A 56174-nucleotide genomic window follows, 5' to 3' on the forward strand; every position below is an offset into this window, starting at 1 on the left:
GCCCAGCGCTGGATGCATCAGCTCTGCATGCTCGTGGAGTGGGTGGTGTGGGGCGCGTTCGCCTGCGACTACGTCGTACGGCTGGCGCTGGCGCCGTACAAGCGGCTGTTCATCCGCAGCCACCCACTGGATCTGCTGGCGGTGCTGCTCCCGCTGGTGCAGCCGCTGCGGCTGCTGCGGGTGGTCTCGACACTGATGCTCGTGGGCCGGCGTGCCCGGATGGCCCCGCAGGTCACGCTGACCACCTATGTGGCGGGAGCGGTGGTCGGACTGATGATGTTCGGCTCGCTGGCGGTGCTGCACGTCGAACGGGACGCCCCGGGCGGGAACATCAAGACGCTGGGTGACGCGGTGTGGTGGTCGTTCACGACGATGACGACCGTCGGGTACGGGGACCACGCGCCGACCACCGGGCTCGGACGGGTGCTCGCGGTCGGGCTGATGCTCTCCGGTATCGCGCTGCTCGGTGTGGTGACCGCGAACATCGCGGCCTGGTTCATCTCCCGCTTCGAGCGGGACGATGCCGAGGAGCGCCGGCAGACGGCGCTCCTCGAGGCCCTGACCAGGGAGGTCAGGGAGCTGCGGGCGGAGGTGGCGCGGCTGTCGGGGGCGCCGGTGACCCCGGTGGCCCCCTCGGCCCCGGTGGCCTCGGCAGTCACGCCCGAGATGCCGGCGCAGGCTCCTAGTTCTCCCACACCTTGAACGCCCGCACCTTGTACGGGGACTGCGGCACCCAGGTGCCGCCGCCCGGGTACGTCTCGAACTCACCGGTCTCCGCGCACTCCGCCGACTGGTAGGTGGTGACGGGGCGTCCGGTGCGGTTGGCGAGGGCCTGGGCGGTGGTGCCGGCGGGGAGCGGTACGCAGGAGTCGATGTCGAGCCCGGACAGCTCATGGACGTAACGGGTCCCCTTGAAGTCCGGCTTCTGCCAGAGGCACAGCTCCCCGGGGCCGCAGGCGCCGAGCGCGGGCCCGGTCGCGGCGGAGGCGGCAGCGGGCAGGAGTGCCGTGGTCAGGGCAAGGGTGGCGGTGAGGACGGTCGTACGCATGGTGGATCAACCCCCGTGTCGTTGTGGATCACTTGGCCGCAGCCTGACCGGTACGGAGGTGGGGGCGGAAGACCCGCCGGGGCGGATCACCCTGATAGGCGACAGCCCCGCCGGAACCGTCCGGCGGGGCTGTCGTTCGTCGGAAGTTGACGTCGGGCGCCGACGTCAGAGGTCGGCGTCAGATGGGGGCGTCAGAGATCGGCGTCAGATGTGGGCCGCGCCCGTACCCGCCTCCGCGTTCTCACCGCGCTTGGTGAAGAGGGCGACCCCGGCGGCGACCACCGCGACGATGCCGGCGACCGTGAAGGCCATGTGCATCCCCGACATGAAGGTGTCCTGAGCGACGCCGGTGATCTGCTCCACGACCGGCTTCGGGGTCTGCGGGGTGACCGGGGCGATACCGACCTCGACCGCCTCCTTCGCCATGCCCAGCTGCTCGGGTGTGAGCGGCGGGAGCTTCGCGTCCGCCCAGTTCCCGGCGAGGTCCGAGCTGACCTTGGCCGACATGACCGCTCCCAGCACCGCCGTACCCAGGCTGCCGCCGACCTGCATGGCGGCCTGCTGCAGGCCACCGGCCACACCGGACAGCTCCAGCGGCGAGTTGCCCACGATGACCTCGGTGGCGCCGACCATGACCGGGGCCAGGCCGAGGCCGAGGAGGGCCAGCCAGACGGACATCGGCAGCGTGCCGGTGTCCGTCGAAAGAGTGGTCATCCCGAACATCGCGACCGCCGTGCACACCATGCCGCCGACCAGCGGGATGCGCGGGCCGAACTTGGTGATGAGCGCTCCGGCGAGCGGCGACGAGACGATCATCATCGCGGTGAGCGGCAGCAGGTGCAGACCGCTGTCGACGGCGCTCATGCCGTGCACGTTCGCCAGATAGAAGGTGACGAAGAACAGGCCGCCCATGAAGGCGAAGGCCATCAGCACCATCAGCACCGTGCCCGCCGAGACCGGGACGGAGCGGAAGAGCCGCAGCGGGATGAGCGGCTCCTTGACCTTGCTCTCCCAGAGGGCGAACAGCACGAACAAAACCAGTGCCCCGGCCAGCCACCCCAGGGTGTTCGCCGAGCCCCAGCCCCACTCGCCGGCCTTGATCAGCGGCCAGATGAGGGCGAACATCGCGCCGGACAGCAGCACGATGCCGGGGATGTCGAAGGACCTCGGCGCGTTCTCGGCGCGGTGGTCCTTGAGGATGACCAGTCCGAGGACCAGCGCGACGACGCCGACCGGCACATTGATGAAGAAGACGGACTGCCAGCTGACGTGCTCGACAAGCACACCGCCGAGGATCGGGCCGCCGGCCGTCGACGCGCCGATGACCATGCCCCAGATGCCGATCGCCATGTTCAGCTTCTCGGCGGGGAAGGTGGCGCGCAGCAGGCCGAGCGCGGCCGGCATCAGCAGGGCGCCGAAGAGACCCTGGAGCACGCGGAAGGCGATCACGAGGGCGATGGAGTCGGAGAGGCCGATGGCCCCGGAGGCGGCGGCGAAGCCCGCGACGCCGATCAGGAAGGTCTGGCGGTGGCCGAAGCGGTCACCGAGCTTGCCGGCGGTGATCAGCGCGACGGCGAGCGCCAGCAGATAACCGTTGGTGATCCACTGGACGTCCGCGAGCGAGGCGCCCAGGTCCCTCTGGATGGCGGGGTTGGCGATCGCGACGATCGTGCCGTCGAGCGCGACCATCATCACGCCGATGGCCACGGAGAAGAGCGTCAGCCAGGGGTGGCCGCGGAGCCCCTTGGCCGGCGCCGGTACGGGAGGATGGTCCGCCGGCGCCTTGTCGACGGTGGTCTGACTAGTCATGCGATCGAGGCTAGTGTCAGTCACTGACAGTTGACAAAGTAATTCATGAGTCGGTAACTGTCATGTAGCTCACAGGTACGCTGAGCTGGGAAAAGCAGCGATGGGACGGCGGAGAGCAGGCCACGAGGTGACGGGAACCGGACTGCGTGAGCTGAAGAAGCAGCGCACCCGCAACGCCCTGCTGCGGGCCGCGCTCGAGCTCTTCACGACGCAGGGGTACGAGCACACGACGGTCGACCGGATCGCGGACGCCGTCGAGGTGTCCCAGCGCACCTTCTTCCGGTACTTCACCAGCAAGGAAGAGGCGGCCTTCGCCGTCCAGGAGCTCGTCGAGTCCCACTTCTTCGCGGAGCTGCGGCAACGGCCCGCCGAGGAGGGCCCGTTCGACGCAATGCGCAACGCGGCGCACATCGCCTGGGACACCATCGACGAGGTCATCGAAGCGGTCGTCCCGGTCGAGCTCTACATGCGGACGTACCAGATGATCGAGTCGACACCCGCGCTGCTCGCCGTGCATCTGCGCCGCTCCGCCGAACTCGACGAGCAGGTCGCCCGGTTGATCGCCGACCGCGAGGGCCTCGATGTGGACGCCGACCCCCGTCCGCGGGTCGCCGTCGCCGCCTTCACCGGGGTGATGCGGGTGACCGGCCGGCTCTGGGGCCAGGGCGAGGACCCGAGCATGGACACCATCAGGGCACTGACCGAGAGCTATCTCGACCACCTCGGCCCGGCGCTCGCGACGAACTGGCGCACGCCGGGCCCGGGGTCGGGGTCGCGGGCGGGGACCCCCGGGGCGGCGGAGCGTACGAACTGCGCCTACGGAAAGTAGCCGCTCTCCACGCACCGGCCCTCCGACACGTGATGTCCCTCACGGTCTTCGCGGCCGCCCCCGGGCGGCCCCTAGGCTGTCCCCTCAGTGACTGCTTTCGACTCCTCCCCCACACTCAACGTCTGGCGCGCCCTCCTCGCTCTCGCCGTCGTGTTCGTGCTGCTCGCGACCACCGGCTGGACGGCCGTACGACATCAGCGTGGTCCCGGCGAGCCAAAGGAAGCCGCGCTCGCCTCCTGGGAGAAGGACCGGATCGGCACACGTGTGCTGCCCCACCCGGAGTCGCCGCCCGCGCTGTTGGCCGGATTCTTCGCCTCCATCAGCACCAAGAAGGCGGCCGGGCTGGCGGAGCGCCACCCCCTCGTCGTGGGAAACCTCGACGGAGCCCCGGTCACGTTGCGCTACTACGCCAACCGGATCGCCCTCGCCCAGGCGCGCCAGGTGGAGGCGTGGCGGATGCGCGACACCCGGCTCTCCGAGGACGGCCGACGCGAAGCGGGCCGCCGGATGCACCGGTTCGAGTCGCTGCTGCGTCCCGGGCGGCAGATCCTCGCCTTCGACCCGACCGGCAAGGGCCGGGCCGCCGAGGTACTCGGTGATCTCGACCACGCGCAGCGGGTGTCGGTGATCGTCCCCGGAGTCGACACCAATCTCCTCACCTTCGAGAAGACCGAGCGCAAGTTCACGGCACCGGCCGGAATGGCCGAGTCGCTGTACAAGGCCGAGCGTGCCGCGTCGCCCCGTACCCGCACCGCCGTCATCGCCTGGGCCGACTACACGTCCCCGGCCGGAGTGGGCCTCGACGCCTCGACCGGATGGCTCGCCGCGAGCGGTGCCGACCGGCTCGTGAACATGACCGGGGCGCTGCCCGGCACCGCCCCGGTGTCGCTCTTCTGCCACAGCTACGGCTCCGTGGTGTGCGGAGTCGCCGCCCGCGAACTGCCCGACCGGGTCGGCGACCTGGCCGTCGCCGGCAGCCCCGGCATGCGGGCGGAGAGCGCGGCACAGCTGAGGACGGACGCCCGGGTGTGGGCGATGCGGGACGGCGACGACTGGATCCAGGACGTGCCGAACATGGAGGTCGGCGGGCTCGGCCACGGCGCCGATCCGGTGGCCCCCGGCTTCGGCGCGCGGGTGCTCTCGGCGACCGGAGCGGTCGGCCACACCGGCTATTTCGAGCCGGGCACGGAGAGCCTCAGCAACTTCGCCGACATAGGCGTCGGTTCGTACCGCACGTTGAGCTGTGCGGACGGTGACGGTGCCTGCCGCAGCGGAGTTGACGGTACGGAAGCGGCCTGACGCGCGAAGGAGCGCGCGCGGGGGCCGCGGCGTGCACGCCGGGGATTCCCCCGATGGGCGACGCGCGGGCGCACGCCGCCTACGATGAGGCGCATGGGTGATGTGCTGGCCGGAATTCATGCCACCTGGGAGTTCGAACCAGACTGCGTACTCATCCGCTTCACACGGGGGACCCGCGGCACGCCGAAGCTGTTCCAGGCTTTGGGCGAACGGCGCATTCCCCTCGAAGCGCTGGAGTCGGTGACCCTCTCCCCGGGCAAACGCGGCACGGTCGTGCTGCACGCGGTGCCGAGACCGGGCGCCGATCCGCTGATGGACGCGGCCGCGGGCCAGCTGAAGGAAGGCTGCGACCCGTACCGGCTGGTGCTGCCCGCGGAGCGCGAGACGCTCGCCGAGTACTACGCGGACGAGCTGCGCGCCGCGCTTCCCGTCCTTTCCGTCGAGGATGCGGTGCCCGCGGCGTCGTACCTGGTCTCGACGGTCGCAGCGCCGCTGCAGTTCAAGGCGTACGACGGGAAGGCGACGTTCGACGGGGACAAGGTGTCGTTCCGCTGGTTCTGGACGGGCGCCTCGTCCGCGAAGTGGAAGGCCGGCGACCAGACCTTCGCGGTCTCCGAGCTGGTCGGCGTCGAGTGGCGCTCCCCCGATGTCTTCGACGGCTATCTGCGGCTGCTGCCACGCGCCGGATCGTCCGGCGCACAGGCCGACCAGGATCCGGCCGCGGTCGTCTTCGGCCTCGGCTACGGCCCGGTTCACGAGTCCCTCCCCTTCGCGGCGGCGGTTCTGGAGGCGATCCGCGGCGCGGCCCCTGCGGCGACGCCTGCGCGGACGCCGAGCGACCCGGCGGCGGTCGCGGAGCGGATACGGCACTTGGGGGAGCTGCACAGTGCGGGGCTGGTGACGGACGAGGAGTTCCGCGCGAAGAAGGCGGAGCTGCTGGCGGAACTGTAGGGGCGCGGTTGTCGCGGGGTTGACCCGTGCCGGGTCGGTGCCGTTGGGCCTGTCGGGGGTTGACCCGTGCCGTGGCGTCGTCCGGTGTGTCCGTCCTCAAACGCCGGACGGGCTGGGTGGTCGGGGGTGCCCGGTGCCGGGTCGGCGGCCGGTGTGTCCGTCCTCAAACGCCGGACGGGCTTGGGCGTGTGCCGGTACCGCCCGGTGGGCCGGGGTGTCCGTCCTCAAGCTCCCCCACGCCCTGCGGCGTGGGGGGACCCCCAGACGGGCTGGGTCTGTCGGGGTTGCCCCACCGGGTCGGTGCCGTTGGGGTCCGCTCCGGGGCTCGTGTCCTGGACTGCGCTGCATCCGATATGCGGCTCCGCCGCGTGGTCACCGCGCTTCGCGCGAGTTGCGGGCCTCATACCCCGGTATGACCTCGCGCCCGGCCCCGCGGTATGACGCCCCGCGTCGGCCCGCCGCCTACGCTGGTCGGGCCATGTCCTGGACACCCCTGACCCCCGTCCGCGAAGCCCTCCGCGGCCTCGCGCACCCCTCGCACGCCCCCACTGCTCTGCTCGCCGGGTCGCCCAAGTCGTGGCGGCGCGCGCTGCCCTACGTCGTCGTGCTCGCGCTCACCGCCTCCCTGCTGCCGTCGACGATCGCCGTCCTCACCGACCAGTACGGCATGAACGCCGGACTGGCCGGGGCGATCGGCACCGGGTCGGCCGCGCCGCTGCTGCTGATCGCGCACCGGCCGCTGCAGGCCTGGTGGATCATCTTCGCCGTCGACATCGTCTGCGCCCTGAACCTGGCGGGCCTGGAGGCGCGCGAGGACACGGCCTGGCCCTGGCCGCCGCCGATCATCGTCGGCTACCTCTTCCTGATGCTGGCGCTCGCCCTGCGCGAGCCACGGCGCACGCTCGTGACGGTCTGGCTGCTGACCGGCGGGGCCGGGTTCCTCCTGGGACAGCTCGCGCCGAACGGCGGCGACAACACCACCGTGGTGCTCTTCGTACTGAGCGGCGTGGTCCTCGTCATCGGCGCGGCGCTGCGCGAACGCGGCGACGCACAGCGGAGGCTGGCCGAGCAGGAGACCATCAGCGAGGCCGAGCGCGCGCAGCGCACGCTGCTGGAGGAGCGGGCCCGTATCGCCCGCGAGCTGCACGATGTGGTGGCCCACCACATGTCGGTGATCACGGTGCAGGCGGACTCGGCGCCGTACCGCATCAGCGGGCTGCCGGAGGCCGCCCAGGAGGAGTTCGCCACGATCGCCTCCAGTGCACGGGAGTCGCTCGCGGAGATGCGCCGGCTGCTGGCGGTGCTGCGCAGCGACGGCTCGGAGGGCGAGCGGGCGCCGCAGCCGGGGCTCGGGCGGGTGCAGCAGCTGGTCGAGGCGACGGTACGGACCGGAGTGCCGGCCGAGCTGTCGCTCCCCGCCGAGCTGGGTGACGTACCGCAGGCCGTGGACCTGTCCGCGTACCGCATCGTGCAGGAGGCGCTCGCGAACGTGGTCCGGCATGCGCCGGGCGCGGCGACGCGCGTGTCGGTGACCGCGGACGACGGGTATCTGACGGTGCTTGTGGTCAACGGCCCTGCGGCCGAGCCGGTTCCGGCACTGGAGACCACCGGCACCGGGCACGGGCTGGTCGGGATGCGGGAACGCGTACGGTTGACCGGCGGCAGCCTGGACACCGGGCCGCTGCCGGACGGCGGCTTCCGGGTCGCCGTGCGCATGCCGCTGACGACCGTGCCGGACGATGTGAAGGACCCCCGTTGACCATTCGCGTGATCATCGTCGACGACCAGGCCATGGTGCGCGCGGGCTTCGCCGCGCTGCTGTCCGCTCAGGCGGACATCGACGTCGTCGGCGAGGCACCGGACGGCCGGCAGGGCGTGGACCTGGCGTACTCCACCCACCCCGATGTGGTGTTGATGGACGTACGGATGCCGGAGGTGGACGGGCTGGCCGCGGCGCGGCAGATCCTGACGCCGCCGCCGGGCGTCGTCCACGTACCGAAGGTGCTGATGCTGACCACCTTCGACATCGACGACTACGTGTACGAGGCACTGCGGGCCGGCGCGTCCGGCTTCCTGCTGAAGGACGCGCCGCCCGCCGATCTGATCTCGGCGGTACGGATCGTAGCGGCGGGCGAGGCCCTGCTCGCGCCCTCCGTGACCCGGCGGCTGATCGCCGACTTCGCCGCGCAACGCCCCGCTCCACGCAGGGACCGCGCCTCGCTGCGCCTCAACGGCCTCACCCCGCGCGAGACCGAGGTCCTGGAGCTGATCGCCCGCGGGCTGTCCAACCAGGAGATCGCGGACCGGCTCGTCGTGGCCGAACAGACGGTGAAGACCCACATCGGCCGGGTACTCGCCAAGCTCGACCTGCGCGACCGCGCACAGGCGGTGATCTTCGCGTACGAGTCCGGCCTCGTGACCCCGGGCGACCAGTAGTACCCAGGTATCACCCGGCAGTTGGCTCCCCGGTGTGACGCCCCCTCAGGCACCGTCTTCCTACCTTCCTCCCCGCCACGCAGTCGGAGGAGGAAGAGGGGATCATGCGACGGTTCAGGAGGACTCTGGTCGCCGCGGCGCTCGCGACGACCGTCGTGGCGGGGACGGCCGGGTGGGCCTCGGGGACCGCCCAGACACCCGTCACCGGGCCGCCGCCGGGCACCGCCGAGTGGCGGGCCGACCGTTCGCTCGGGCGGGAGCTGCCCGACCCCGCGAGCACGTCCCCGGGTGAAGCCGCTTCGTTCTTCGCCTCGTTGACGTCCGATCAGCGGCATGCGCTGGTCGAGCGTCATCCGAGGGTGGTCGGCAATCTGGACGGCGCCCCGGTCGCCCTGCGGTACGAGGCCAACGCCCGCGCCATGGGGGCCGACGCGGGCAGCCGGCAGATCCTCGCGTACGACCCGCGCGGCCGGGGACAGCTCGTGGAGGTGTACGGGGACCTCGACCGTGCCCGCCATGTCGCCGTGATCGTGCCGGGCTCGGACATCGACGCCGGGACCTTCGACCGTACGAGCGCGATGGCGCGGTCGCTGTACGAGGCGACGAACGGCCTTACCGCCGTGATCGCGTGGGCCGGCTACACCACGCCCGTCGGCGTCGGCATCGACGCCGCGACCGGTGAGCTCGCGGAGGCGGGTGCCGAGCGGCTGGTCCGGTTCACGCAGGGCCTCGTCGCGACTGGCGCCGCTGATCCCGCCCTGTTCTGCCACAGCTACGGCTCCGTCGTGTGCGGGCTCGCCGCGCACGAGGCCGACGCGTCGGACATCGTCGCGTTCGGCTCCCCCGGGATGCGCGCGGACAGCGTCGAGGATCTGCGCACCGATGCCCGGGTGTGGGCCGCCAAGGCCCCCTCCGACTGGATCTCCAAGGTCCCGAACGTCGAGTTCGCGGGCCTCGGCCACGGAAACGACCCCGCCGCGCCGGAGTTCGGCGCCCGCCGCGTCCCCGCCGACGACGTCCGGGACCACGCCGGCTACTTCGCGCCCGGCACCACGTCGCTCCGTACCTTCGCCGCCATCGCCCGGGGAGAGGTCCGATGAAGAAGCTCGCACCGCTCGTCTCGAGGATCGAGTCCTCGACCCCCGCCCATCGGGACCGTGCGATCGACGGGCTGCGCGCCCTGGCACTGCTCGCCGTGCCGACCGGGCACTGGATGCTCGGCGGCTTCACGCTCGACGCGGACGGCGCGATCCACAACGCCAGCCCGCTGTCCGCCTTCGGCTTCTTCGCGCCCGTCAGCTGGGGGCTCCAGATGCTGGGCATCTTCTTCCTGGTGGGCGGTTACGCGTCCGTGCTGTCGTACCACCGCCGGTCCGGCAGCACCGCGCAGTGGCTGGGGGGCCGCGTCGCCCGGCTGGGGCGGCCCGTGCTCGGGGTGACGGCGGTGTGGGCCGCGCTGATAGCAGCGCTGTCGGCCGCCGGGGTGCCCGCCGACACCCTGCACACCGCCTCGACCCTCGTCGTCCAGCCGCTGTGGTTCGTGGGCGTGTACGTATTCGTCACCGCCCTCACCCCGCTGTGCGTGCGCGCCGCGCGGCGCCTGGGCGGGTGGGCCGCGGCGCCACTGCTCGGCTCGGTCGCGGTCGTCGACTTCCTGCGGTACGGGCCGTACGCGGACGGCATGCCGTCCTGGCTGAGCGTGCTCAACGTCCTTCCCGGCTGGCTCTTCGCGTACCAACTCGGCGTCTCCTGGGGTGAGAAGCGCATCGGGAAGCGGGGCGCGGTGCTGCTGCTGGCCGGCGGGGCGGTGCTGTTCGCTGCGCTGCTGGTCCTCTTCCACTACCCCGCGTCGATGGTCGGCGTGCCCGGGGAGGCCCGCACGAACTCCCATCCGCCGTCGCTGCTGGTCCTGGCGCTGGCGGCAGCGCAGAGCGGTGCGGCGATCCTGCTGCGCGAGCGGCTGGGGCGGTTGCTGGCGCGGCCCGCGGTGTGGGCGCCGGTCGTCGTCGTCAATCTGTCGGCGATGACGATCCTGTGCTGGCACCAGACCGCGATGCTCGCGGCGGCGGTCCCCGCGTCGTACGCGGGCGCGGTCCCGGGCCTGACGACCGCGCCGGACTCCCTGGGGTGGGTCCTGGCCCGGTCGGCCTGGCTGCCGCTGTTCGCGGTGCTGCTGGTGCTCATCGGGCGGTACGCGCGGGGCTTCGAGTCGCCCTGGTCCCGGGCCACCCCGGCCCACCGCGCGACGGCGGGCGTCCTCTCGGCGGGCTTCGCAGCGTTCGCTTTGGGGTTGACGTAAGCCGTCTTGCCTTGAGCTTGTGCTCCGTCCGCAGCCCGGTGGGTGGTTTGTGCCCACCCGTTCCTCCCCTAGGACTTCGTCCTGGGGGACCCCCAGCGGAACGACTGCCCACAAACCAGGGAGGCTACTCGCGGGCCGCCGCCGTGGAGGACATGTCCAGGTAGCGGTGGCCCACCACCTGGCCTGCGATCGGTTCGAGCAGGGCCAGTTCCGGCTCGGTCAGCGTGATGCGGGTCGCGGCGACGTTCTCCTCGAGGCGGGTGCGCTTGCGGGTGCCGGGGATCGGGACGACCGTCACCCCGTGGACCTGGGCCCGCTGCTGGACCCATGCGAGCGCGATCTGCGCCGCCGTCGCCCCGTGGGCCGCCGCGATCTTCTTCACGGGCTCGAGGAGCGCCGCGTTCGCCGCTGCCGCATCCCCGACCATGCGCGGCTGGTGGCGGCGGAAGTCGCCCTCCGGCAGTTCCTTGCCCGCGTCCGCGAAAGCCCCGGTCAGGAAGCCCCGCCCGAGCGGCGAGTACGGCACGACACCGACGCCCAGATCCGCCGCCGCCCCGACCGCGCTGCGCTCCACGTCGCGGCTGAAGAGCGACCACTCGGACTGGAGGGCGGTGATCGGATGCACGGCGTGCGCCTCGCGCAGCTCGGCGCCGGTGACCTCGCTCAGCCCGAGGTACCTGACCTTGCCCGCCGCGACGAGCTCGGCCATCGCGCCGACCGAGTCGGCGAGCGGCACTTCGGGATCGCGCCGGTGCATGTAGTAGAGGTCGATGACGTCGACGCCGAGCCTGCGCAGGCTGCCCTCGACCGCCTCGCGGATGTACGCGGGGTCGTTGCGGATGCCCCGGTACTGCGGGTCGTCCGTCCGTATGATCGAGAACTTCGTGGCGAGCGTGATCTCGTCCCGGTGGGCCGTCACGAAGGGCCGCAGGAACTCCTCGTTCGCGCCCCGTCCGTACACGTCCGCCGTGTCGAAGAGCGTGACGCCCGCCTCCAGCGCCGAGTCGAGGGTGTCGCGGGCCGCGGCCTCGTCGGTGTCGCCGTAGAACTCGCTCATGCCCATGCAGCCGAGGCCCTGCACCCCGACCTCGGGGCCGTCCGTACCGAGCCGTACCTTTTCGATCGTGCCGTTCGTGCCGTTCGTGCCGTTCGTCATGGGGCTCAGGCCCTCTCCGACGCCCGGTGGGCGTCCGCGTAATAGCTGATCTTGTAGTCGAGCACGGCCAGCGTGTCCTGGAGCTCCGCGATCCGCGTGCGTACGTCACGGCGCGTGGCCTCCAGCAGCTCCTGCCGCTCCTCGAAGGTGTGGTCGCCTTCGCGCACGAGCTCCGCGTACCGGACCATGTCGGCGACCGGCATCCCGGTGCGTCGCAGCTTGCCGACGAAGTTCAGCCAGTCCAGGTCGCGGTTGCGGAAGCGCCGCTGGCCGGTGTGGGACCGGTCGATGTGCGGCATCAGCCCGATGCGTTCGTACCAGCGCAGCGTGTGCGCGCTGAGTCCGGTCCAGACGACGACCTCGCTGATCGTGTAGTGGTCCTGCCCCTCGGGCCGCGGATGGGCGGGGGGCGCGGTGACGCAGATGTCGGTTGTCGCGGATGTGGTCTCCAGCACCGTCATGACCTCCACGCTAGAAGGTTGGAGTGCACTCCAAGCAAGCGAAAACCTGTCGGCTTTCCGCGGTGTGCCCCCTAGCCTCCCCCTCATGAGCCTCGCACGCCGCGCGCGCCCGGACGACGCCGAAGAGCTGGTACGCCTGCGTACCGTCATGCACGACTCGCTGGCCGCCGCGCCGAACCCCGACACCAGCTGGCAGCCCGCCGCGGTCGAGACCCTGCGCAAGCGGCTCATGGACCCGGACGGGGACCTGGCCGCGTGCGTGGTGGAGCGGCCCGGCGGGCTCGCCGCCTGCGCGGTGGGCACGATCGAATACCGGCTCGGTGGCCCCGGCAACCCCGCCGGCACCACCGGCTACGTCTTCAGCGTCGCCACCGACCCCGACCAGCGCCGCCGGGGCTACTCGCGCGCCTGCATGGAGGGGCTGCTCGCCTGGTTCCAGGAGCGCGGCGTCCGCAGGATCGACCTGCGGGCGTCGCGGGAGGGCGAGCCCCTGTACACGTCGCTCGGCTTCGTCAGGACCCCCGATCCGGCGATGCGACTGACCCTTTAGGGTCGTAGGCATGCAGAGCCTGGCGTTGACCGAGAACTGGCCCGTCCCGACCGCGGCCGCCGCCGTCGTCCGCGCGGACGGCACGGTCGCCGGGGCGTACGGCCCCACTGCGCACCGCTTCCCGCTGGCCTCGGTCACCAAGCCGCTCGCCGCGTACGCCGTCCTCGTCGCGTACGAGGAGGGCGCGGTGGAGCTGGACGAGCCGGCCGGGCCCGAGGGGTCCACCGTCCGGCATCTGCTCGCGCACACCAGCGGGCTCGCGTTCGACGAGCACCGGGTGACGGCCGCGCCCGGTACCCGCAGGCTGTACTCGAACGCGGGTTTCGAGGTGCTCGGCGACCACATCGCGAAGGTGACCGACATCCCGTTCGCGGAGTATCTGCGGCAGGCCGTGCTGGAGCCGCTGGGCATGGCGTCCACGACGCTCGACGGCTCGCCCGCGAAGGACGGCGTCTCGACGGTCGACGACCTGGTGAGGTTCGCCGCTGAGGTGCAGGCGCCGCGGCTGCTCGACGCGCGGACCGTGCTGGAGGCGATGTCCGTGGTCCACCCCGGGTTGTCGGGCATCCTGCCGGGGTACGGGCACCAGAAGCCCAACGACTGGGGTCTGGGCTTCGAGATCCGCGACGGCAAGTCCCCGCACTGGACGGGGGCGACGTCCTCGCCGCGTACCTTCGGGCACTTCGGCCAGTCCGGCACCTTCCTGTGGATCGACCCGGACGCGGGGGCGGCGTGCGTCGCGCTGACCGACCGGGCCTTCGGGCCGTGGGCGATCGAGGCGTGGCCGCCGTTCACGGACGCGGTGCTGGCGGAACTGCGGGGCTGACCAGGCTGTCGGGGGGCCGGCGCCTGCGGCGGGCTTTCCCCCTACCCGGAAAGGCCCCGCTACCCGGAAAGGCCCCGCCGGCTCATCGTCGGGCGTGGGAGGACGCCGAGGTCGACATCGGCGTCGCAGTTGGCCTGCCCCAGCGCGCCGTCGTCCCCTCTGAGGTGCACCGGGGTGAGCCCTTCGGCGTCCTCGGAGAACGCGATCGTGCAGACCAGCTGCCGCAGCGCGAGGTCGTCGAGGCTGCCGAGCGCGACCGGAAGCGTGACCTCGACCCCGCCCCGCTCGGGCGGCATGGCACGCACGACCGGATCGCCCGGGCCCAGTGCGGGCAGCCCGTCGGTGAGCCCGGCCGCGCGCTCGTCCGCGCGCGGGCCGTCGAAGAGCGCGACGACGGCCGCAGCGGTCGGGCCCCCCGGACCCCCGGGATCCTCGGCCCCCTCTTTCAGGAGCTCCTTGAGGGGCCGGATCACGGGAGCCGGCTCCCCCTGCGGGGTGCGGAAGAAAAGCACCGTCCCGTCCCGGCTGTGCGGAAAGACCTGGACGGTCGCCGGGCCGCCCGCCTCGATGACATCGCTCTCCTGGATGCCGCAGCCGGTGAGCGCGGCCGAGGCCAGCGCGGCCAGTGCCGCCCCGGTGACGGGCAGTCGTCTCATGCCGTGGCGCCCTCCGCGTACAGGGGTATCTCAACGGTGAACACCGCTCCGCCGCCGGGGGCGTTCGCGGCGCGGACCGTGCCTCCGTGCAGCCGCACGTTCTCCTGGGTGATCGCGAGTCCGAGGCCGCTGCCCGCCGAGCGGGTACGGGCGGCGTCGGCCTTGTAGAAGCGGTCGAAGATGTGCGGCAGAACGTCGGGCCCGATCCCGGGGCCGCTGTCCGCGACCTCGGTGACCAGCACCTGCACGCCGTCCGCGCGCGCCTCGGTGCGCAGCCGTACGGTGACGGGCGCGCCGCCGTGCCTCAGGGCGTTGCCGACGAGATTGGCGATCACGATGTCGAACCGCCGCGGGTCGAGGCGGGCGCGGATGCCGTCGGGCAGCTCGGTGCGGATCCGCTCGTCGGTCCAGTGCCGGATCTGCAGGGTCTTGCGGATGGCCTCGGCGGCATCGACCTCGTCCGTGTTGAGCTCTGCCGCGCCGGCGTCGAAGCGGGAGATCTCCATCAGGTCCTCGACGAGCACGGCCAGCTTCCCGGTCTCGGTGCTGATCAGCCGGACGGCCCGAGCGGTGTCGGGGTCCAGGCCGTCCGCGTCCTCGTCCAGCACCTCGGTGACGGCGAGCATTCCGGCGAGCGGGGTGCGCAGTTCGTGCGAGACGTCGGAGGCGAAGCGCCGGGCGCGCGCCTCGGCCTGCCGGAGTTCGTGGACGGATCGTTCGAGCTCGCCGGCGGATTCGTTGAACGTACGGGCCAGATCGGCGAGTTCGTCGCGGCCCCGGACCTGGATACGGGTGTCGAGGCGGCCGCTGCCCATGCTCCCGGCGGCCTTGCGCAGTTCGCGGACCGGGCGCAGCACGCTGCGGGCGGAGAGCAGGGCCGGGACGAGCGCGATCGCGAGACCCGGCAGGGCGCCGTCCCTGGCGGCGGTGACCAGGGCTTCGACATTGGCCTGCTCGTCGTTCATCCGCATCACGGCATACAGGACGAGTCCGCTCGACAGCACACCGTCGGCGCCGACCTTGAACACGGTGGGCATGCCGATGGTGAGGTAGGGGACGCCGTCCTTGACGACCCGTTCGAAACTCGCGTTGGGCCGGCGGTGTGCGGCGCGGCGCAGCTCGGGGGTGATCACGGTGGAGGTGGGGCTGGTGCCGGAGGAGACCCGTACCGAGCCGTACTCGGCGAAGACGACCCACGGGTGCGGCTTGGCCTTCCTGGCGATGTCGCGCAGCACCTCCTGGAGCGACGCCCCGCCCTCCACGGGCAGCTGGATGCCGAGCTGCTGCACCTGCTCGCGGAACGACGAGACGGCGGTGTCCTGGGTGGTGACGAGGACGGCGTTGCGCGCCTCGCGATAGGTGAGGGCGGCCGTGGTCCCGGCGCTGACGGCGGCGACCAGCAGGAACGCGAGGACGAGGCGGGTGCGCAGTCCGAAGGCCGCGATCCGGCGGCGTCGCCGCCCGTCGCGGCCGCTCACAGCGGTCCGAAGCGGTAGCCGAAGCCCCGCAGGGTCTGTATGTAGCGGGGACGCCCGGCCTCGTCTTCGATCTTGTTGCGCAGACGTCGTACGCACGCGTCGACCAGCCGTGCGTCGGCGTGGTAGCTGTGCTCCCACACGTGCTCCAGCAGCTGCTGTCTGCTGAACACCTGCTCGGGGGCCGCGGACAGATGCAGCAGCAGCTTCAGCTCGGACGGGGCGAGCGCGAGCCGCCGCCCCGCCTTGGCGACGGTGAGTCCCGCCCGGTCGATGGCGAGCTCGCCGTGGAGCTCGACCGCGGGCCGCCCGCCGCCCGGCTCGTCGATCCGGCGCAGCACGGCCCTGATCCGGGCCTCTATCACTTCGGTACGGGCCGGTTTGACGATGTAGTCGTCGGCGCCCGCCTCCAGCCCGACGACGACGTCGAAGTCGTCGCCTCGCGCGGTGAGCATGATGATCGGCAACTGGCTGTTCTCGCGCACCCGTCGGCAGACCTGTACGCCGTTCATGCCGGGCAGCATCAGGTCCAGCAGCACCAGATCGGGCCGGAATTCACCGAGCGCGGCCAGTCCGGCCTCACCGGTGGCCGCGGACCGCACGTCGTGACCCCGGCGTCGCAGGCCGAGTTCGACCCCTTCGCGTACGGACGGGTCGTCTTCGATGAGGAGCACGCGGGGCATGGATGCAGCCTCCCAAGGGTGGTGTCAGCGCCGGGCGAGCCGTCGGCGTACGCCGGAGAGCAACGTGTCCAGTTCGGTGAGCCGCAGCGGCCGGGCGAGCAGCGCGAAGGTCAGGGCGATGACCGGTGCACCGGCCGCCGCCGCGGCGGCGGCCCCCGCAGGCGCGGCGAAGCGGGCGGCGAGATGGCCGAGGACGGCGGCCGGGACCGCGGCGAGCAGCAGCCGGGCGTGGGCGCCGGCGGCTGCCGAGCGCCACAGCCGGGTGCGGGGAGCCCCGGCCGACAGCCGACGGTTCAGGACGTACGCCGTCAGCGCCCACCCCACGCACAGCGCCAGCGAGTACGCCCCGGCCATCCCCGTGACCGCCCAGCGCACGGGGAGCAGCAGATACGCGGTCACGGAGAGGCCCGCGTTGAGGCCCGCGATCACGAGGTTGAGCAGGAACGGCGTGCGGGTGTCGGAGAGCGCGTAGAAGGCGCGGGAGAGGACGTACTGGCCGGACAGGGCGATCAGCCCGGGGGCGAACGCCATCAGGATGCCCGCCATCGCCGCCGTGTCTCCGGCGTCGGTCCTGCCGTACCCGTAGACGAGGGCCATCACCGGCTGGGCGAGGGCCAGCAGCATGCACGCCGCGGGAACGACGGCGGCCGCGCAGCTGCGCAGGGCGTACGAGACATCGCGCCGCACGCCCGCGGTGTCCGCGTCCGCCGCGGCCGCGCTCATACGCGGCATCAGCGCCGTGACCAGGGAGACGGTGACGATGCCGTGGGGTACGACCCACAGCACATAGGCGTTGTTGTACGCGCTGAACCCCGGGCCGCCGTCGAGACGCACGGCCGTCGCCAGCCGGGTCGTGACCCAGAACGCGAGCTGGTTGGTGAGCACCAGCAGCACCAGCCACCCGGCCGACCGCAGCGGCCGGGTCAGCCCGCTGCCGCGCCAGTCGAAACGGGGCCGCCAGCGGAAGCGGGCCGCGCGCAGGGCGGGGACGAGGGCGAGCGCCTGGACGGCGATGCCGGCGGTCGTGCCCCAGCCGAGCAGCGCGGTCTCGCCGGAGGTGAGGGTGCCTCCGTCGGCCGTGGCCAGGTACAGCCCGAACACCGCGATGACGACGACGTTGTTGAGGACGGGCGTCCACGACATCGCCCCGAACCGGCCACGCGCGTTGAGGACTTGTCCGAGCAGGGTGAACAGCCCGAGGAAGAAGATCTGCGGCAGGCAGGAGCGGGCGAAGGCGACCGTCATGGACGCCTGCGCGCCCGTGTAGTCGGTGTACGCGTCGACGATCGCGGGCGCCGCCCAGACCGCGCCCGCGGTGATCGCCAGCAGGGCGACGGCGCAGACGGTGAGCAGCCGGTCGGTGTACGCGGCGCCGCCGTCCTCGTGCTCCTTGGCCGCCTTGACCAGCTCGGGCACGAACACGGCGTTCAGCGCGCCGCCGATGAGCAGCATGTAGACGATCGTGGGGGCGGAGTTGCCGACCGCGTACCCGTCGGCGACGAGCCCGATGCCGAGCGCCGCGGCGACCACGGCGGACCGTACGAATCCGGTGGCGCGGGAGACGACGGACCCGGCTGCCATGACGGCGCTGCTGCGCAGCGCGGACGGCGTCCTGTCCCTGGCCTGCGGGGCGACGGACGTCGCACTCATCGGCGGGCCAGGTACGCCTGGAAGGCGCGGTACAGCGTGTGGTTGGCGGTCCCGCCCAACGGTCTCTCCCATTCCCCCAGCGTCTCGACGACCTGCCCTCCGGTGCCGAGCTTCCAGCGCAGCAGCCCGAATACACGTTCGTCGGGGTCGAGTGTGGAGGGTACCCCGCGCATGTCGTACACGTCGGCGCCGAGGGCATGGGCGTCGAGCAGCATCCGCCACTGCAGTGCGTTGGAGGGGCGGACCTCGCGGCGGTGGTCGGCGGACGCTCCGGTCTGGTACCAGACCCGCCGGCCCACCGTGACCATGGTGTGGGCGGCGAGTATCTCGCCCTCGTGGCGGGCGAGATACAGCTTCATCCGGCCCGGCTCCTCGGCGTTGAGGGCCGCGTACTGGCGCTCGTAGTAAGGGAGGGAGCGGCCGAGCCGGAAGCCGTCGCGCTCCTCGGTGATCCGGAGCAGCCGGTAGAACTCGGGGAGTTCGGCCGCGCTGCCGACAACGACCTCCACGCCCGCCTTCTGCGCCCGGCGGACATTGCGCCGCCACTCCTGGTTGAGCCCGGACCACAGGTCGTCGCAGGTGCGTCCGGCGAGCGGCACCCGGAAGACATGGCGGGGCTGCGCGTCCCCGTCGCCGCCGCCGTCCTCGCCGCAGCGCCGCCAGCCGCGCGCCCGCAACCGCTCCGTGACCGCTGTGCCGAGCGGGTCGACCTCGCAGGCGAGGACGTCGGTCAGGCGCCGGCCGGGGCCGGTGAGCGACTTGAGGCGGTCGGCGTTCCAGCGGCGGTACGCGGGCGAGGGGCCGATGCGTACGGCGAAGGCGCCCGCGCCGCGCAGATGGTGCAGCAGCGGGGTGAGCCAGCCGTCCATGTCCGGGTCCGTCCAGTCGGCGACGGGCCCTTCGGGGAGGTACGCGAAGTACTTGCGGGTGCCGGGGAACTGCCGCAGCAGCACGAGCGCGACGCCGGTCAGCCGCCCGGTCTCCGGCTCCGGGCCCCAGCCGAGCAGCTGGGCGCGCCAGCCCTGCTTGACCTGCGCCCAGGACGGGCACTGGAGGAAACCGGCGCCGAGGGCCGCTCCTGCCGGGGAGGCCAGGAAGGCCCGGTAGGCCTCGGGGGTGAGGGGTGCCAGGCGGGTTTTCCGGCCGTGGTCCTGGTGGCCGCGGCCGGCCGGCACGAGCAGTGCTGACACAGTGTGAGCCTCTCTTCCGCCCCGTGCGGTCGCGGGGTCGCCGAGGATGCTCACAGCCGTCCGTGACCGTGCCGCGCGCCGAATGTGACCGGACCATGACCGTTCCGCTCCAGTCGCCGTCACAGCGCCTCGACATCGCTCACCTGCGCGTTTCCCGTCCTACAGTCGGCGCAACTCCCCTACTCCGACGGAGGATTGCGTTGAGTCACCTACCTGTGCGCATCGCCGTGGCGGCGGTGCTGCTGGCCCCGCTCACGGCCTGTTCGGCCGGCACCGGCGCCCCCGCCCGCACGGACGCGAAGGCGGTCGACGACCGCCCCGCGACCGTCTCCGTCTCCGTCTCCGTCACCCCGCACGGGCAGCGGGCGAAGCCGGGCGTTCCGGTCAGGGTCGCCGCGGTGGGCGGCAGCCTCACCTCGGTGAAGGTGACCGATGCGAAGGGCTGCCTCCTTTCCGGCAAGGTCTCGGCGGACGGCTCGACCTGGACCTCGTACCGCAAGGCGGCACCCGGCACCGCGTACCGGGTCACGGCCGCGACCCGTGGCAAGGGCGGTGCGGCCGGCACCGCCGAGGCGTCGTTCGCCACCGAAGAGGCGGACAAGGTCAACAAGGTCGACTGGCGCCCGGGCAGCGGCGTGACCGTCGGCATCGCCCAGCCGATATCCCTCGTCTTCGACAACCCCGTCACGAACAAGGCCGAGGTCGAGAAGCAGCTCAAGGTCACCACGTCGAACGGCACCGAGGGGTCGTGGGGTTGGCTGCGCGACTGGTCCGGCAGGGACCGCGTGGACTGGCGGCCCAAGGACTACTGGCAGCCGGGCACCAAGGTCACCCTGAACGCGGAACTCGACGGCACGGACTCGGGCACCGGCGGCGGCTGGTTCGTGCGCGACTACGCGACCACGTTCACCGTCGGAGCGCGGCAGATCGTCAAGGTCGACCTCGACAGCCACCGGCTCACGCTGGAGCGCGACGGCAAAGCCGTGCGGAGGATCGCGGTCTCCGGTGGGACGCCCGGCGGGGACAAGCGCTCCTGGCGGGGCACGGCGGTGCTGATGGCGAAGGAGGGCACGATCAACATGAACTCCGAGACGGTCGGCCTCGGCGACGCCTACGACAAGATGGTCGACCACTCGATGCGGCTGACCTGGTCCGGTATGTACGCGCATGCCGCGCCGTGGAACGCGAGGTACTTCGGCAACGCGAACCGCAGTTCGGGCTGCATCGGCATGAGCGACGCGGACGCGGCGTGGTTCTACGGGCAGGTGCGTCCCGGCGACCCCTTCGAGATCAAGGGCGCGGACACGAAGGGCACGGTGGCGCCGGGGAACGGCTTCGGCGAGTGGAATCTGTCGTGGGAGGAGTGGCGGAGGACGAGCGCGAGGAGCTCGCTCAGCCCGACAGCTCCCAGATGAGCACCTCTGCGGGCACGGCGGCGGCCAGTTCGAGACCCTCCGCGTCCGTGATCCGCGCGGAGTCCCCCGGTCCCAGGTCGTCGCCGGCGAGCTGCACCACACCGCGTACGACGTGCACGTACGCGAAGGGCGCGTCCGGGATCGCGGTCCGCTCGTCCGTCGCGAGCCGTCGTACGTGCAGCAGCGCGCCGGCCTCCGGGAGTGCGTACGGCGTCGAGTCGGCGATGCCGCGCACGATCTCGTACGACGGGTCCCCGCCCGGGTCCTTCGGGGCGAGCCACATCTGTACGAACGTCAGCGGTGCGTCGCCGTCGTTCCGTTCGACGTGCCGGACGCCGCCCGCCGAGCTGAGCCGCTGCACGTCCCCGGGCCGTACGACGGTGGCGTGCCCGGTCGAGTCCCGGTGCGTCAGCTCGCCCTCGACGACCCACGTGACGATCTCGGTGTGGCTGTGCGGGTGCTCGTCGAACCCGGCGCCCGGGGCGAGGCGCTCCTCGTTGCAGGCCAGGATTCCGCCGAAGCGCAGATTGTCGGGGTCGTAGAAGCGCCCGAAGGAGAAGGCGTGCAGCGACTCGATCCCGGCGGCTTCGTCCCCACCGCGGTAGCGCCCTCCGGCGCGCCGTACGGAAATCACGCCTCTACGGTAGGGCCCCGCCCCGGCCGCCGTGACCGCTCCGCCCGGTCCGGTCCCAGCCAGGCCCACCCCGGGCTGCGTCGATGTGCGGCTCCGCCGCGTGGGGGGCCACCCCCGGAACCGGCCACCCACCAAGCCCGTCCGGCGCTTGAGGACGGACACCCCGGGCGATCACCCGGTACCGGCCACCCCACCCACCAAGCCCGCCCGCCGCCGGTACCGGGACCCCGGAAACGGGGCCCGGGGCACCGCCCCGGACCCGGGACTCCGCGCCCCCGTCCCGATAAGGCACTCTTGTCCCCGTGCCCCATCCCGAACCGGCTCTGCCCGCGAACGCCGCCCACCCGCACTCCGCGACCCTGAAGCGCCTGGAGCAGTCGTCCGGGCGCCTGGCCGCGAACGCCATCGCCCGCATGGACGAGACGCTGCCGTGGTACCGGGCGATGCCCCCGGAGAACCGGTCGTGGATCGGTCTGGTCGCCCAGGCCGGTATCGCCGCGTTCACCGAGTGGTTCCGGCACCCCGAGACCCCGCAGGCGATCTCGACCGATGTCTTCGGCACGGCGCCGCGCGAGCTGACGCGCGCGATCACGCTCCGCCAGACCGTGGAGATGGTGCGGACCACCATCGAGGTGATGGAGTCGGCGATCGAGGAGGTCGCCGCGCCGGGCGACGAGTCGATCCTGCGCGAGGCGCTCCTCGTGTACGCCCGGGAGATCGCCTTCGCGACCGCGCAGGTGTACGCGCAGGCCGCCGAGGCCCGCGGCGCCTGGGACGCCCGGCTCGAGTCGCTCGTCGTGAACGCGGTGCTGTCGGGCGAGGCCGACGAGGGCGCCGTCAGCAGGGCCGCGGCGCTCGGCTGGAATTCGCCGGAGCATGTGTGCGTGGTGCTGGGCACCGCCCCCGACGGGGACAGCGAGCTCACCGTGGAGGCCATCCGCCGCGCGGCCCGGCACGCCAAGCTCCAGGTGCTGACCGGCGTGCTCGGCGACCGCCTCGTCGTCATCGCGGGCGGCAACGACAATCCGCTGCAGGTCGCCAAGGCTCTGATCGGCCCGTACGCCGCGGGCCCGGTCGTCGCCGGACCCGTCGTGCCCGACCTGCTGGCGGCGACACGCTCCGCACAGGCCGCGGCCGCCGGGCTGAAGGCGTGTTCCGCCTGGCAGGACGCCCCCCGGCCGGTTCTGGCGGACGATCTGCTGCCGGAGCGCGCCATCGCGGGCGACCCTGCAGCCCGCGAGCAGCTGGTGGAGGAGATCTACAGACCGCTGGAAGAAGCGGGCTCGGCGCTGTTGGAGACCCTGAGTGTCTATCTGGAGCAGGCCAGCAGTCTCGAAGGCGCCGCCCGGATGCTCTTCGTCCACCCCAACACCGTTCGCTACCGGCTCCGACGTGTGACTGACGTCACCGGCTGGTCACCCTCCGATGTCCGCTCCGCGTTCACTCTCCGGATCGCACTCATCCTCGGGCGTCTGGTAGACGGCGATCCGCAGTCCTAGTCTTTTGTCGGACACCAACAATTCCCCTGACGGTTCTTGGTCCCTGTCCTCACGGGCGGCCCGGACCGTCCACAAGAGAGAGTGTGAGGGTGCTCGTACTCGTCGCTCCCGGCCAAGGCGCTCAGACGCCCGGCTTCCTGACTCCCTGGCTCGAACTCCCCGGCGCCTCCGACCGCATCGCGGCCTGGTCCGACGCCATCGGACTCGACCTCGCCCATTACGGCACGAAGGCCGACGCGGACGAGATCCGCGACACCGCCGTGGCGCAGCCGCTGCTCGTCGCGGCCGGTCTGCTGTCGGCGTCCGCGCTGGGAGAGATCGTGCCCGGTGCCGTCGCGGGCCACAGCGTCGGTGAGATCACGGCCGCCGCGTTCGCGGGTGTCCTCGACGACACCGCCGCGCTGGGTTTCGTACGTACGCGTGGACTGGCGATGGCCGAGGCCGCCGCCGTCACGAGGACAGGTATGTCGGCGCTACTCGGCGGCGATCCGGACGTCACGGTCCCGCATCTGGAGAAGCTGGGTCTGACCCCGGCGAACGTCAACGGCGCGGGCCAGATCGTGGCCGCCGGCACCATGGAGCAACTCGCCGCGCTGGAGGCGGACAAGCCCGAGGGTGTGCGGCGTGTCGTGGCACTGCAGGTAGCCGGCGCGTTCCACACGCACCACATGGCGCCCGCGGTGGAGAAGCTCGACGAGGCCTCCAAGGCCCTCACCGTGGCCGACCCGAAGGTGCCGTACGTCTCCAACAGGGACGGGCGCACCGTCTCCACCGGCGCCGAGGTCGTCTCCCGGCTCGTGGGCCAGGTCGCGAACCCGGTGCGCTGGGACCTGTGCATGGAGACCTTCAAGGAGCTGGGCGTCACCGCCCTGCTGGAGGTGTGCCCGGGCGGCACCCTCACCGGTCTGGCCAAGCGCGCCCTGCCGGGTGTCGCGACGCTCGCGCTGAAGACCCCCGACGACCTCGACGCGGCCCGCACGCTGATCGCCGAGCACACAGCAGCCTGACAAGGAGCCGCCACAACATGTCGAAGATCAAGCCCAGCCAGGGCGCCCCGTACGCACGGATCATGGGTGTCGGCGGCTACCGCCCCACCCGGGTCGTGCCCAACGAGGTGATCCTCGAGAAGATCGACTCCTCCGACGAGTGGATCCGCTCCCGTTCGGGCATTACCACCCGCCACTGGGCCTCCGACGAGGAGACGGTGGCCGCGATGTCGATCGAGGCGTCCGGCAAGGCGATCGCCGACGCCGGGATCACCGCCGAGCAGATCGGCGCCGTGGTCGTCTCGACCGTTTCGCACTTCAGCCAGACCCCGGCCATCGCCACGGAGATCGCCGACAAGCTCGGCACGAACAAGGCCGCGGCCTTCGACATCTCGGCGGGCTGTGCCGGCTTCGGTTACGGCCTCACCCTCGCCAAGGGCATGGTGGTGGAAGGCTCCGCCGAGTACGTGCTGGTGATCGGTGTCGAGCGGCTCAGCGACCTGACCGACCTGGAGGACCGCGCGACGGCCTTCCTGTTCGGCGACGGCGCGGGCGCGGTCATCGTCGGCCCCTCCAAGGAGCCGAACATCGGTCCGACCGTCTGGGGCTCCGAGGGCGACAAGGCCGGGACGATCAAGCAGACCGTGCCGTGGGACCGCTTCCGCGTCGGCGATGTGGCGCAGCTGCCGCTCGACTCGAAGGGCGAGATCAAGTTCCCCGCGATCACCCAGGAAGGCCAGGCGGTGTTCCGCTGGGCCGTGTTCGAGATGGCGAAGGTCGCCCAGCAGGCGCTGGACGCGGCCGGGATCACCGCGGACGACCTGGACGTCTTCATTCCGCACCAGGCGAACATGCGGATCATCGACTCGATGGTGAAGACTCTCAAACTGCCGGACCACGTCACGGTCGCCCGTGACGTGGAGACCACCGGCAACACCTCGGCCGCCTCGATTCCGCTCGCTATGGAGCGGCTTCTGGCGACCGGGCAGGCGAAGAGCGGCGACACCGCGCTCGTCATCGGCTTCGGGGCGGGTCTCGTCTACGCCGCAACGGTGGTTACCCTCCCCTAGGCAGCATCCGGACTTCCGGTCTCCGGTTCCCGGGTTCCGGTCCTCCGGACAACGCCCAGATCAACCCTCTGCTACACACCGAAGGAGCGCCACATGGCCGCCACTCAGGAAGAGATCGTCGAAGGTCTCGCCGAGATCGTGAACGAGATCGCCGGTATCCCGACGGAGGACGTCCAGCTGGACAAGTCCTTCACCGACGACCTCGACGTCGACTCGCTGTCCATGGTCGAGGTCGTCGTCGCCGCCGAAGAGCGCTTCGACGTCAAGATCCCGGACGAGGACGTCAAGAACCTCAAGACGGTCGGCGACGCCGCCGACTACATCCTGAAGCACCAGGACTGATCCCAGACTGATCAGGTACGCCACCCAGCGGTGGCGCCGCTGATTCACGAACCCTCATAGACCGTGGAGAAAGAATTCCTGTGAGCTCGACCAATCGCACCGTGGTCGTCACCGGTATCGGCGCAACCACACCGCTGGGTGGCGATTCCGCATCGACCTGGGAAGGTCTGATCGCGGGACGCTCCGGCGTCAAGCCCCTCGAGGGCGACCGCTTCGCCGACATGCCCGTCCGTATCGCCGCCCCGGCGGCGGTGGACCCGGGTGAGGTCCTGCCCCGGCCGCTCGCGCGCAAGCTGGACCGCTCGGCCCAGTTCGCGCTCATCGCGGCCCGTGAGGCGTGGGCCGACGCCGGCTACGCCGGGCCGGCCGGCGAGGACGAGAAGATCGCCCCCGAGCGGCTCGGGACGGTCATCGCCTCCGGCATCGGCGGCGTGACCACGCTCCTCGACCAGTACGACGTGCTGAAGGAGAAGGGCGTACGACGCGTCTCCCCGCACACCGTGCCGATGCTGATGCCCAACGGCCCCTCCGCGAACGTCGGTCTGGAGGTGAACGCCCAGGCGGGCGTGCACACCCCGGTCTCCGCGTGCGCGTCGGGTGCCGAGGCGATCGGCTACGCCGTCGAGATGATCCGTACCGGCCGCGCCGATGTCGTGGTCGCGGGCGGCACCGAGGCGGCGATCCACCCGCTTCCGGTCGCGGCGTTCGCCAACATGATGGCGATGTCCAAGAACAACGACGAGCCCGAGAAGGCCTCGCGTCCGTACGACAAGGCCCGTGACGGCTTCGTCCTCGGCGAGGGTGCCGGCGTGGTCGTCCTGGAGTCGGCGGAGCACGCCGCCGCGCGCGGCGCGAGGGTGTACTGCGAGGTGCTGGGCCAGGGTCTGTCGGCCGACAGCCACCACATCGCGCAGCCCGAGCCGACGGGCCGCGGTATCGCGGCCGCCCTGCAGAACCTGCTCGACTCGACGGACCTCAAGCCGTCCGAGGTCGTCCACCTCAACGCGCACGCGACGTCCACCCCGCAGGGTGATGTCGCCGAGATCAAGGCGCTGCGCAGTGTCCTGGGCGACGACCTCGACCATGTCGCGGTCTCGGCCACCAAGTCGATGACGGGTCATCTGCTGGGCGGCGCGGGCGGCATCGAGACCGTCGCGACGGTCCTGGCGCTCCACCACCGGCTCGCCCCGCCGACGATCAACGTCGACGACCTCGACGAGTCGGTCGACGCGGACATCGTCCGCGACGAACCGCGTGCGCTGCCCGAGGGCACGATCGCGGCGATCAACAACTCGTTCGGCTTCGGCGGCCACAACGTGGTGCTGGCGTTCCGTACGGTCTGAGCGCGCTGAACAAACCGACCGGCCGACGAGCCGGACCCGAGGCCCCCGCCGGAACGTCCCGGCGGGGGCCTCGTCGTGTCGGGAGCGGCGAGTCGGGGAGCCGGCGCCGGCTTGTGGCACACACGGCTTCGCCCGGACAGCAGAACGGCGGCCGACCCGGCCGCCGTACACCTTCACGCATCGCACGCCTCACGCCGCGGCACGCGCGCTGCGTGTCCCTGGGGCGGAACGTATCTCCCGAAGGCTTCCGATGAGTTCCGAAGGCTTCGGGAGGGTGGATCCCGGGTCAGACCACCTGGTGGAGCCAGCGGACCGGCGCGCCCTCGCCCGCGTAGCGGAAGGGCTCCAGTTCGTCGTCCCAGGGCTTGCCGAGGAGGCGGGAGATCTCCGCCTCGAGGTCCGTCTCGCCCTGCGCCGAGCGGGCGAGCGCGGCGCGGAGGCGGTCCTCGGGGATGAGGATGTCGCCGTGGATGCCGGTGACGGCGTGGAAGATGCCGAGCTCGGGGGTGGCGCTGTAGCGCTCGCCCTCGGCGGTGGGGCAGGGTTCCGCGGTGACCTCGAAACGGAGCATCTGCCAGCCGCGCAACGCGGAGGCGAGCTTGGAAGCCGTTCCGGGTTCGCCCTGCCAGGAGAACTCGGCTCTCCAGGTGCCCGGCGACGCCGGCTGGCGGATCCAGTCGAGCTGGACCCGCACGCCGAGTACACCCGCGACCGCCCATTCGACGTGCGGGCACAGCGCGCGGGGTGCGGAGTGGACGTACAGAACGCCGCGTGTCGTCACCGGGACCTCCAGTGTGGGACGAGGTTCGCCTTTCCCAGCGGCCTCAGTAAACAGCATCAGGAGTGAAACTCCGCAAAACGGACAGCATGTGACGTGATGTAATTTACCGGAGCCGGGGGGCCAGGTGCCTCTGGTTCGACGGGGGAAAAGCTACCGTGCGGCGGGGGCCGAGGTGTGTCGTACCGTGCGGCCAGGGGCCCGTACGCACGAAGGTTTCACCCGCGAGGACGCCAACGGGGAGGGCAGGATGCGTGAATTCCGGCGGAGCGGGCGAACGATTCTTCGACCGCCCACCGCCGTCGCCGCATTGACGGCGGCGGCGCTCGTCGGGTTCGTGGCGCTGACGGGGTGCACCTCCGGCACGCCCACCACGCAGAGTCACCCGCAGCAGCGGCCGCGCCCCTCCCCCACGCCCGTCTGGGACCGCAGCCCGTCGTCGGTCGCCGCCGTCGGCGACTCCATCAGCCGTGGCTTCGACGCCTGTGACGTACTCGCCGACTGTCCGGAGGTGTCGTGGGCGACCGGCACCGACACACAGGTGCGCAGCCTCGCGCAGCGGCTCCTCGGGCCGGCCGCGGCGGCCGGGCGCAGCTGGAACCATGCGAGGACCGGGGCCCGCATGGCGGATCTGCCCGGACAGATGGCGGAGGCGGCGGCCCGCAAACCCGCTCTGGTCGCGGTGATGGTGGGCGCCAACGACGCCTGCCGGGACTCACCCGATCTCATGACGCCGGTCGCGGACTTCACGGAGTCGTTCACGGCGGCGATGAGCACCCTGCGACGCACGGCCCCCACTGCCCAGGTGTACGTGTCGAGCGTGCCGGACCTGAAGCGGCTGTGGTCGACGGGCCGCGGCAATCCGCTCGGCAAGCAGGTGTGGAAGCTGGGCATCTGCGCCTCGATGCTGGGCGACGCGGACGACATGGGCGAGAGCGCACGGCTGCGGCGGGCTCAGGTGTACGACCGGGTGGTCGCCTACAACGAGGCGCTGAAGAACGTCTGCGCGAAGGATGAGCGCTGCCGGTACGACGGCGGGGATGTCTTCGACTTCCGCTTCACGGGTGAGCAGTTGAGCCCCTGGGACTGGTTCCATCCGAGCAAGGACGGCCAGGGCAGACTCGCGGAGATCGCGTACCGGAACGTGACGGCCGCGAAGCCGCCCGCCTGACGGGTCGCCTGACGGGTCGCCTGACGGGTCACGCCGATACGCCGATACGCCGGGCGGCGGGCCCCGGGGCGGTTGTCAGGTGCCGCCCCGGGGCCGTCAATGCGCCTCAGACCTCCAGAGTGGCGGCCAGACGGCGGTCGTCGAGGGAGTGGGACGCCTGTACCTCGTACGAGCCGGAGACGAACGTCCAGGATCCGCCTTCTTCGTCCCAGATCTCGAAGGCGCGCCGGGGCAGCGGGATCTCGACGTCCACACTCTCGCCGGGGGCGGCTGCCGCGGTCGCGAAACCGGCCAGCCAGCGCCGCGGGCGCCGTTCGCCGTCCTCGGCGGGGGCGGGGGCGAGATAGATCTGGACGGTCTCGCGGCCGGGGCGTGGGCCGCTGTTGCGGACGCGGACCTTGGCGGTGGTCGGGGTCGCCTCCAGGGACTCGTACTCCCAGGTCGTATAGCCGAGGCCGTGTCCGAAGGCGTACGCGGGCGTCGAGCCCGCCTTCTCCCAGGCGCGGTAGCCGATGAACACGCCTTCCTCGTAGGGAAGTCGGCCGTCGGTCGGGACGACGTCGGCGACCGGGGCGTCTGCGAGGGTGGCCGGCCAGGTGGTGGGAAGCCGGCCGCCGGGCTCCTCCGCGCCGAGGAGTACGTCGGCGAGGGCGGCGCCGCCCTCCTGGCCGGGGAACCAGGTGAGCAGGACGGCGGCGACGTCGTCACGCCAGGGCAGCTCGACCGGGGAGCCCGCGTTGACCACCGCCACCGTGTTCGGCTGGGCCGCGGCGACGGCGCGGACGAGGTCGTCCTGGCGGCCGGGGAGCCTCAGGTCGGTGCGGTCGAAGCCCTCGGACTCGACGCGCTCGGTGGTCGCGACGACCACGACGGCGATGTCCGCGGCCCGCGCGGCCTCCACGGCCTCGGCGATCAGCTCGTCGGCGTCGCGCTGCGGCCCGAGGTGGAGGAGGGAGAACATGACGGCGGGCAGCGGCGCGGCGGCGACATCGCCGACCGTGTGGCGCAGGGAGACCTCGACGGGCTCACCCGCCGTGAGGGCGATCCGTCCGCGCTCGGTCGGGGCGCCGAAGAACGCCTCGAACGGGTCGGACTCGCTGCCCAGTTCCTGCACGCCGTCCCAGAGCACGTCACCTCCGACGCCGAGTGCGAAGCCGCCGAGGCCACGGGTGCCGAAGGAGTGCTCGCCGCTCTCGCGCGGGGTGAAGGTGCCGGTGATCTCGACGGAGTGCAGGGTCTCGTAGCTGACGCCGACGGGGAGGTCGTCGCCCATCCACTGCACCTGGCCGCCCGGCAGCGAGCCCTCGCCGATGACCGCTCCCGTGGCGTCGCGGCAGACGGCGCGCAGCGCGAAGCCCTGGTCCGCGGGGGTGAGTTCATCGCTCGGGTCGGCGCCGACGGCGTACGTCAGGGTGCCTTCGGGCAGCGCGGCGATGAGGCCGTCGAGCGGCGGGACGACCCGCTCGGGGAAGACGGTGGCGGAGCCGCCGCCGAGGACGCGGGCGTCGCGGGCGGCGGCGCCGATGAGGGCGACCTTGCGGACGCGGGCCGGATCGATGGGCAGGGCGCCGCCCTCGTTGCGTACGAGCACGAAGGCGCGGTGGGCGATCTCGCGGGCGAGGGCGTGTCCGTCGACCGGGGCCGGGAGTTCGGCTTCGGTGACGGCCGGTTCGACGCCTTCGAGGGCGCCGACGCGGGCGGCCAGCCGCAGCACGTTCCGCACGGCACCGTCGACGACGGACTCCTCCACCTCACCGCCGCGGACGGCCGCGGCGAGCGCTTCGCCGTAGACGGTCCGCGGGCCCGGCATGGCGACGTCGAGGCCGCCGACGATGGTTCCGACGGTGGACCGGGCGGCCATCCAGTCCGAGACGATGAAGCCGTCGAAGCCCCATTCGCCGCGCAGGACCTCGTTCTGCAGGTACCTGTGCTCGGTCATCGTGGAGCCGTTGACCTGGTTGTAGGCGGCCATGATGCCCCAGGGGTGGGCATTCTTGACGATGGCTTCGAAGGGGGCGAGGTAGAGCTCGCGCAGCGGGCGGGGCGCGATGACGTTGTCGACGGTGAAGCGGTCGGTCTCCGCGTCGTTGCCCACGAAGTGCTTGACGGTCGTGCCGACTCCGCCTTCCTGGACACCCACGACATAGCCGGTGCCGATCCCGCCGGTCAGACAGGGGTCTTCGCTGTAGCACTCGAAGTGGCGGCCGCCGAGCGGCGAGCGGTGCAGATTGACGGTGGGCGCGAGGAGGACGTGGACGCCCTTGCGGCGGGCTTCCTGGGCGAGGAGCCGGCCGGCGCGGCGGGCCAGGGCCGGGTCCCAGGTGGCGGCGAGCGCGGTCGGGGACGGGAGGGCGACGGACGGGTCGTCGGCGGTCCAGCGCACCCCACGGACGCCGATCGGGCCGTCCGACATGACGACGGACTTCAGGCCGATCTCCGGGAGGGCGGGGAGCGACCACATGTCCTGACCGGCCAGCAGTCTGGTCTTGGCGTCGAGATCGAGCTTCCCGAGGGCGGTCTCGATCGCGTCGGCCTGCACGTCGTGGGAGTCGCGGTCGGATGCGGGGACAGGGGCGTCTGCCACGGCCGTACCTCTCGTTGAACGTCGTGTGGGTGCTGCCCATACTGAAACCCATAGACCTGTAGGTCGGTAGGCTTCGTTACGCCTCCGTAATTTTATGATGGCGTACGGTCCTGCTGGCAAGCACTCGAAAGAAGGAACGGGGCGACATCCGATGGCCAGGGCCAGGAGCGAGGAGAGACGCGCGGAAATCCTGCGCGCCGCCCTCGAGGTGATCGCCGAGCGCGGCTACCGGGGTGCGTCGCTGGGCGCTGTGGCGGAGCGCGTCGGCCTCACCCAGCAGGGGCTCCTGCACTACTTCCCCACCAAGGAGGCGCTCCTCGTCGCCGTCCTGGAGGAGCGCGACCAGTGGGACACGGGCGGCTACCGCCGCTCCCCCGAAGGCTGGCGCATGGAACTGCTCGCCTCGCTGGTCGAGTACAACGCGATGCGCCCGGCCATCGTGCAGACCTTCTCCGCACTGCTCGGCGAGAGCGTCACCGAGGACCATCCGGCCGGCGAGTTCTTCACCCGCCGCTACGAGCAGGTGCGTACGGAGATGGCGGCCGTCCTCCGCGCCGAGTACGGCGACCGCCTGCCGGGCGGACTCACCCCGGAGCGGGTGGCTCCGCTGCTGACCGCGGTCATGGACGGACTGCAGTACCAGTGGCTGCTGGCCCCGGAGTCGGTGGACATGCCGGCGGCGTTCCGTGACTTCCTGAAACTGCTGGAGCCACGCTAGTCCCTCTGTTCACAACCCAACTCCTTCCCGATACTGGCGACTTCGGATTGGTCGTCTGGGGAAGGGATGCGGCGTGCGGCGGACACTGGGAGTGCTGGTCGTCTCGGCGGTGGCCTGCACGATGCTCGGTACGGCGCCGGCGGGCGCAGCGGACGTGCCGGGTGTCGCCACCGTGGAGGAGCAGCGGCTGGACGGGGCCGCACCGCAGGAGATCCTGCGGCGCAGTGGATTCGACGCGGTGGCACCGCAGTTCGCGAAGGCGCTGGGGGCCGCGGACTCGTACGCCGCGGCCAGGCGCGCCGTCGACCGGCACGGCGCCGGACTGTGGCGGCGGGCCGTCGACCGGGCGCAGGGCAAGGGCGCCGTGCGGGGCGATCTGAGCCGCGACGACGACCGGCCGCTGTACTGGGCACGGCTCGGCATGACCCGGGAACTGCGGCAGTGGCAGCCCGGGTTCGGGCTGTCCGAAGCCGCGCGGGCCGGGCTGCTCGACCGGCTGGAGCAGACCTCGCGAGGCCAGGATTCGCTCCGCTTCCCCCACGGCACGGGCCCCGACGACAGGGGCCCCGGCGGTAAGGGCTTCAAGCGGATCGTGCTGACCGGCTTCGACCCCTTCACGCTGGACCGCGACATCCGCATCAGCAATCCGAGCGGGGCGACCGCCCTCGCCCTGGACGGGACCTGGATCCGTACGGCGGACGGGGGCCGGGCCCGGATCGAGACGGTCGTCTTCCCCGTCCGCTGGGCCGACTTCGCGGCGGGCACGGTGGAGCGGACCCTGCGCCACCGGCTGCCCGAGGCCGATCTGCTCACCACCGTCAGCCAGGGGCGCGTCGGCAGGTTCGACATCGAGCGCACCAACGGCGCCTGGCGCGGCGGCTTCCCTGACAACGAGAATCTGTCGCGGACCGAGACCGTGCCCGTGACCGACCCGGCCTCGCAGCCGCAGTGGACGTCGACGACGCTCCCGTACGCGGCGATCGTCGCCGCGAGCACGGGCCGCTTCCCGGTGTACGACAACACGTCGGTCACCGAGATACCGGCGGGCGGCACCGACCCGGTGGTCCGCCCCGAAGGCCCGACGCCCGGCTCGACGGCTCGCGCCGGAGGCGGCGGCAACTACCTCTCCAACGAGATCGCCTACCGGGCCACCCTGCTCCGCGACCGCCTCGGACTGCACGACACGCTGCCGGCCGGCCATGTCCACACCCCGGTCCTGCAGTTCGGCACGGGCAACACCGACCCGGCGACGGGCACGGTGACCGATCCCGTCTTCGTGCGGAACCGGCTGGACATCATCGCCCGGGTGCGGGCGATCGTGGCGGTGGCGGTGGTGGCGGCAGCGAACAGCTGACGACTTCGGCCATGATGAACGCATGATCGTCGCAGCTGCTCAGTTCGTCCCGGTGCCAGGTGACATACCGGCCAACGTCCGCTCCATGGAAGGCCTGCTCCATGCGGCGGCCGCTCGCGGTGCCCGGCTGGTCGTCTTCGCCGAACTGGCGACCACCGGGTACGAACTGGGCCTGCTCGCCGCGGACCCCGGCCTGTGGACGGCGCCCGATGACCCCCGGCTGGCGGGGCTGCGGGAGGCCTGCCGCGCCACCTCCACGGCCGCCGTGGTCAACTGCGCGGCGCGGACGGACGGCGGCCGGCCCGCCATCGCGTCACTCGTCCTCGGCCCGGACGGCGAGCTGCTCACCCGCTACGACAAGCAGTTTCTGCACGGCGCGGAGAACGACACCTTCGCGCCCGGCTCCGCGGACGGCCGCTTCACCCTGGACGGGATCCGGTTCGCGCTCGCCGTCTGCTACGATAATCGCTTCCCCGAGGTCGCCGAGCGCGCCGGTGCCGACGGCTGCCAGGCGTACGTGGCGAGTTCGGCACTCGCCGTGGGCAACGACTCCTTCGAGACGGTCTACCCGGCCCGTGCACGGGACAACGGGCTGTGCGTGCTGCTCGGCAACCTCGTGGGGCCCAGCACGGAGGCCGGTGAGTGCGCAGGGGGCAGTGCCGTCTGGGGCCCTGACGGCACGCTGCTCGCCACGGCGGGCACCGACGTGCCCGGGCTCGCAGTCGTGGAGCTGCCGCTCGCGTGACGTCGACGTCGGGCGAGCGGCAGCTCCTAGGACCGGGCCTCGTTCTTGCTGAAGCCGTACGGCGACGAAGGCGACGAAGGCGACGACGGCATCGACGGGTTCCGGCTCGGGCCGGGGTTCGGGGCCGCCGGGTCCGGCGCCCGGTGCGCGGGCCCCGGCTCGGGCCGGGGCGCCGTCAGGTCCCGTACCAGCAGCGTCGCACCCGCGACCGCGCCCGGCATCAGGAAGACGGCGACGAGCGGGACGACGAAGGCGAGCGTGAGCGGGACGCCGAAACCGAGGACGAGCATGCGACGGGCGCGCAGCAGCGCGAGGCGCTCCTTCAGCTCGACGCCGCGCCGCTGCAGCGCCACCGCGGTGAGCTCGTGGGCGAGGAAGAAGCCGGAGACGCAGAAGCCGATCACGGGGATCACGGTCTGCCCGACGACCGGGACGAAGCCGAGCGCGAAGAGCAGTACGCCGTACAGCGCGACCCTCAGCAGCACCCGGACGCTGTCCCGGGCCGAGATCCACAGCTCCCGCCAGAGCGGCAGCCCGGACTCGGGGACATCGCCGCCCTCGGTGCGGTCGACCTGCTCGGAGAGCGACTCGTAGAACGGCTGCCCGACCAGCAGGGTCACGGCGGTGAAGGTGATCACTGCGAGGAACAGGCCGAAGGCGAAGACCAGTCCGGTGAGGAAGCCCCGGAACAGCCCGAGCCACGGCGACGACCAGCCGTCGGCGAACGACGTCCCCCAGCCCACCAGGTCGTCGGCGCCGTAGCCGAGCCCGATGAGCGCGCCGACGTACAGCACCAGGGTGATCAGCCCGGGCAGCAGCCCGAAACCGAACCACCGGCCGTGCCGGCCGACCCATCGCTGGCCCTTCATCAGATAGCCGAAGCCCACCCGGAGATCACGCATGCCGTACACCCTATCGGGGGGCCGGAAGGCGCCGGTCAGGGACCGTGGGGTGCGCCGGTCAGGGACCGTAGGGGGCCGGTCAGGGACCGTAAGGGAGGGCCGCACCCCGGTCGGTCGGGGTGCGGCCCTCCCCTCGAACGGGTCAGACAGCCAGCTCGACCGTGATGTTGCCGCGGGTGGCCTTGGAGTACGGGCACACCTGGTGGGCCTTCTCGAGCAGGTCCTTCGCGGTGGCGGCGTCCACGTTCGGGATCACCGCGGAGATCTTGACGATGAGACCGAAGCCGTCGTCGTTCTTGCCGATGCCCACCTCGGCGGTGACCGTCGAACCGGAGATGTCGGCCTTCTCCTGGCGGGCGACCACACCGAGCGCACCCTGGAAGCAGGCGCTGTAACCGGCGGCGAAGAGCTGCTCCGGGTTCGTACCGGCGCCGGAACCGCCCATCTCCTTCGGCGGGTTGACGACGACGTCGAGCTTGCCGTCGTCGGTGGCGACACGGCCGTCACGGCCGTTCTCCGCGGTGGCGACAGCGGTGTACAGGACGTCGGACTGCTGGATCGACATGAAAGATGTTTCCTTCTGTGGTTCGCCGCGGCTCGCGCCCACGACCGCGACGGCTGAGGTGAGCCTACCGGGTGAGCGAAACGATCATCTTTCCCGTGTTCTCGCCGCGGAGCAGACCCAGGAAGGCGTCGAAGCCGTGCTCGATGCCCTCGACGACGGTCTCGTTGTACTTGAGCTCGCCGGAGCGCAGCCAGCCCGCGACCTCCTGGACGAACTGCGGCTGGAGCGCCGCGTGGTCGTTGACGAGCATGCCCTGCAGGCGCAGGCGCTTGCCGATGACCAGGGCGAGATTGCGCGGTGCGGGGGTGGGCTCGGTCGCGTTGTACTGGGCGATCATTCCGCAGATGGTGGCGCGGCCGTGAGCGTTGAGCGAGGAGATCGCGGCCTCCAGGTGCTCGCCGCCGACGTTGTCGAAGTAGACGTCGATGCCGTCGGGGGCGGCCGCACTGAGCTGCTCGGCCACGGGGCCGTTCTTGTAGTTGAACGCGGCGTCGAAGCCGTACTCCTCGACGAGGAGCTTGACCTTCTCGTCGGAGCCGGCCGAGCCGATGACGCGGGAGGCACCCCTCAGCTTCGCCATCTGGCCCACCTGGCTGCCGACGGCACCGGCGGCGCCGGAGACGAAGACCGCGTCGCCCTCCTTGAAGGAGGCGACCTCGAAGAGGCCCGCGTACGCCGTGAGGCCGGTCATGCCGAGCACGCCGAGGTACGCGGAGAGGGGGGCAAGGGAGGCGTCGACCTTGGTGGCGTGCTGGGCGGGCACGTCCGCGTACTCGCGCCAGCCGAGGCCGTGCAGGACGTGGTCGCCGACCGCGAAGCCCTCCGCGTTCGAGGCGATGACCTCGCCGACCGCGCCGCCCTCCATGGGCTTGTCCAGCTGGAACGGCGGAACGTACGACTTCACGTCGTTCATCCGGCCGCGCATGTACGGGTCGACCGAGAAGTGCAGGTTGCGGACGAGGATCCGGCCGTCGCCGGGCTCGGTCACCGGCGCCTCGCGCAGGGCGACGTCCTCCGGCTTGGGCCAGCCCTGCGGGCGAGCGACGAGGTGCCATTCACGGCCGGAGGAGGGAAGTACGGACGCGGACATGGTGCTGTGCCTCCTAGAAAAGCTTCAGGTACTGAAACAACCATGCGCCTCAATATTTCAGGTTGTCAAGTATCACGGTATGCTGCGGGGCATGTCCACCACACCTCGTCCCGACACCGACCCGTTGACCCTCGAGGTCGTCGATCTCATCGGCACCGTCGTGGCCCGCTACTACGACGAGTACGAGGAGGCCGCGAGCCGCCACGCCCTCACCGGCGCCCAGGCGCGGGTGCTGGGGCTGCTGTCGCTGGAGGCCACGCCCATGCGTCGGATCGCGCAGAAGCTGAAGTGCGAGCCGTCGAACGTGACGGGGATAGTCGACCGGCTCGAGGCACGCGGCCTCGTCGAGCGCCGCTCGGACCCGGCCGACCGCCGCGTCAAGATCGCCGCGGCGACGGCCGAGGGCCGGGAGACGGCGCGCCGGCTGCGGGAATCCTTGGGCTTCGCGCGCGAGCCGCTGGCGGAACTGTCGGCGGAGGAGCGAACGGTGCTGCGGGACCTGCTGAAGCGGATGCTGGGGGAACGGGTCGCGTAGGGCCTCGGCGAGGTGGCGGCTGTGGGCGGGCGCCTGCGGTGCGGGGCTCCGCCCCCGGCCCCGTTCGGGACTCCGTCCCGAACCTCTCCCCTACGCCTTGGCGAGCGTGGAGACGTTGGGCTCCCCTGGAGCCCGTTCGGCGTGCGAGGGCGAACACCCGGGCCCGCCCGGCGGTGCCGGACACAATCTCAGCCCGTGCGGTGCTTGAGGACGGACATCCCGGGCCGGCCGGCGGTACGGGACGCATTTCGAGCCCGTCCGGCGTTCGAGGACGGACACCCCGGCCCGCCCGCCGGTACGGGGTGCATTTCAAGCCCGTCCGACGCTTGAGGGCGGACACTTCGGCCCGCCCGCCGGTACCGGGTACGCGCGGGTGGTCCTCACGCGCAGAAGAACAGGAACCACGTGCACGTCTCGGTCGGGGACGGCGTGGGGGTCGGTGCAAGGGGCGGCGGGGGCGCCGAGGACGACTGAGACGGGTCCCCGGGGGCGCCCGTGCCCGACGGCGAAACGTCACTGCTCGGAGTCGGCCCCGTCGGGGCCGAGGACGCAGACGGCGCGGCCTGCGAGGACGACGCCACCGTGGGCCGCCCACTCCCGCGCCCCGCACCGTCCGTGCCCGGCCGGGCCGCGGCCGAGGACGTGGTGGGGGGCTCGCTCACCTCGCTGGGCCCGCTCGCCGGCTCGTCGCTGCTGGTCGGGTCGGGTATGTCGTCGACCTCGACGGACTCCTGCTCGCGGACCTCCACGGACGCGCCGTCGTCCCACACCGACTCCCGCGCGAGCTCCGTCAGACTCAGCGCACCCGCCGCCAGCGCCAGACCGACCGTCCCGATCAGCACCTTGCGCCCGCGCTTGCGGCGTCTGCGCGCACCGGAGGCCCGGCGGCGGGCAGCACGCCGGCCCTGTGCGGGCGCGCGGCGGCGCCCGGCCGGCGGCCGGTCCTCGTCGTACGCGCCGTCGTACGCACCGCCGAGCTCGATGACGACGTCATCCGCGGGCGCGGCGGGGTTGTGATGCCTGAGCTCCTCCGCAGGGGTACCGCATCCGGCACACGCCAGAGCCCCGTTGAGGTGCCGACGGCACTGGTGGCAGTAGTCCATGGCGCCCGCAGCGTACGCAGGCTCTGGACAACAGAGGTAGCCGCGTCTGTGAGGATCTTGTGTGGAATCGAGGATTCCATGGCGGGGCGCCTGGCGCCGGCCCGTCTGCACGGGTCCCGACGGCGGGCAGGATGGGACGCATGAACAGCTTCGGGCCGCTCGATTTCCAGCTCGTCCTGCTCCGCCGGATGGCCGACCACCAGCCGGACCTCGTCGAGGATGCCCGCCACCGACTCGGCGCGTCGATCGCCGACATGAGGGAGGCGAACCGCCGCTGGCAGGCGATGGTCCGCTCCCCGCGCGCCCGGGGCTCCCTCGCCCGCTACCGGTCCGTGCTCGGCGAACCCGAGTCCACGGCCCGCCGCCGCATCGGCGACCTGGAGTGCGACGCGCTCCTGTGGCCCGTACCGCTCTGGCCGGACCTCCGCTTCGAGGTGCTGTCGGCGCCGGGCGGGGCGGTGTGGAACGAATGGCTGGTCCGGGCGCCGGAGGCGGCGGGTCCCGAGCTGCGCACGGAGGACGATCTGCGCCCCTGGTCCTGCACGGTCGACGAGGTGGCCAGGGCCTTCGCCCCCGTACGCCCCATGGAGGGTACGGCCCCGACCCGCTGGCGGCTGGCCTTCACGCTGCCCGGCGGAAAGCCGTGCATCGCGGAGTTCACGTGGGGGCTGTTGCAGCGGCTGATGTGACGTCACATACGTGCCCCTCCCCCGCCCCCGACCGGCCCAGCCCAGCGCGCGCCGGGCCGCGGGCGATCGCACCATGCGAAGAGAACCGCTCCCGGGAGGACCTGCCATGACCGTCAGTCTTGAGCAGTTGCGCCGTTGCCATGTCGCCGTCGACCTGGGCGCCGCGAGGACCCGCGTCTTCGTCAAGGGCCTCGGGCTCGTCGTCGACCAGCCGAGCGTGGCCGCCGTCAACACCCGCAACGGAGCGCTCATCGCCGTGGGCGAGTTCGCGGAGAAGATGACCGGGCGGACGCCCGACTACATCCGCGTCATGCGCCCCGTCTCCGGCGGCACCGTCGTCGACATCGAGATGGCCCAGCGCATGCTGCGCCACCTGCTCGGCGAGAAGCTCCGCCGCCAGCTGCGCCGCAAGCCCCGGCTGCGTGCCGCAGCCTGCACCCCGCACGAGGCCGATCCGCTGGCGCAGCGCGCCACCGTGGAGACGCTCGTCGGGCTCGGCGCCCGGCGCGTCGAGCTCGTCGACACGCTGATCGCGGCGGCCGTCGGCTGCGGGCTGCCGGTGGAGCAGCCGACCGCCACCATGATCATGGCGTGCGGGGCCGCCACCACCCAGGTCGCCGTCCTCTCGCTCGGCTCGATCGTCACCGCCGTACGGATCCCGATCGGCGGTGACGCCGTCGACCACGCCGTGATCCAGCACCTGCGCCACCAGCACGAGCTGATGCTGCCCAGCCAGTCCGTACGCCCCCTCCAGCTCGCCCTCAGCGGCAACGGCCTCACCCTCGGCGGGCCTGCCGTCACCGAGATCCACGGCCGCGACGTCGCCACCGGGCTCGCCCGTTCGGTGAAGGTCGACACCGCCGCCGTACGCGACGCCATCCACACGCCGCTCACCGCCGTGCTCGACGGCATCGGGAAGATCCTGCGCGAGTGCCCGCCCGACCTGGTCGCCGACCTCGCCGACCGCGGGATCATGATGGTCGGCGGCAGCGCACTGCTGCCCGGACTCGACCAGATGCTGCGCGACGCGACCGGAATGCCGGTGCACATCGCCGAACGGCCCGACGTGTGCGCGGTGCTGGGGCTCGGCGAGATGCTGGAGGGCCGTATCAACGCGATGATCCTCGATCCGCTCACCGCCTGACGCCAGGATGCCTCCGGGTCGGAGCGAGGGCGGCGGAGCCGGCAGGGCGTCAGGGCGGGCTCCGGCGAAGCTGCCCATGCTGCTGGAAGCGGTGCTGAGCGTCGGCACCGACCTCGAACTGCGCGCCACCCTCCAGCACATCGTGGACTGGGCGGCCAAGCTGATCGGCGCCCGGTACGGGGCGCTCGGCGTCGTCGACCCCGAGCGCGGCCGGATCACCGAACTGTTCACCACCGGGCTGACCGACGACGAGCGGGAGCGCATCGGCCCCCTCCCGGACGGGCACAGCGGACTCATCGGCGCGCTGATCGAGGATCCACGGCCGCTGCGGATCGACGACCTGACGGCCGATCCGCGCTCGTGCGGTGTGCCGGAGGGCCACCCCGAGATGCACTCGTTCCTCGGCGTACCGATCCGGGTGCACACGGAGGTGTTCGGCAACCTCTACCTCACCGAGAAACGCTCCGGAACCTTCACGGACGACGACCTGGCGCTGCTGCGCGTCCTCGGCTCCCAGGCCGGCATCGCCATCGGCAACGCGCGGCTTTACGAGGCGGCGCGTCAGCGCGAGCGCTGGATCGAGGGCGCGGCCGCGGTGACGACGGCGCTGCTCACCGGGGAGACCGCCGCCGACGCCATGATGACCGTGGCCGAGCAGGCGCGGAAGCTCGCGGACGCCTCCGCCGGGGTGATCCTCCAGCCCACGGAGGACGGCGGGATGGAGATCGTCGCGGCCTCCACGCTGGACGACCCCGGCGACCTGATCGGGACGACGATCGAGCCGGGGTCGGACGTGCTCGTCCAACTCCTCGGCGGCGAGCCGGTGTTCATCGAGGACTCCGCGACCGATCCCCGTATGACGACGCATGTACGGCACCGCTTCGGGCCCTCGATGATGCTGCCGCTGCAGAGCGGCGGGAAGCTCATCGGCACGCTGGCCCTGCCGAGACGGCGCGGCGGCCGGCCGTACACGGCCGTGGACCGGCTGCTGGCCTCGCAGTTCGCCTCCCAGGCGGCGCTGGCGCTGGTCCTCGCGGACGCGCAGCACAACCGGGAGCAGCTCGCCGTGTACGAGGACCGCGACCGGATCGCCCGCGATCTGCACGACCTCGTCGTCCAGCGGCTCTTCGCCACGGAGATGATGCTGGAGTCGACCAGGCGGCGGGCGGTGGGGGCCGGGTCCGGGGAGGACGAGCTGCTCGGGCGGGCCGTGGACGAGCTGGACTCCACCATCCAGGAGGTCCGCACCGCGATCTTCGCGCTGCAGCAGCCGCCGGCGGAGGCACCGACGTCGTTCCGGGGGCGGGTGCTGAGGGAGACGGGCGGGGCGGCGGTACTGCTCGGCTTCCAGCCCTCCGTGCACTTCACGGGGGCGGTGGACGCGCTGGTGCAGGAGCCGCAGGCCGATCGGCTGCTGGCGGCCCTGCGGGGCGCGCTCGCGGCGGCGCACCGGCGTGCCGGGGTGACGGCGATCGACGTGGAGGTCGACGCGACGGTGAGGCTTCCGGGCGGGGGGTCGGGGGTGCGGCTGACGGTGACGGACGACGGGGTGCGGGAGGACGGCGGGTCGGGCACGACGACGACGACGTGGACCGGGGGCTGACGGCCCCGGGCCCCCACGACTGCCCCCGGGGCGCGCTGGGCGGCGGCGCGGGGCACGGTTTGCGGGGCGCGGTGGGCGGGGCGCGGCGGGCGGCGGCGCGGGGCGCGGTCGGCCGGGGTGTCCGTCCTCAAGCGCCGGACGGGCTTGAAGTGTGGCCGGCACCGCGCGGTGGGCCCGCGTGTCCGTCCTCAAGCGCCGGACGGGCTGGGTGGTCGGGGGTGCCCGGTACCGGGCAGTTGCCGTCCGGGTCCGCTCCGGGGCTCGTGTCCTGGACTGCGGTCCTCACCGCGCTTCGCGCGAGTTGCGGGCGCTTTTACGTCCAGAACACGACCCCTACGCGTCCCCGGGGAGGGTCACCGGTGGGGCTCGCCCCGGTGGGCATGTTTTGCGGGCAGGCGTTCCGCTGGGGGCCCAGGACGAACTCCTAGGGGCCGGCCGGCGACCCGGGCCGGGCGGCCCACCTCGGTGTCGGGCAACCGTCCGGAGGGCTAGCGCGCCGTGCGCAAGGCGATGCGGGTGCTGGACTGGGCGACGCCCGCGTCGCGTTTGAGGCGGCGCAGGAGGGTGTCGAGCGCCGCGGGGTCGGCGGCGCGGGCGCGGACGAGGTAGTCGTGGGCGCCGGTGACGTGGACGACCTCAGTGATGCCGGGGAAGCGGCGCACAGCGTCCTCGAACTCCTCGTTCGTCGTGTCCAGGCGCAGCGTGATGTCGATGAAGACGACGAGGCCCTCGCGGGCCCCGGCCGCCGCCGGGTCGACCAGGGTCGTGAAGCCGCGGATGACGCCCTCGCGGCGCATCCGCCGCACCCGGTCGGCGGCCGCGTTCGCGCTCAGCCCGACCCGTACACCCAGATCGCGGTACGAGATCCGCGCATCCTCCTGCAGCACGCCGAGGATTTCACTGTCGAGGCGGTCCATACTGCGATTGTCGCAGTGCGGACCGTAATCCGGCCGCGCGGGCCGCGGGCGCGGTCCGATCGTGTGCGCCATGAGCGAGACATGGACGACTGCGGTCGCCGGCGCGGCCGCCGGCCTTGGCGTGGCGATGCCGCTGGGTGCGGTGGGGGTCCTGCTGATCCAGGAGGGGATGCGCGAGCGCCGCGGCGCCGTCGCCGCGGCCGCCGCGGTGGCGGTGGTCGACATGGCGTACGCGGCGGTGGCGACGGCCCTCGGCCCGCTGGTCGCTGCCGTGCTCTCGGGGGTCGAGGCGTGGGTGCGGCTGGTGTCGGCGGCCGTGCTGATGGTGATCGCGGTCCGGGGGCTGTGGGCCTCACGCCAGGCGGTCGACGCCGCCGCGACGGCGACCACGGCGGCGGAGGGGTCCGGTGGGGCCGTGCGGACCTTCATCCGGTTCGCCGCGCTGACACTCGTGAACCCCACGACCGCGCTGTACTTCGCGGCCCTCACCACCGCCCAGGGCGCCGCGCTCGGCGGTGGCACGGCCGGGGTGGCGTTCGTGGCCGGGGTGTTCGCCGCGTCGTTCGTGTGGCAGCAGCTGCTCGTCTCCGTGAGCGGGTTCGCGGGTTCACGGATCGGCGCGCGGGCGCGTGCCTGGACGTTCCGCGTGGGGTACGGCCTGGTGGCCGTGTACGCGGTGAAGGTCGCTCTCCCGCTGCCGTGAGCCGTACGGCCCAGCCACATCGGGTGGCCCAGCGGACCAGGGGGCTTCTTTTGGATCAGGCCGGATCAGCGAGCGGGGTTGCTGTGCAGGAATGCGCGGACGCCCTGGGAGACCGCGTCGTCGCCGAGCAGGGCGTTGTGGTCGAGGCAGCCGGCGGCGTTGTTCGTGGCTCCGGTCAACGGGACGCTGCTGTCCGGGTTGATCATCTCGTCGCAGTTGGACCACCAGGTCGCGTAGCTCACCCCGCCCGGGGTCTCGTCGCCCGATGCGAGGTTCGTCTGGACGTATGAGCCGGGGGTCATGTCGCGGCAGGCCTGGTCCCAGAGCGCGCAGGCCCAGGCGACGGAGGTGCCGTGGTTGGGGCCGCCGAGGGAGACCCAGTGGGCGACGGTCCCGGTGCCGCCGCCGAACTTCACGTACCAGCGGGTGACGAGGCTGCCGAAGGAGTGGGCGACGACGTCGACGCGGTCGGCGCCGGTCCGGCGGCGGACGTCGTCGACGTACGAGGCGAAGAGGCCGGAGAGGGTCTCGTTGACGGACCGGTGGGTGTCGTAGCCCCAGGAGAAGAGCTCGGCGTCGGTGTAGCCGTCGGCCTTGAGGTCGTCGCGGAGGCTGCCCCAGACGCCGGGGTCGGCGTTGTAGCCGTGGACGAGGACGACGGGGTTGTGCGTGGCGCGCGTCCGGGCCTGGGCCTGGGCCGGTGGGACGAGGAGCGCGGCGAGGACTGCGAAGAGCATGATCAGTCTTGCGCGCGGTGCGGCCACGGCATCCCCCTCGGTGAGTAATCCGGGAGAATGGTGGGGGCTGCGGGCAAGGATGAACAGCCCTGTGCGCGCGTGACTTGAGGAGGATGACGAGTGAGTGCTCTCTTCCCGGCCCTGGCCGCGGGTGACGAGGGTTCCGTCCGGCCCGCGCTGTGCTTCGGCGACCGCGCGCTGACGTACGGCGAACTCGCCGCGGCGGCCGGGGCACTGGCGGGCCGGATCGCGGGAGCGGGGCGGGTCGCGGTGTGGGCCACGCCGTCGCTGGAGACCGCGGTCGGGGTGGTCGCCGCGCTGCTGGCGGGGGTGCCCGCGGTGCCGCTCAACCCGAAGACCGGCGAGCGGGAGCTGGCGCACATCGTCGGCGACAGCGCGCCCTCGCTGGTGCTGGCGGGGTCGGGGGACGAACTTCCGTCGGTGCTGGGCGGGTTGGCGCGGCTGGACATCCCGGTGTCGGCGGTGTCCGGCCGGCCGGAGGTCCCGCTTCCGGCCGAGCCGGACCCGGGTGCGCCCGCGCTGATCGTCTACACCTCGGGCACGACGGGCCCGCCGAAGGGTGCCGTGCTGCCCCGGCGGGCGATCGCGGCGACGCTGGACGCGCTGGAGGACGCGTGGGCGTGGACCGGTGACGACGTCCTCGTACAGGCCCTGCCGCTGTTCCATGTGCACGGGCTGATCCTGGGGGTCCTGGGGCCGCTGCGACGGGGTGGTTCGGTGCGGCACCTCGGGAGGTTCTCGCCGGAGGGCGTGGCGCGGGAGCTCGGGGCGGGCGGGACGATGCTGTTCGGCGTGCCGACGATGTACCACCGGCTGGCCGAAACGGTGGAGGGCGACCCGGAGTTGCGGAAGGCCCTGGCGGGCGCGCGACTGCTGGTGTCGGGCTCGGCGGCGCTGCCGGTCCATGACCAGGAGCGGATCTTCGCGGCGACGGGGCGGCGGGTCGTCGAGCGGTACGGGATGACCGAGACGCTCATGAACACGAGTGTGCGGGTGGACGGGGAGCCGCGGCCCGGCTCTGTGGGTCTGCCGCTGCCGGGCGTCGAGCTGCGGCTGGTGGAGGACGACGGCTCGGAGATCGCGGGGTGGGACGGTGAGACGGTCGGCGAGATCCAGGTGCGCGGCCCGAACCTCTTCACGGAGTATCTGAACCGGCCCGACGCGACGGCGGCGGCGTTCGACGGGAGCTGGTTCCGTACGGGGGACATGGCGGTCAGGGACGCGGACGGCTACGTACGGATCGTGGGCCGCAGGGCGACGGACCTGATCAAGAGCGGCGGCTACAAGATCGGCGCCGGCGAGATCGAGAACGCGCTGCTGGAGCACCCCGGGGTGCGCGAGGCGGCGGTGACCGGGGAGCCGGACGCGGATCTGGGCGAGCGGGTGGTCGCGTGGGTGGTGCCGGTGGATCCGGCGCGGCCGCCTTCCGCCGATGAGCTGGCCGGCCATGTGGCCGGACAGCTGGCCCCGCACAAACGCCCGCGCACGGTCCGCTTCCTGGAGGCCCTGCCCCGCAACGACATGGGCAAGATCATGAAGCGGGCGCTGACGGACGGCCGGGCCGATGTCTGACGGGCTGACCGCACGCGAGGCGATCGCGCTGCTCGCGGAGGAGTTCACGGAACACGGACCGCCCACGCCCGGAACCGGCGCCGCGGCGGTCGCGGCGGGCGGGGCCGAGGCCGGTGACGGGCCGCTCGGGTGGGCCGGGTACGGCGCCGCGCGGGCGCGGGCGGTGGCCCGTACCGGCGAGGAGGAGTCGGTCGTCTGGGGCACCGCGGAGATCGGGGGGCGGCGTGCCGTGGTCGTCTCGTTCGAGTTCCGCTTCATGGGCGGGTCGCTGGGTGAGCGGACCGGGAACCGGCTGGAGGCGGCGTACGCGCACGCACACGCCGCGCGGCTCCCGCTGGTGTCGCTGATCGCGACCGGCGGCAGCCGGATGCAGGAGGGCATGGTCGCCCTCACCCAGCTCCAGCGCGTGGCCCGCGCCTCGGCCCTCGTCCGCGCGGCCGGGCTCCCCCAGGTCGCCGTCGTCCGCGACCCGACGACGGGCGGCGGCTGGGCCACCCTCGGCGCGGGAGCGGACGTGATCCTGGCCCTGCCCGGCGCCCAGATCGGCTTCGCGGGCTCCCGCGTCCGCCCGCCGGACGCCGACCCGGCCGCGTACACGGCGGAGGGTCAGCTGGCAGCGGGCCACATCGACGCGATCGTCCGCCCGGAGGAGCTGCGCACCACGCTGGCGCTGTGGCTGGCGCTCCTGACCGGCGGTTCGTCCTCCCCCGCTCCCGCGCCGCCGCCCGCCGCCCTCGGCGGCACCGCCGTCGCGCCCACCGGCTGGGATGCCGTGCAGCAGGCCCGGTCGGCGGGGCGGCCCAGGGGCGGGGCCTATCTCGACGCGTACTTCGACCAGCGGCTCGCCGTCCGCGGGGACCGGTGCGGCGGGACCGACCCCGGGATGCTGTGCGGGTTCGGGCTGCGAGGCGGGCGGGCCGTCGCGTACGCCGCGCAGACGGGGACCGCGACGCGGCCCGCCGGGTACCGGACGGCCGCCCGGCTGATCCGGCTCGCGGACCGGCTGGGCCTTCCCGTGCTGACGCTCGTGGACACGCCCGGCGCCGCCAATGACGCCGAGGCCGAGCGGGACGGCGCGGGCGCGGCCATCGCCGAGGTGTTCGCGGCGATAGCCGAGGCACGGGTGCCGGTGACGACGCTGGTGATCGGGGAGGGCGGGTCGGGCGGCGCCCTGGCCCTGGCCGCCCCGGGCAACACCTGGGCCACGCCCGACAGTTACTTCTCCGTCATCGCGCCGGAGCTCGCCGCGGCCATCCTCAAGCGCGCCCCGTCCGACGCTCCCGCGACCGCGGACCAGCTGCGGCTGCGGCCGCAGGACCTGGTGGACCTGGGCGTCGTGTGCGGAATCGTGACGAGTGGGGAGTAACGGGACGAAGCGCTGATGAAGTGAGTCACAGCCGAACTGTGGCGCTTCACGCGCGTCCCGGCCCTCTGATAGAGAGGGCAGACCCCCTACTGCACCACCGGAAGTCTCGCCATGGACCAGGACAGCGCCCCCGGCCACATACCCTTCACGATCGACCTGACCTTCGAGGAGGCGCGGCGACGCGCCGAGGTCGTGGCCGCGCTCGGTCCCGACTGGGACCCCATCGCCGCGCTGCAGGGCGAGGACGAGGCCTTCGCGCTCCTGTACTCCGGCCTCGACGCCGAGCAGCAGCGCACGTACGACATGCTCGTGGCCGCCGGTGTCCTGCCCGGAGGGGAGCCAGGCCGTGCGGCTGCCCATTGATCCGCAGGCCGACATCGCCCGCCGCGCCTGGGTGCCCTGCCCCAACTGCAACGACTCACGTGACTGCGCCACCTGCGCCGACCGGCGCAACTGCCGTGTGCACTGGCGGTATCTGATCTCCAACAAGGGGACCGTCGTCCACCTCCAGTGCCCGGGCTGCACCCACATGTGGTCGCTCGACACGCGGCGTCGCGCAGACCGCCCTGCGGGCGACGCGCCCACCTGCTGAACGGCCCGGTACGGCGCCGCTTCGCCGTACCGGGCCTCCGCTCCGAGCCGTCAGCGCGTCACTTCACGCCGACCGCCCGGATGATCTCCTGCTTCACGGTGCCGGCCCTGGTCGTCGGCGGCCGAGGCCCGCAGGGAGAGGTGCTCGGCGCCCTTCGGCACCTACAGCGATGCCTCCCATACGGCGGACCTGCCGCGTACGCCGTCGAGCCGGACCTTCGACCACGTCTTCCCGTGGTCGTACGACACCTCCAGCGTGGCCCCGGTGATCGTGCCGGTGCCGACGGCGCCCTTCACGTACTCGGAGAAGATCCCGACGTCGAGCTGCTTCCCCGCCCGCGCCTTGCCGGTGAGGTCGGTGACGGTGACCTCGTCGCCGGTGATGAGGGTGACGGTGTGGCGGGTAGCCGATTCCGCAGGCGCGACAGTGCCCTTGGGGCTGTCGGGGGTCTCCGCGCCGAGGGCCTGTCCGGCCGGGAGCAGTACGAGGGAGAGCCCGGCCGCCGGCAGCCGGGCTCTCCGTCTCGCGGGTGCTCTGGTCATGAAGGTCTCTCCTCGTACGCCCGGTGAAGGGGTGGCTCCGGGCGTTGCGAAGAGTCTGGGGTGAACAGAAGTCGCCTCGGGCGACCGGGTGTTGGCGGTTAGGTGCCTTGGCGGCTGTCTGCCAGTCGCCCGCGTGCGGCTGGACGTGTGCTGCAGGCGTGTGCCTACGGCGTCGGCTCCCGCGCGTCGTACCGTACGAACCCGCGTGCGCGCAGGGCGAGCAGACCGATCGCCAGAACGCAGGCGAGCCCGCCGCCGGTGATTGCCACCGCGGGGGAAGTGAGGCCGGCGACGGACCCGGCGAGGAAGTCCCCGAGGCGCGGCCCGCCCGCGACGACGACGATGAACACGCCCTGCAGGCGCCCGCGCATCTCGTCGGGCGCGGCCGCCTGGAGCATCGTGTGGCGGAACACCATGGACACCGTGTCGGCGCAGCCCGCGAGGGCGAGGAAGAACAGCCCGAGCCAGAGGTTCCTGGTCAGCCCGAACACGGCGATGGCCGTCCCCCAGGCGGCGACGGCGAGCAGGATCGCCGCCCCGTGCCGCCGGATCCGCCCCAGCCAGCCGGAGAACACCCCGCCGAGCAGGGCCCCGACGGCGGGCGCGGCGACGAGGAGCCCGGTGGTGCGGGCGTCACCGCCGTACCAGAGCACGGCGACGGCGGGGAACAGCGCCCGCGGGTGCGCCAGGATCATGGCGCAGAAGTCGGAGAAGAACGTCATGCGGATGTTCGGGCGGGTGGCGAGGAAGCGCAGCCCGTCGAGGACCGACGCCCGCTTCCTCGCCGTGCGGTCGCGGTCGCCGTCGCCGTCCCGGTCGGGCAGCATGGCGGGCAGCCGCCACATGGCGTACAGCGCGGCACCGAAGGCGACGGCGTCGATGAGGTACGCGGTCTGATAGCCCCCGTATCCGACGATCAGCCCCCCGAGCATCGGCCCGATCAGCATCCCCGACGTCATCGTCATGGAGCTCAGCGCATTGGCCGCGGGCAGCTGCTCGGGCGGCAGCAGCCGCGGGATCATCGTGGTCCGCGCAGGCGAGTTGAGCGCGGCGCACACGGCCTGCAGCGCGACGACGCCGTACAGGAACCAGACGTGGTGGAACCCCGCGAACGCGGCGCAGGCGAGCGCCGCCGACAGCACCGCGGACCCGGTCGCGCTGTACAGCCCGAGCTTGCGCCGGTCGACGGTGTCGGCGACGGCTCCGCCGTACAGCCCGAAGACGATCAGGGGAACGAGCGAGAAGAGTCCGACGAGTCCGACGGAGAAGGTGGACCGGGTGATGTCGTACACCTGGAGCGAGATGGCCAGGGCGGTCATCCCCTGCCCGATCCACGAAACGGTGTTCCCGAGCCACAGCCGCCGGTAGTCGGCGGAGGTCCGCAACGGGGTGAGATCGGCGAGGATGCGGCTGCGGCGCTTGCGGGTGGGGGTGCCGGTGGTGGTCATGCGACGACGGTCGCGGGGTGGGGGTGGTGAGCTATCGGCGGCATGAGGGAAGTATAGGGACGCAGGGATATGGGCCCCTTACGGTGCGGGGGCGGGGCGGGGCCGCTTCGCGGGCCTTCTCCCAGCCCCGACCCCGCCCGAAGCGGCCTACCCGAAGCGGCCCTCGACGTAGTCGGCCGTGCGCGGGTCCGCGGGAGCGGTGAACATCGCCGACGTAGGGCCGTGCTCCACGATGACCCCCGGAGTCCCCTGCTCCGCGAGGAAGAACGCGCACTGGTCCGAAACCCGCGCCGCCTGCTGCATGTTGTGCGTGACGATCACGATCGTCACCTCCTGCGCCAGTTCCCGGATCGTCTCCTCGATACGACGGGTCGACGTGGGGTCCAGCGCCGAGCACGGTTCGTCCATCAGGAGCACCTTGGGCCGCACGGCCAGCGACCGGGCGATGCACAGGCGTTGCTGCTGACCGCCGGAGAGGGCGCCGCCGGGCTGGCGCAGGCGGGTGCGGACCTCCTTCCAGAGTCCCGCCTTGGTCAGGCATTCCTCGACGAGGTCGTCCTTGGCCGCGCCGCCCATGCGGGTACCGGTGAGCTTCAGGCCTGCGGTGACGTTGTCGTAGATGGACATCGCCGGGAACGGGTTGGGCTTCTGGAAGACCATGCCGACCTGGCGCCGGGCGTCGGTCAGCCGCTGTCCGGCCGCGTAGACGTCCTGGCCGTCGACCAGCACCTCACCCGCGAGCGAGGCGGAGGGGACGAGTTCGTGCATGCGGTTGAGGATTCTCAGGAAGGTCGACTTGCCGCAGCCGGAGGGGCCGATGAGGGCCGTGACCAGACTCGCCGGCATGGTCAGCGACACACGGTCGAGGACCTTGTGGTCGCCGAACCAGGCCGAGATCCGACGGGCCTCGAGGGTGGCTCCGGTGGTTCCGGTGGCCCCGTCCGGGTGCACCGGCAGCGAGAGGGTGGTCTGTTCGGTCACTGCACGTCCTTCGGGAGTTCTCGGGAGACTCGGTCACAGCAGGTTGGGGAGGAGCAGCACCGCCTGGTCGGCGACGGCGAGCCCGAGGGCGCCGAGCAGGGGCACGCCGACCACCCAGGTGTGCGGCCGCCCCCAGCGGGCGTGCGCCCAGGCCAGGGCGCCGGCCGCGAGTACGAGGCCCTGGCCCCAGAGCACCAGCGGCAGCCAGGCCGCCTGCTGCGTGGCCATCGGCTTCTCGTCCTCCGGCAGGGCGCCCGGCGGGAGGGAGGGAGCCGGTGTCGGCTGGACGTCCGCGACCAGGTCCGCGTCGACCCGCAGAATGCCGCCGGGCATGAACGGGGTGCCGTCGGCGGTGATGAGGGTGAGCCGGCCCCGGCCCGCGGCGAGCGCGGGCGGCTGGGGATCGCCCGCCCGCCGCGGACCGATGACCCGGTACGTGTGCTTGCCCTGGCCCGTGGTCACGGTGAACGTGTCGCCCGTGTTCAGCTCGCCCAGGTGGCCGAACGGCCCCCCGTAGGTGGCCTGGCGGCCCATGATGACGCTGACTCCGGCCTGGCCGGGCAGGATCGTGTCCCTGCGGTGGCCGGGGCCCCGGGCCAGGTCCTCCGCCGTGGTGCCCTCGCCGACGACCTCGCGCAGGTGGAGCGCGGGGATCTCCAGCAGCGCCACCGGATCCCCGGGAGCGGCAGCCGGGCCGTCGCTCCCGGAGCGGCCGACCGGGGCCACCCCGTTGGCCAGGGCGCTGCGGAAGTCCGCGTAGTCGACCTGCCGGTCGCGGGCGTGGCGAAGCTGGCCCACGAGACCGGCGTCCACGACGAACCCGAGCAGCAGTGCGCCCAGGATGCTCAGCGCGGCGGCGGCGACGCGCAGCCCGGGGCCGGCGGCCGGGCGCGGCACACGCGGCCGGCCGGGCTTCGGCGGCCATGGGTTGTCGGCGGGCCGACCCCCGGCCGCCGACGGCTGGTCGCCCTGTGCCACGGCGTGGGCCACGGCCCGCGGTGCCGTCATCCGATCCTCCGCGATACGGAGGTGGCGGAGCCCGCGGCGTATCCGGCGCGCTTCGCCGTGACGGTGACGGTGAGCAGGTGGCCGCGGTCCGCCCTGGTGGGGTAGTACGTCGCGCGCGTGGCGCCGCTGATCACTCGTCCGTCCCGCTTCCAGACGTAGCTGTACGAGGTGGCCGCCGGCGTCCACGTGCCGGCCTTGACGGTCTGCCGGTAGCCCACCTTGGCCGTGCCGGTGATCGAGGGCCTCGTCACGTTCTTGAGGGCGGGGCCGAGTCCCACGGTCACCGCCGGGCTGGTCGACGGCGTGCTGCCCGTGCTGTTGGTCGCGGTCGCCCGGCACGAGGTCCGGTGCGGGTGGTCGGCGGCCACGAGCGTGCGGGTACGCGCGGTCGCGCCGCTGATCACCGCGGCGTCGCGGAGCCAGACGTACGTGACCGACGTCGCGCCGCTGAACGTCACGGCGCAGGTCACCGTCGAGCCGACCCTCGCGGTGCCGGTCACCTTCGCGGGCGTGACGACCGCCGGCGGCTTGATCCTGACCGTGTACGACAGGGCTGCGGAGGCCGAAGCGCCGTACGCGGCGGGGTCGGACGGTGTGAACTCCGCCTTCAGCGCGTGCGTGCCGACGGCCATTCCGCTGGTGTTCAGGGTGGCCGCTCCCGCCGGGACCGCGACCGCGGAGCCGATCTGGACCGCCCCGTCCAGGAAGCGCACCGTACCGACCGCACCGGCCGGGGAGACCGTCGCGGTCAGCTTCACGGACGTGCCCTGGACGACGGGGCTCACCGGGGCCGCCACGAGGGTGGTCGCCGTCGCGGCGGCGGGCGCGGTGCTCTGGTACGTGGTGTCGGAGGTGAACCAGACGGGCGCGGTGAAGTCGCCGTACGTCGCCGGTCCGAACGCCGCCCGGCACGTCAGCGTGAAGTCGTAACGGCCCTGGAGGGTGGTGAAACCGGCCGTGCTCGCGTAGTCCCGCATGGTCTGCGTCAGCGGTACGACGATGCCGCCGCCGGGCGAGAAACTGTACGTCTCGATCGGCGAGTTGCTCACCACGATCTGGCCCTCGGCCGGGAAGCCCGAGCCCTTCACCGAGACGATGAGGTTGGTCGCCTCCGCCGGGCACGGCCCGGCCGTGGTCAGCGCGACCCCGCTGGTGTCCGTGCCGGCGGCGGGAGTCACCTCCATCGCACCCGGGACGTCGGCCTGGGCGCCGCCGGCGCCGAGCGCGAGCACACCGGCGGCCGGCAGGGACGCGAGCACGACCGCCAGGGGCCGGCGCGCGGTGGGGAACTTCATGGTCGGCGTCTCTCCCCGGCTCAGACGTTCGGGCTGTCGGTGAGCGGGAACTCCTCGCGCCGGCGGGCCCTGCGGACGACGGTGGCGCCGGCCGCGACCAGGGCGGCCGAGACCGCGCCCAGCACGGCCGCGTCGGCGCCGGTGGCCGCGAGGGAGCCCTTGCCGCCCGAATCGCCCGAGCCGCTCGAACCGCCGCTGACCTCGGTGGTGATGCCCTGGGAGCCGCCGCCCGGGGTCGCGGTGTCCGTCGGGCTCGCGGTGTCGGTCGGGGATGCGGTGTCCGTCGGCGAGGCGGTGTCCGTGGGGGAAGCGGTGTCCGTCGGCGTCGCGGAGTCGGTGGGTGACGCGGTGTCCGTCGGCGTCGTGCTCGGCGTGGGCGACGAGGAGGACGGCGGCGGCGTGGAAGGACCGGCCGGGTCGGTGTTCTGGTACGCCGTGTTGGAGGTGAACCAGATCGGCGCGGTGAAGTCGCCGAGGCTGGTGCCGTTGAAAGCGGTGCGGCAGGTCAGCGTGAAGTCGTAACGGCCCTGAAGTGTGGTGAACCCGGCCGTGTTGGCGTAGTCCCGCATCGTGAACGTCAACGGCACGATGATGCCGCCACCGGGCGAGGACCCGTAGGTGCTGATCGGCGAGTTGCTCACGACATTCTGGCCCTCGGCCGGGAAGCCGGAGCCCTTTACCGAAACAATGATGTTGGTCGCCGTCTGCGGGCAGGCCGCCGAGGTGGTCAGCGTGATGAGGCCGACGTCCGTGCCGGTGGGCGGGGCTACCTCCATCGAGCCGGCGGGCTCGGCGTGCGCGGTGGTCGCGGTGACCAGCCCGACGGCGCCGGACGCCGCTATCAGCGAACCGATGAGGACGGCGGTCGGCCGGGTGATGCGTGTGCTCGGCATGGTGCTTTTCTCCCTCAGCAATGGGTCAGGACGTGGGTGTTGGTGGTGTTCAGTCGCCCGGTGCGGGCTCGGAGGTGGTACGCGTCCGGCGGCCCCGCACCCAGTGGGCGACACCAGTGAGGAGCGCCAGCAGGGCGACGGCGAAAACGCCCGCCGACCAGGCGACGAAGGACGTGCCGCCGTTCCGGGGAGCGGCGTCGTCGGCCGCCGCGGCAAGCGGAGGCGCGCCGGCAGCGGGCGGCGCGGAAGGTGCCGCCGAGCCCCCCGCTGCCGGGTTTCCCGTTCCTGCGCCCGTACCGCCCCCCGACGCGGTCGGCGGTACGGGCTGTCCGGACTGCCCCGGCGCCTCGGCGCCCGGGGCCGTTCCCTCCACGGCCGCTACGCGCGTACCGTCCAGGTACGCGTCCTTCGCGGTGAACCGGAGGGACCCCGTGAAGTCCCGCAGACTCGTCAGGTCGAAGGCGCCCTTGAGGCAGCTGACCGTGAAGGTGTAGGTGCCGCGGAGCGTCGTGAAGCCCGCCGTGCTGGCGTAGTCCCGCATCGTGTAGATCAGCGGTATCGACAGTCCGCCTCCGGGCGCCTTCGGATAGGTGGCGAGCGGCGCGTTGCCGACGACGATCTGACCGCCGCGCGGGAAGCCCGCTCCGGCGACGCGGGCGATGACGTTGGACGTCTTCGCCGGGCAGGGTCCGGCCGCGGTGAGCGTGATGGGCTGCGTGTCGCTTCCCCGCGCCGGGGTGACGGCCAGTCCCCCGCTGTCCGCCGCCCTCGCCTCGGCGGGTGTGCCCGCCACGATCGCGCCGGCGGCCAGCAGGACCGCCGCCAGGCCCACGGCCGACGCGGCGAGCCCCTGCTTCGCACCGGCCCCGGCCCTGCGCTGCCCGGCGAGGGCCGGCCGCGGTCCGCGGCGCCGACGCCGGCGTACGAGATACGACGTCACGGCCACGGCGGCGACCAGCAGCAGGATCAGCAGCGCCCACGGCACGGCCGCGAACGCGGCGGTACGGGTGACGCGGGGCAGGACGCGGTGCTTGACGTCCCCGCGCACCGGCTCGGGGTCGACGGTGACCGTGGTGGTGTCCCGTACCGCGGGGAGGACACCATCGGCCGATGTCGTGATCTTCAGGGCGGCGCCGGGCAGCAGTTCGGTGGTGTCACGGACCTTCGCCACCTCGGCCTCGCCGCCGAACGCGTCGCGTACGTGCACCGCCTGACGGGACGCCAGCCGCACATTGCCCGTGTTGCGCAGGGTGTACGTCACCGTCGCGGAGCCGGTGCCGAAGGGATTGGCGGTTCCGTGGTACGTCGTGTGGAGGTCCTCGACCGCGAGCTGCGGCTTCAGTTCACCGGAGACGCGCAGATAGATCCGGGCGCCGACCCGCTGGTCGACGGCGACCTTGCTGCCCTTCCTGTCCGTTCGTACCGCCGACAGCGACGCGACGATTCCGCCGGTGTGGTCTCCGGGGGTGGCGGTGCGGGGGACGGTCATCGTGAAGGGGACGATCACGTGGGAGCGACGGGGCACGCTCAGCACGTTCTTGCCGAGCTTGACCCAGGAGCCGACGTCGGTCGCCTTGCGGTCCGCCGCGAACAGGTCGAAGCCCCCGTCTGCGGTCGTGAAGGCGTCGCCCGCGTACACACGGAGCGTGAGCGGCTTGTTGCCGTAGTTGAAGACGGCGATGTGGTCCTTGACGACGGCGCCGGGGGTCGCCCCGTACGAGAAGTTCGGCCGCGCGTCGGGCTTCTTGGCGGCGGACGGCTGGACGCCGAACGTGGTGCGCCCCTGTCCGCCGTCGCTCAGCCGCGCCGCCGGGGCCGGTGAGGCGGCCGGTGCGGCGGCCGACGCGGGCGCGGTGAGTGCCGGAAGCGCGGCGAGGAGGCAGCTGGTCAGGACGGCGGCGATGCGGCGGGCTGAGGCGGTGATCATGTCAGGTCGTCCGATCGGGCGCGGGCAGGACGGGCGTGGCGGGAACGGGGCGGGGGTGTGACCGGGACGGGCATCGCTGCCCGTCCCGGTCGGGGGCGGCAGTACCTGGGGGGTGGGGCCGCCCCGGAGCCGTCCGACGGGGTCAGATGGCGGTCAGGGTGAGCGTGGCCGTGTAGGTACCGGCAACGGTCGAGGTCGGCGCGTTGAGGGCCAGGTCGGCTCCGACGTGGGCGGTTCCCAGGCCGGTGCCCGTGGCGAGGGAACGGGAGGACTTGAGTCCGGCCGTGCCCGCGTCCGCGGGGGCGACACCGTTCGCGGCGGCAACCGCCGCGCCGGCCGTGACGGTCTGCGACGCGCCCTTGTCGATCACCTTCGGCGTCCAGCCGAGGTTCTGACCGTTGATCTTGTGCGTACCACCGTCGGAGAAGTCGGTCACCTGACCGCTGACCGACCAGCCGGGGTTGCCGGCGCGGGTGTCGGTCAGCGTGACCGGGTTGATGGCGCCCGCGGTGGACAGCAGGTCACCGTTGGCGTTGAGCTGCGGGGAAGGCAGGGTGACGTGCGGGTTGTCGACGCTGATGACC

At 72.5% G+C, this 56174-nt stretch carries 55 protein-coding genes (2 of these 55 cut by a window edge); 29 read left to right on the forward strand and 26 right to left on the reverse strand.

The window, feature by feature from the left end:
- On the forward strand, positions 1-702 hold the 3' portion of the coding sequence (locus ACWCXB_RS11330; RefSeq protein ID WP_450721463.1) for a potassium channel family protein. Its footprint begins 111 nt before the window's first position; only the last 702 of its 813 coding nucleotides appear in the window; its start codon lies off the left edge, out of view; the stop codon is at positions 700-702.
- Here the strand turns inward: ACWCXB_RS11330 and ACWCXB_RS11335 are convergent.
- Together ACWCXB_RS11335 and ACWCXB_RS11340 are read right to left on the reverse strand one after the other, a co-directional pair.
- Complete coding sequence (locus ACWCXB_RS11335) at positions 683-1048, reverse strand: peptidase inhibitor family I36 protein (protein WP_450721465.1); 366 nt, start codon at positions 1046-1048, stop codon at positions 683-685. The genes ACWCXB_RS11330 and ACWCXB_RS11335 overlap by 20 nt on opposite strands.
- Positions 1049-1252: 204 nt before the next feature.
- Positions 1253-2857, reverse strand: a complete 1605-nt coding sequence (locus ACWCXB_RS11340; RefSeq protein WP_450721467.1) for an MFS transporter — start codon at positions 2855-2857, stop codon at positions 1253-1255.
- A 127-nt stretch (positions 2858-2984) separates the two neighbouring features.
- On the opposite strand from ACWCXB_RS11340, the gene ACWCXB_RS11345 reads away from it, so the two are divergent.
- The 7 genes from ACWCXB_RS11345 to ACWCXB_RS11375 all read left to right on the forward strand — a co-directional run bounded on the left by ACWCXB_RS11345 (position 2985) and on the right by ACWCXB_RS11375 (position 10671).
- The gene (locus ACWCXB_RS11345) at positions 2985-3686 is read left to right on the forward strand and encodes a TetR/AcrR family transcriptional regulator (protein ID WP_450721468.1); all 702 of its coding nucleotides are present in this window, start codon (positions 2985-2987) and stop codon (positions 3684-3686) included.
- 87 nt (positions 3687-3773) lie between these two features.
- A complete protein-coding gene (locus tag ACWCXB_RS11350; protein ID WP_450721470.1) occupies positions 3774-4985 on the forward strand; it encodes an alpha/beta hydrolase in 1212 nt (403 codons plus the stop codon).
- A 93-nt stretch (positions 4986-5078) separates the two neighbouring features.
- Positions 5079-5936: a DUF4429 domain-containing protein gene (locus ACWCXB_RS11355; RefSeq protein WP_450721472.1), complete on the forward strand. Its 858-nt coding sequence runs from the start codon at positions 5079-5081 to the stop codon at positions 5934-5936.
- 478 nt (positions 5937-6414) lie between these two features.
- Positions 6415-7695 (forward strand): sensor histidine kinase, encoded by a 1281-nt coding sequence (locus tag ACWCXB_RS11360; RefSeq protein WP_450721474.1) that lies wholly within the window; start codon positions 6415-6417, stop codon positions 7693-7695.
- Positions 7692-8372: a response regulator gene (locus ACWCXB_RS11365; RefSeq protein WP_450721476.1), complete on the forward strand. Its 681-nt coding sequence runs from the start codon at positions 7692-7694 to the stop codon at positions 8370-8372. The genes ACWCXB_RS11360 and ACWCXB_RS11365 overlap by 4 nt, the downstream gene beginning before the upstream one ends.
- A 104-nt stretch (positions 8373-8476) precedes the next feature.
- A complete protein-coding gene (locus tag ACWCXB_RS11370; protein ID WP_450721478.1) occupies positions 8477-9472 on the forward strand; it encodes an alpha/beta hydrolase in 996 nt (331 codons plus the stop codon).
- Complete coding sequence (locus tag ACWCXB_RS11375) at positions 9469-10671, forward strand: acyltransferase family protein (RefSeq protein WP_450721480.1); 1203 nt, start codon at positions 9469-9471, stop codon at positions 10669-10671. The genes ACWCXB_RS11370 and ACWCXB_RS11375 overlap by 4 nt, the downstream gene beginning before the upstream one ends.
- A 124-nt stretch (positions 10672-10795) precedes the next feature.
- Here ACWCXB_RS11375 and ACWCXB_RS11380 read toward each other — a convergent pair whose 3' ends face one another.
- Together ACWCXB_RS11380 and ACWCXB_RS11385 are read right to left on the reverse strand one after the other, a co-directional pair.
- Positions 10796-11827 (reverse strand): aldo/keto reductase, encoded by a 1032-nt coding sequence (locus ACWCXB_RS11380; protein WP_450721482.1) that lies wholly within the window; start codon positions 11825-11827, stop codon positions 10796-10798.
- Positions 11828-11832: 5 nt separating this feature from the next.
- Positions 11833-12288 (reverse strand): MerR family transcriptional regulator, encoded by a 456-nt coding sequence (locus ACWCXB_RS11385; RefSeq protein WP_450721484.1) that lies wholly within the window; start codon positions 12286-12288, stop codon positions 11833-11835.
- Positions 12289-12373: 85 nt separating this feature from the next.
- On the opposite strand from ACWCXB_RS11385, the gene ACWCXB_RS11390 reads away from it, so the two are divergent.
- Together ACWCXB_RS11390 and ACWCXB_RS11395 are read left to right on the forward strand one after the other, a co-directional pair.
- Positions 12374-12838, forward strand: a complete 465-nt coding sequence (locus ACWCXB_RS11390) for a GNAT family N-acetyltransferase (RefSeq protein ID WP_450721486.1) — start codon at positions 12374-12376, stop codon at positions 12836-12838.
- Between the two features lie 10 nt (positions 12839-12848).
- Complete coding sequence (locus ACWCXB_RS11395; RefSeq protein WP_450721488.1) at positions 12849-13664, forward strand: serine hydrolase domain-containing protein; 816 nt, start codon at positions 12849-12851, stop codon at positions 13662-13664.
- Between the two features lie 59 nt (positions 13665-13723).
- On the opposite strand, the gene ACWCXB_RS11400 is transcribed toward ACWCXB_RS11395, so the two are convergent.
- From ACWCXB_RS11400 to ACWCXB_RS11420, 5 genes are read right to left on the reverse strand one after another with little or no spacing between them, the layout of a single operon-like run.
- Entirely contained in the window at positions 13724-14320 is a 597-nt protein-coding gene (locus ACWCXB_RS11400; RefSeq protein WP_450721490.1) for a hypothetical protein, read from the reverse strand.
- A complete protein-coding gene (locus ACWCXB_RS11405; RefSeq protein ID WP_450721492.1) occupies positions 14317-15798 on the reverse strand; it encodes an ATP-binding protein in 1482 nt (493 codons plus the stop codon). Before ACWCXB_RS11405 ends, ACWCXB_RS11400 begins: the two co-directional genes overlap by 4 nt.
- Complete coding sequence (locus ACWCXB_RS11410; RefSeq protein ID WP_450721494.1) at positions 15795-16478, reverse strand: response regulator; 684 nt, start codon at positions 16476-16478, stop codon at positions 15795-15797. Before ACWCXB_RS11410 ends, ACWCXB_RS11405 begins: the two co-directional genes overlap by 4 nt.
- Positions 16479-16502: 24 nt before the next feature.
- The gene (gene murJ, locus ACWCXB_RS11415) at positions 16503-18128 is read right to left on the reverse strand and encodes a murein biosynthesis integral membrane protein MurJ (RefSeq protein ID WP_450721496.1); all 1626 of its coding nucleotides are present in this window, start codon (positions 18126-18128) and stop codon (positions 16503-16505) included.
- A complete protein-coding gene (locus tag ACWCXB_RS11420) occupies positions 18125-19318 on the reverse strand; it encodes a lipid II:glycine glycyltransferase FemX (RefSeq protein WP_450721498.1) in 1194 nt (397 codons plus the stop codon). The genes murJ and ACWCXB_RS11420 overlap by 4 nt, the downstream gene beginning before the upstream one ends.
- Positions 19319-19518: 200 nt before the next feature.
- Here ACWCXB_RS11420 and ACWCXB_RS11425 point away from each other — a divergent pair, with 200 nt between their 5' ends.
- Positions 19519-20733, forward strand: a complete 1215-nt coding sequence (locus ACWCXB_RS11425) for an Ig-like domain-containing protein (protein WP_450721500.1) — start codon at positions 19519-19521, stop codon at positions 20731-20733.
- On the opposite strand, the gene ACWCXB_RS11430 is transcribed toward ACWCXB_RS11425, so the two are convergent.
- Positions 20711-21367: a pirin family protein gene (locus ACWCXB_RS11430; RefSeq protein WP_450721502.1), complete on the reverse strand. Its 657-nt coding sequence runs from the start codon at positions 21365-21367 to the stop codon at positions 20711-20713. The two genes, ACWCXB_RS11425 and ACWCXB_RS11430, sit on opposite strands and share 23 nt — an antisense overlap.
- Before the next feature lie 302 nt (positions 21368-21669).
- Here ACWCXB_RS11430 and ACWCXB_RS11435 point away from each other — a divergent pair, with 302 nt between their 5' ends.
- From ACWCXB_RS11435 to fabF, 5 genes are all read left to right on the forward strand, one after another.
- Entirely contained in the window at positions 21670-22866 is a 1197-nt protein-coding gene (locus ACWCXB_RS11435; RefSeq protein WP_385415592.1) for a PucR family transcriptional regulator, read from the forward strand.
- Positions 22867-22955: 89 nt separating this feature from the next.
- Complete coding sequence (locus tag ACWCXB_RS11440; protein ID WP_450721504.1) at positions 22956-23873, forward strand: ACP S-malonyltransferase; 918 nt, start codon at positions 22956-22958, stop codon at positions 23871-23873.
- Positions 23874-23890: 17 nt separating this feature from the next.
- Positions 23891-24922 carry a beta-ketoacyl-ACP synthase 3 gene (locus tag ACWCXB_RS11445; protein ID WP_450721506.1) on the forward strand — a complete coding sequence of 344 codons (1032 nt, stop codon included), beginning with the start codon at positions 23891-23893 and terminating at the stop codon, positions 24920-24922.
- A gap of 93 nt (positions 24923-25015) precedes the next feature.
- Entirely contained in the window at positions 25016-25264 is a 249-nt protein-coding gene (locus tag ACWCXB_RS11450) for an acyl carrier protein (protein WP_018103325.1), read from the forward strand.
- A gap of 80 nt (positions 25265-25344) precedes the next feature.
- Entirely contained in the window at positions 25345-26607 is a 1263-nt protein-coding gene (fabF, locus tag ACWCXB_RS11455; protein ID WP_450721508.1) for a beta-ketoacyl-ACP synthase II, read from the forward strand.
- A gap of 286 nt (positions 26608-26893) precedes the next feature.
- Here the strand turns inward: fabF and ACWCXB_RS11460 are convergent, their stop codons facing one another.
- Positions 26894-27388 (reverse strand): DUF3145 domain-containing protein, encoded by a 495-nt coding sequence (locus ACWCXB_RS11460; protein WP_385415578.1) that lies wholly within the window; start codon positions 27386-27388, stop codon positions 26894-26896.
- 247 nt (positions 27389-27635) lie between these two features.
- Here ACWCXB_RS11460 and ACWCXB_RS11465 point away from each other — a divergent pair, with 247 nt between their 5' ends.
- Positions 27636-28556: an SGNH/GDSL hydrolase family protein gene (locus ACWCXB_RS11465; RefSeq protein WP_450721510.1), complete on the forward strand. Its 921-nt coding sequence runs from the start codon at positions 27636-27638 to the stop codon at positions 28554-28556.
- Between the two features lie 106 nt (positions 28557-28662).
- Here the strand turns inward: ACWCXB_RS11465 and ACWCXB_RS11470 are convergent, their stop codons facing one another.
- Positions 28663-31140: a glycoside hydrolase family 3 protein gene (locus ACWCXB_RS11470; protein WP_450721512.1), complete on the reverse strand. Its 2478-nt coding sequence runs from the start codon at positions 31138-31140 to the stop codon at positions 28663-28665.
- Positions 31141-31291: 151 nt separating this feature from the next.
- Here ACWCXB_RS11470 and ACWCXB_RS11475 point away from each other — a divergent pair, with 151 nt between their 5' ends.
- The 3 genes from ACWCXB_RS11475 (at position 31292) to ACWCXB_RS11485 (ending at position 33957) form a co-directional block, all read left to right on the forward strand.
- Complete coding sequence (locus ACWCXB_RS11475) at positions 31292-31858, forward strand: TetR/AcrR family transcriptional regulator (RefSeq protein WP_450721514.1); 567 nt, start codon at positions 31292-31294, stop codon at positions 31856-31858.
- A 121-nt stretch (positions 31859-31979) separates the two neighbouring features.
- Positions 31980-33212 carry a pyroglutamyl peptidase gene (locus ACWCXB_RS11480; protein ID WP_450721731.1) on the forward strand — a complete coding sequence of 411 codons (1233 nt, stop codon included), beginning with the start codon at positions 31980-31982 and terminating at the stop codon, positions 33210-33212.
- Between the two features lie 22 nt (positions 33213-33234).
- Positions 33235-33957, forward strand: a complete 723-nt coding sequence (locus tag ACWCXB_RS11485) for a carbon-nitrogen hydrolase family protein (protein ID WP_450721516.1) — start codon at positions 33235-33237, stop codon at positions 33955-33957.
- Positions 33958-33983: 26 nt separating this feature from the next.
- Here the strand turns inward: ACWCXB_RS11485 and ACWCXB_RS11490 are convergent, their stop codons facing one another.
- The 3 genes from ACWCXB_RS11490 to ACWCXB_RS11500 form a co-directional block, all read right to left on the reverse strand.
- On the reverse strand, positions 33984-34859 hold the full coding sequence (locus ACWCXB_RS11490) for an EI24 domain-containing protein (protein WP_450721518.1): 876 nt from the start codon (positions 34857-34859) through the stop codon (positions 33984-33986).
- A gap of 142 nt (positions 34860-35001) precedes the next feature.
- Complete coding sequence (locus ACWCXB_RS11495; protein ID WP_450721520.1) at positions 35002-35424, reverse strand: organic hydroperoxide resistance protein; 423 nt, start codon at positions 35422-35424, stop codon at positions 35002-35004.
- Between the two features lie 64 nt (positions 35425-35488).
- Positions 35489-36514, reverse strand: a complete 1026-nt coding sequence (locus ACWCXB_RS11500; RefSeq protein ID WP_450721522.1) for an NADP-dependent oxidoreductase — start codon at positions 36512-36514, stop codon at positions 35489-35491.
- Positions 36515-36605: 91 nt separating this feature from the next.
- On the opposite strand from ACWCXB_RS11500, the gene ACWCXB_RS11505 reads away from it, so the two are divergent.
- Positions 36606-37049: a MarR family winged helix-turn-helix transcriptional regulator gene (locus ACWCXB_RS11505; RefSeq protein WP_450721524.1), complete on the forward strand. Its 444-nt coding sequence runs from the start codon at positions 36606-36608 to the stop codon at positions 37047-37049.
- Between the two features lie 380 nt (positions 37050-37429).
- Here ACWCXB_RS11505 and ACWCXB_RS11510 read toward each other — a convergent pair whose 3' ends face one another.
- Positions 37430-38152 (reverse strand): SCO2400 family protein, encoded by a 723-nt coding sequence (locus tag ACWCXB_RS11510; RefSeq protein WP_450721526.1) that lies wholly within the window; start codon positions 38150-38152, stop codon positions 37430-37432.
- A gap of 140 nt (positions 38153-38292) precedes the next feature.
- Here ACWCXB_RS11510 and ACWCXB_RS11515 point away from each other — a divergent pair, with 140 nt between their 5' ends.
- From ACWCXB_RS11515 to ACWCXB_RS11525, 3 genes are all read left to right on the forward strand, one after another.
- Positions 38293-38841 (forward strand): hypothetical protein, encoded by a 549-nt coding sequence (locus ACWCXB_RS11515; RefSeq protein ID WP_450721528.1) that lies wholly within the window; start codon positions 38293-38295, stop codon positions 38839-38841.
- A 106-nt stretch (positions 38842-38947) separates the two neighbouring features.
- Positions 38948-39985 (forward strand): rod shape-determining protein, encoded by a 1038-nt coding sequence (locus ACWCXB_RS11520; protein WP_450721530.1) that lies wholly within the window; start codon positions 38948-38950, stop codon positions 39983-39985.
- Between the two features lie 76 nt (positions 39986-40061).
- The gene (locus tag ACWCXB_RS11525) at positions 40062-41588 is read left to right on the forward strand and encodes a GAF domain-containing sensor histidine kinase (protein WP_450721532.1); all 1527 of its coding nucleotides are present in this window, start codon (positions 40062-40064) and stop codon (positions 41586-41588) included.
- A 488-nt stretch (positions 41589-42076) separates the two neighbouring features.
- Here ACWCXB_RS11525 and ACWCXB_RS11530 read toward each other — a convergent pair whose 3' ends face one another.
- The gene (locus ACWCXB_RS11530; protein ID WP_450721534.1) at positions 42077-42505 is read right to left on the reverse strand and encodes an Lrp/AsnC family transcriptional regulator; all 429 of its coding nucleotides are present in this window, start codon (positions 42503-42505) and stop codon (positions 42077-42079) included.
- A 70-nt stretch (positions 42506-42575) separates the two neighbouring features.
- Here ACWCXB_RS11530 and ACWCXB_RS11535 point away from each other — a divergent pair, with 70 nt between their 5' ends.
- Entirely contained in the window at positions 42576-43208 is a 633-nt protein-coding gene (locus tag ACWCXB_RS11535; protein WP_450721536.1) for a hypothetical protein, read from the forward strand.
- Positions 43209-43273: 65 nt separating this feature from the next.
- Here ACWCXB_RS11535 and ACWCXB_RS11540 read toward each other — a convergent pair whose 3' ends face one another.
- Entirely contained in the window at positions 43274-43972 is a 699-nt protein-coding gene (locus ACWCXB_RS11540) for an esterase/lipase family protein (RefSeq protein ID WP_450721538.1), read from the reverse strand.
- A gap of 93 nt (positions 43973-44065) precedes the next feature.
- Here ACWCXB_RS11540 and ACWCXB_RS11545 point away from each other — a divergent pair, with 93 nt between their 5' ends.
- The 4 genes from ACWCXB_RS11545 to ACWCXB_RS11560 all read left to right on the forward strand — a co-directional run bounded on the left by ACWCXB_RS11545 (position 44066) and on the right by ACWCXB_RS11560 (position 47496).
- Entirely contained in the window at positions 44066-45538 is a 1473-nt protein-coding gene (locus ACWCXB_RS11545) for an acyl-CoA synthetase (protein WP_450721540.1), read from the forward strand.
- Entirely contained in the window at positions 45531-46904 is a 1374-nt protein-coding gene (locus tag ACWCXB_RS11550; RefSeq protein ID WP_450721542.1) for a carboxyl transferase domain-containing protein, read from the forward strand. The genes ACWCXB_RS11545 and ACWCXB_RS11550 overlap by 8 nt, the downstream gene beginning before the upstream one ends.
- A gap of 111 nt (positions 46905-47015) precedes the next feature.
- Positions 47016-47267, forward strand: a complete 252-nt coding sequence (locus ACWCXB_RS11555) for a DUF6400 family protein (protein WP_450721544.1) — start codon at positions 47016-47018, stop codon at positions 47265-47267.
- Positions 47251-47496 (forward strand): hypothetical protein, encoded by a 246-nt coding sequence (locus ACWCXB_RS11560; RefSeq protein WP_450721546.1) that lies wholly within the window; start codon positions 47251-47253, stop codon positions 47494-47496. The genes ACWCXB_RS11555 and ACWCXB_RS11560 overlap by 17 nt, the downstream gene beginning before the upstream one ends.
- Before the next feature lie 161 nt (positions 47497-47657).
- On the opposite strand, the gene ACWCXB_RS11565 is transcribed toward ACWCXB_RS11560, so the two are convergent.
- The 8 genes from ACWCXB_RS11565 to ACWCXB_RS11600 all read right to left on the reverse strand — a co-directional run.
- A complete protein-coding gene (locus ACWCXB_RS11565) occupies positions 47658-48038 on the reverse strand; it encodes a hypothetical protein (protein WP_450721548.1) in 381 nt (126 codons plus the stop codon).
- A 164-nt stretch (positions 48039-48202) separates the two neighbouring features.
- Positions 48203-49486 carry an MFS transporter gene (locus tag ACWCXB_RS11570; protein WP_450721550.1) on the reverse strand — a complete coding sequence of 428 codons (1284 nt, stop codon included), beginning with the start codon at positions 49484-49486 and terminating at the stop codon, positions 48203-48205.
- A 147-nt stretch (positions 49487-49633) separates the two neighbouring features.
- On the reverse strand, positions 49634-50437 hold the full coding sequence (locus ACWCXB_RS11575) for a phosphate ABC transporter ATP-binding protein (RefSeq protein ID WP_450721733.1): 804 nt from the start codon (positions 50435-50437) through the stop codon (positions 49634-49636).
- Between the two features lie 63 nt (positions 50438-50500).
- Positions 50501-51475, reverse strand: a complete 975-nt coding sequence (locus tag ACWCXB_RS11580; protein ID WP_450721552.1) for a sortase domain-containing protein — start codon at positions 51473-51475, stop codon at positions 50501-50503.
- Positions 51472-52770, reverse strand: coding sequence for an Ig-like domain repeat protein (locus ACWCXB_RS11585; RefSeq protein ID WP_450721554.1), 1299 nt, complete (start codon positions 52768-52770; stop codon positions 51472-51474). Before ACWCXB_RS11585 ends, ACWCXB_RS11580 begins: the two co-directional genes overlap by 4 nt.
- A 20-nt stretch (positions 52771-52790) precedes the next feature.
- The gene (locus ACWCXB_RS11590) at positions 52791-53663 is read right to left on the reverse strand and encodes a hypothetical protein (protein ID WP_450721556.1); all 873 of its coding nucleotides are present in this window, start codon (positions 53661-53663) and stop codon (positions 52791-52793) included.
- A 49-nt stretch (positions 53664-53712) separates the two neighbouring features.
- Positions 53713-55590, reverse strand: a complete 1878-nt coding sequence (locus tag ACWCXB_RS11595) for a WxL protein peptidoglycan domain-containing protein (protein WP_450721558.1) — start codon at positions 55588-55590, stop codon at positions 53713-53715.
- Positions 55591-55732: 142 nt separating this feature from the next.
- Positions 55733-56174, reverse strand: the 3' portion of a protein-coding gene (locus tag ACWCXB_RS11600; protein ID WP_450721560.1) for an Ig-like domain repeat protein. Its footprint extends 1133 nt past the window's final position; 442 of the gene's 1575 nt are visible here — the last part of the coding sequence; its start codon lies beyond the right edge, outside the window; its stop codon occupies positions 55733-55735.

Source organism: Streptomyces sp. NPDC001514, from assembly GCF_053597075.1.

Bases quoted from the DNA above. Each gene is read 5' to 3' on its own strand.
- ACWCXB_RS11500 (WP_450721522.1), bottom strand. From the start codon at position 36,514: ATGTCCGCGTCCGTACTTCCCTCCTCCGGCCGTGAATGGCACCTCGTC.
- ACWCXB_RS11525 (WP_450721532.1), top strand. From the start codon at position 40,062: ATGCTGCTGGAAGCGGTGCTGAGCGTCGGCACCGACCTCGAACTGCGC.
- ACWCXB_RS11515 (WP_450721528.1), top strand. From the start codon at position 38,293: ATGAACAGCTTCGGGCCGCTCGATTTCCAGCTCGTCCTGCTCCGCCGG.
- ACWCXB_RS11355 (WP_450721472.1), top strand. From the start codon at position 5,079: ATGGGTGATGTGCTGGCCGGAATTCATGCCACCTGGGAGTTCGAACCA.
- ACWCXB_RS11475 (WP_450721514.1), top strand. From the start codon at position 31,292: ATGGCCAGGGCCAGGAGCGAGGAGAGACGCGCGGAAATCCTGCGCGCC.
- ACWCXB_RS11520 (WP_450721530.1), top strand. From the start codon at position 38,948: ATGACCGTCAGTCTTGAGCAGTTGCGCCGTTGCCATGTCGCCGTCGAC.
- ACWCXB_RS11530 (WP_450721534.1), bottom strand. From the start codon at position 42,505: ATGGACCGCCTCGACAGTGAAATCCTCGGCGTGCTGCAGGAGGATGCG.
- ACWCXB_RS11375 (WP_450721480.1), top strand. From the start codon at position 9,469: ATGAAGAAGCTCGCACCGCTCGTCTCGAGGATCGAGTCCTCGACCCCC.
- ACWCXB_RS11490 (WP_450721518.1), bottom strand. From the start codon at position 34,859: ATGCGTGATCTCCGGGTGGGCTTCGGCTATCTGATGAAGGGCCAGCGA.
- ACWCXB_RS11380 (WP_450721482.1), bottom strand. From the start codon at position 11,827: ATGACGAACGGCACGAACGGCACGAACGGCACGATCGAAAAGGTACGG.
- ACWCXB_RS11480 (WP_450721731.1), top strand. From the start codon at position 31,980: ATGCTCGGTACGGCGCCGGCGGGCGCAGCGGACGTGCCGGGTGTCGCC.
- ACWCXB_RS11445 (WP_450721506.1), top strand. From the start codon at position 23,891: ATGTCGAAGATCAAGCCCAGCCAGGGCGCCCCGTACGCACGGATCATG.
- ACWCXB_RS11385 (WP_450721484.1), bottom strand. From the start codon at position 12,288: ATGACGGTGCTGGAGACCACATCCGCGACAACCGACATCTGCGTCACC.
- ACWCXB_RS11360 (WP_450721474.1), top strand. From the start codon at position 6,415: ATGTCCTGGACACCCCTGACCCCCGTCCGCGAAGCCCTCCGCGGCCTC.
- ACWCXB_RS11410 (WP_450721494.1), bottom strand. From the start codon at position 16,478: ATGCCCCGCGTGCTCCTCATCGAAGACGACCCGTCCGTACGCGAAGGG.
- ACWCXB_RS11535 (WP_450721536.1), top strand. From the start codon at position 42,576: ATGAGCGAGACATGGACGACTGCGGTCGCCGGCGCGGCCGCCGGCCTT.
- ACWCXB_RS11555 (WP_450721544.1), top strand. From the start codon at position 47,016: ATGGACCAGGACAGCGCCCCCGGCCACATACCCTTCACGATCGACCTG.
- murJ (WP_450721496.1), bottom strand. From the start codon at position 18,128: ATGAGTGCGACGTCCGTCGCCCCGCAGGCCAGGGACAGGACGCCGTCC.
- ACWCXB_RS11565 (WP_450721548.1), bottom strand. From the start codon at position 48,038: ATGACCAGAGCACCCGCGAGACGGAGAGCCCGGCTGCCGGCGGCCGGG.
- ACWCXB_RS11335 (WP_450721465.1), bottom strand. From the start codon at position 1,048: ATGCGTACGACCGTCCTCACCGCCACCCTTGCCCTGACCACGGCACTC.
- ACWCXB_RS11595 (WP_450721558.1), bottom strand. From the start codon at position 55,590: ATGATCACCGCCTCAGCCCGCCGCATCGCCGCCGTCCTGACCAGCTGC.
- ACWCXB_RS11510 (WP_450721526.1), bottom strand. From the start codon at position 38,152: ATGGACTACTGCCACCAGTGCCGTCGGCACCTCAACGGGGCTCTGGCG.
- ACWCXB_RS11465 (WP_450721510.1), top strand. From the start codon at position 27,636: ATGCGTGAATTCCGGCGGAGCGGGCGAACGATTCTTCGACCGCCCACC.
- ACWCXB_RS11450 (WP_018103325.1), top strand. From the start codon at position 25,016: ATGGCCGCCACTCAGGAAGAGATCGTCGAAGGTCTCGCCGAGATCGTG.
- ACWCXB_RS11340 (WP_450721467.1), bottom strand. From the start codon at position 2,857: ATGACTAGTCAGACCACCGTCGACAAGGCGCCGGCGGACCATCCTCCC.
- ACWCXB_RS11580 (WP_450721552.1), bottom strand. From the start codon at position 51,475: ATGACGGCACCGCGGGCCGTGGCCCACGCCGTGGCACAGGGCGACCAG.
- ACWCXB_RS11550 (WP_450721542.1), top strand. From the start codon at position 45,531: ATGTCTGACGGGCTGACCGCACGCGAGGCGATCGCGCTGCTCGCGGAG.
- ACWCXB_RS11570 (WP_450721550.1), bottom strand. From the start codon at position 49,486: ATGACCACCACCGGCACCCCCACCCGCAAGCGCCGCAGCCGCATCCTC.
- ACWCXB_RS11370 (WP_450721478.1), top strand. From the start codon at position 8,477: ATGCGACGGTTCAGGAGGACTCTGGTCGCCGCGGCGCTCGCGACGACC.
- ACWCXB_RS11590 (WP_450721556.1), bottom strand. From the start codon at position 53,663: ATGCCGAGCACACGCATCACCCGGCCGACCGCCGTCCTCATCGGTTCG.
- ACWCXB_RS11485 (WP_450721516.1), top strand. From the start codon at position 33,235: ATGATCGTCGCAGCTGCTCAGTTCGTCCCGGTGCCAGGTGACATACCG.
- ACWCXB_RS11395 (WP_450721488.1), top strand. From the start codon at position 12,849: ATGCAGAGCCTGGCGTTGACCGAGAACTGGCCCGTCCCGACCGCGGCC.
- ACWCXB_RS11585 (WP_450721554.1), bottom strand. From the start codon at position 52,770: ATGAAGTTCCCCACCGCGCGCCGGCCCCTGGCGGTCGTGCTCGCGTCC.
- ACWCXB_RS11495 (WP_450721520.1), bottom strand. From the start codon at position 35,424: ATGTCGATCCAGCAGTCCGACGTCCTGTACACCGCTGTCGCCACCGCG.
- ACWCXB_RS11505 (WP_450721524.1), top strand. From the start codon at position 36,606: ATGTCCACCACACCTCGTCCCGACACCGACCCGTTGACCCTCGAGGTC.
- ACWCXB_RS11400 (WP_450721490.1), bottom strand. From the start codon at position 14,320: ATGAGACGACTGCCCGTCACCGGGGCGGCACTGGCCGCGCTGGCCTCG.
- ACWCXB_RS11390 (WP_450721486.1), top strand. From the start codon at position 12,374: ATGAGCCTCGCACGCCGCGCGCGCCCGGACGACGCCGAAGAGCTGGTA.